Annotated in this window: 52 protein-coding genes and 1 pseudogene (2 of these 53 running past the window's edge); 31 read left to right on the top strand and 22 right to left on the bottom strand. The window is 68.5% G+C overall.

Annotated features, from left to right (window positions below):
- The 3 genes from recF to dnaA all read right to left on the bottom strand — a co-directional run.
- A protein-coding gene (gene recF, locus ACPW96_RS13850; protein ID WP_425822235.1) for a DNA replication/repair protein RecF crosses the window boundary here: on the bottom strand, nt 1–827 show its 5' portion. It extends 325 nt beyond the left edge of the window; only the first 827 of its 1,152 coding nucleotides appear in the window; it begins with the start codon at nt 825–827; its stop codon lies off the left edge, out of view.
- 149 nt (nt 828–976) lie between these two features.
- On the bottom strand, nt 977–2,119 hold the full coding sequence (dnaN, locus tag ACPW96_RS13845) for a DNA polymerase III subunit beta (protein WP_425883782.1): 1,143 nt from the start codon (nt 2,117–2,119) through the stop codon (nt 977–979).
- Between the two features lie 462 nt (nt 2,120–2,581).
- Nucleotides 2,582–3,868 carry a chromosomal replication initiator protein DnaA gene (gene dnaA, locus ACPW96_RS13840; RefSeq protein ID WP_425883840.1) on the bottom strand — a complete coding sequence of 429 codons (1,287 nt, stop codon included), beginning with the start codon at nt 3,866–3,868 and terminating at the stop codon, nt 2,582–2,584.
- A 429-nt stretch (nt 3,869–4,297) separates the two neighbouring features.
- Between dnaA and rpmH the strand changes: the two genes are divergently transcribed.
- From rpmH to ACPW96_RS13800, 8 genes are all read left to right on the top strand, one after another.
- Complete coding sequence (gene rpmH, locus ACPW96_RS13835) at nt 4,298–4,435, top strand: 50S ribosomal protein L34 (RefSeq protein WP_325483440.1); 138 nt, start codon at nt 4,298–4,300, stop codon at nt 4,433–4,435.
- Between the two features lie 9 nt (nt 4,436–4,444).
- On the top strand, nt 4,445–4,780 hold the full coding sequence (gene rnpA, locus ACPW96_RS13830) for a ribonuclease P protein component (RefSeq protein WP_425883780.1): 336 nt from the start codon (nt 4,445–4,447) through the stop codon (nt 4,778–4,780).
- Nucleotides 4,777–5,136: a membrane protein insertion efficiency factor YidD gene (yidD, locus tag ACPW96_RS13825; RefSeq protein ID WP_425883778.1), complete on the top strand. Its 360-nt coding sequence runs from the start codon at nt 4,777–4,779 to the stop codon at nt 5,134–5,136. Before rnpA ends, yidD begins: the two co-directional genes overlap by 4 nt.
- A 3-nt stretch (nt 5,137–5,139) precedes the next feature.
- The gene (yidC, locus tag ACPW96_RS13820) at nt 5,140–6,234 is read left to right on the top strand and encodes a membrane protein insertase YidC (protein ID WP_425822243.1); all 1,095 of its coding nucleotides are present in this window, start codon (nt 5,140–5,142) and stop codon (nt 6,232–6,234) included.
- Nucleotides 6,235–6,262: 28 nt separating this feature from the next.
- Entirely contained in the window at nt 6,263–6,784 is a 522-nt protein-coding gene (locus ACPW96_RS13815; protein ID WP_425883777.1) for a protein jag, read from the top strand.
- 18 nt (nt 6,785–6,802) lie between these two features.
- Nucleotides 6,803–7,429 (top strand): 16S rRNA (guanine(527)-N(7))-methyltransferase RsmG, encoded by a 627-nt coding sequence (gene rsmG, locus ACPW96_RS13810; protein ID WP_425883775.1) that lies wholly within the window; start codon nt 6,803–6,805, stop codon nt 7,427–7,429.
- Nucleotides 7,430–9,567: 2,138 nt separating this feature from the next.
- Nucleotides 9,568–10,494, top strand: a complete 927-nt coding sequence (locus tag ACPW96_RS13805) for a ParA family protein (RefSeq protein WP_425822249.1) — start codon at nt 9,568–9,570, stop codon at nt 10,492–10,494.
- Nucleotides 10,494–11,432, top strand: a complete 939-nt coding sequence (locus ACPW96_RS13800; RefSeq protein ID WP_425883773.1) for a ParB/RepB/Spo0J family partition protein — start codon at nt 10,494–10,496, stop codon at nt 11,430–11,432. The genes ACPW96_RS13805 and ACPW96_RS13800 overlap by 1 nt, the downstream gene beginning before the upstream one ends.
- A gap of 17 nt (nt 11,433–11,449) precedes the next feature.
- Here the strand turns inward: ACPW96_RS13800 and ACPW96_RS13795 are convergent, their stop codons facing one another.
- On the bottom strand, nt 11,450–12,721 hold the full coding sequence (locus ACPW96_RS13795; protein WP_425883771.1) for an RNA polymerase sigma factor: 1,272 nt from the start codon (nt 12,719–12,721) through the stop codon (nt 11,450–11,452).
- Between the two features lie 70 nt (nt 12,722–12,791).
- Between ACPW96_RS13795 and ACPW96_RS13790 the strand changes: the two genes are divergently transcribed.
- Nucleotides 12,792–13,142 (top strand): tryptophan synthase subunit alpha, encoded by a 351-nt coding sequence (locus ACPW96_RS13790; RefSeq protein ID WP_425822255.1) that lies wholly within the window; start codon nt 12,792–12,794, stop codon nt 13,140–13,142.
- Between the two features lie 29 nt (nt 13,143–13,171).
- Here the strand turns inward: ACPW96_RS13790 and ACPW96_RS13785 are convergent, their stop codons facing one another.
- The 5 genes from ACPW96_RS13785 to ACPW96_RS13765 all read right to left on the bottom strand — a co-directional run bounded on the left by ACPW96_RS13785 (nt 13,172) and on the right by ACPW96_RS13765 (nt 19,103).
- Nucleotides 13,172–13,591, bottom strand: a complete 420-nt coding sequence (locus ACPW96_RS13785; RefSeq protein ID WP_425822257.1) for a YciI family protein — start codon at nt 13,589–13,591, stop codon at nt 13,172–13,174.
- A 212-nt stretch (nt 13,592–13,803) separates the two neighbouring features.
- Nucleotides 13,804–14,127 (bottom strand): thioredoxin, encoded by a 324-nt coding sequence (gene trxA / locus ACPW96_RS13780; protein WP_425822259.1) that lies wholly within the window; start codon nt 14,125–14,127, stop codon nt 13,804–13,806.
- Between the two features lie 76 nt (nt 14,128–14,203).
- Nucleotides 14,204–15,226, bottom strand: coding sequence for a thioredoxin-disulfide reductase (gene trxB, locus ACPW96_RS13775; protein ID WP_425822261.1), 1,023 nt, complete (start codon nt 15,224–15,226; stop codon nt 14,204–14,206).
- A gap of 138 nt (nt 15,227–15,364) precedes the next feature.
- Nucleotides 15,365–16,981 carry a murein biosynthesis integral membrane protein MurJ gene (gene murJ, locus ACPW96_RS13770; protein WP_425883769.1) on the bottom strand — a complete coding sequence of 539 codons (1,617 nt, stop codon included), beginning with the start codon at nt 16,979–16,981 and terminating at the stop codon, nt 15,365–15,367.
- On the bottom strand, nt 16,974–19,103 hold the full coding sequence (locus ACPW96_RS13765; protein ID WP_425883768.1) for a DUF6049 family protein: 2,130 nt from the start codon (nt 19,101–19,103) through the stop codon (nt 16,974–16,976). The genes murJ and ACPW96_RS13765 overlap by 8 nt, the downstream gene beginning before the upstream one ends.
- Nucleotides 19,104–19,252: 149 nt before the next feature.
- Here ACPW96_RS13765 and ACPW96_RS13760 point away from each other — a divergent pair, with 149 nt between their 5' ends.
- The 3 genes from ACPW96_RS13760 (at nt 19,253) to malQ (ending at nt 24,510) form a co-directional block, all read left to right on the top strand.
- On the top strand, nt 19,253–20,776 hold the full coding sequence (locus ACPW96_RS13760) for a DUF7059 domain-containing protein (RefSeq protein ID WP_425883766.1): 1,524 nt from the start codon (nt 19,253–19,255) through the stop codon (nt 20,774–20,776).
- 22 nt (nt 20,777–20,798) lie between these two features.
- Complete coding sequence (locus ACPW96_RS13755; RefSeq protein WP_425883764.1) at nt 20,799–22,226, top strand: CCA tRNA nucleotidyltransferase; 1,428 nt, start codon at nt 20,799–20,801, stop codon at nt 22,224–22,226.
- 109 nt (nt 22,227–22,335) lie between these two features.
- On the top strand, nt 22,336–24,510 hold the full coding sequence (gene malQ, locus ACPW96_RS13750) for a 4-alpha-glucanotransferase (protein ID WP_425883762.1): 2,175 nt from the start codon (nt 22,336–22,338) through the stop codon (nt 24,508–24,510).
- Nucleotides 24,511–24,540: 30 nt separating this feature from the next.
- Here malQ and ACPW96_RS13745 read toward each other — a convergent pair whose 3' ends face one another.
- Both ACPW96_RS13745 and ACPW96_RS13740 read right to left on the bottom strand, forming a co-directional pair.
- Nucleotides 24,541–25,707, bottom strand: a complete 1,167-nt coding sequence (locus tag ACPW96_RS13745) for a hypothetical protein (RefSeq protein ID WP_425883761.1) — start codon at nt 25,705–25,707, stop codon at nt 24,541–24,543.
- On the bottom strand, nt 25,704–26,723 hold the full coding sequence (locus tag ACPW96_RS13740) for a hypothetical protein (RefSeq protein ID WP_425883759.1): 1,020 nt from the start codon (nt 26,721–26,723) through the stop codon (nt 25,704–25,706). Before ACPW96_RS13740 ends, ACPW96_RS13745 begins: the two co-directional genes overlap by 4 nt.
- A gap of 228 nt (nt 26,724–26,951) precedes the next feature.
- On the opposite strand from ACPW96_RS13740, the pseudogene rpsF reads away from it, so the two are divergent.
- From rpsF to ACPW96_RS13710, 6 genes and pseudogenes are all read left to right on the top strand, one after another.
- Nucleotides 26,952–27,215: pseudogene (rpsF, locus tag ACPW96_RS13735) on the top strand (30S ribosomal protein S6); the annotation flags it as partial.
- Between the two features lie 103 nt (nt 27,216–27,318).
- Nucleotides 27,319–27,819, top strand: coding sequence for a single-stranded DNA-binding protein (locus ACPW96_RS13730; protein ID WP_425883758.1), 501 nt, complete (start codon nt 27,319–27,321; stop codon nt 27,817–27,819).
- Nucleotides 27,820–27,917: 98 nt separating this feature from the next.
- Nucleotides 27,918–28,172: a 30S ribosomal protein S18 gene (gene rpsR / locus ACPW96_RS13725; protein WP_292815389.1), complete on the top strand. Its 255-nt coding sequence runs from the start codon at nt 27,918–27,920 to the stop codon at nt 28,170–28,172.
- Between the two features lie 11 nt (nt 28,173–28,183).
- Nucleotides 28,184–28,636: a 50S ribosomal protein L9 gene (rplI, locus tag ACPW96_RS13720; RefSeq protein WP_425822282.1), complete on the top strand. Its 453-nt coding sequence runs from the start codon at nt 28,184–28,186 to the stop codon at nt 28,634–28,636.
- Between the two features lie 465 nt (nt 28,637–29,101).
- Entirely contained in the window at nt 29,102–30,613 is a 1,512-nt protein-coding gene (gene dnaB / locus ACPW96_RS13715) for a replicative DNA helicase (RefSeq protein WP_425883756.1), read from the top strand.
- 293 nt (nt 30,614–30,906) lie between these two features.
- Nucleotides 30,907–31,545 (top strand): hypothetical protein, encoded by a 639-nt coding sequence (locus ACPW96_RS13710; protein ID WP_425883754.1) that lies wholly within the window; start codon nt 30,907–30,909, stop codon nt 31,543–31,545.
- On the opposite strand, the gene ACPW96_RS13705 is transcribed toward ACPW96_RS13710, so the two are convergent.
- Entirely contained in the window at nt 31,509–31,760 is a 252-nt protein-coding gene (locus ACPW96_RS13705) for a hypothetical protein (RefSeq protein ID WP_425883752.1), read from the bottom strand. The two genes, ACPW96_RS13710 and ACPW96_RS13705, sit on opposite strands and share 37 nt — an antisense overlap.
- Nucleotides 31,761–32,191: 431 nt before the next feature.
- Between ACPW96_RS13705 and ACPW96_RS13700 the strand changes: the two genes are divergently transcribed.
- Both ACPW96_RS13700 and ACPW96_RS13695 read left to right on the top strand, forming a co-directional pair.
- Complete coding sequence (locus ACPW96_RS13700) at nt 32,192–34,720, top strand: C1 family peptidase (protein ID WP_425883751.1); 2,529 nt, start codon at nt 32,192–32,194, stop codon at nt 34,718–34,720.
- 455 nt (nt 34,721–35,175) lie between these two features.
- Nucleotides 35,176–37,587: a helix-turn-helix transcriptional regulator gene (locus tag ACPW96_RS13695; RefSeq protein ID WP_425883749.1), complete on the top strand. Its 2,412-nt coding sequence runs from the start codon at nt 35,176–35,178 to the stop codon at nt 37,585–37,587.
- 143 nt (nt 37,588–37,730) lie between these two features.
- Here the strand turns inward: ACPW96_RS13695 and ACPW96_RS13690 are convergent, their stop codons facing one another.
- Nucleotides 37,731–38,102 carry a nuclear transport factor 2 family protein gene (locus ACPW96_RS13690; protein WP_425883747.1) on the bottom strand — a complete coding sequence of 124 codons (372 nt, stop codon included), beginning with the start codon at nt 38,100–38,102 and terminating at the stop codon, nt 37,731–37,733.
- Nucleotides 38,103–38,223: 121 nt separating this feature from the next.
- The gene (locus ACPW96_RS13685) at nt 38,224–38,409 is read right to left on the bottom strand and encodes an antitoxin (RefSeq protein WP_425822305.1); all 186 of its coding nucleotides are present in this window, start codon (nt 38,407–38,409) and stop codon (nt 38,224–38,226) included.
- 177 nt (nt 38,410–38,586) lie between these two features.
- Between ACPW96_RS13685 and ACPW96_RS13680 the strand changes: the two genes are divergently transcribed.
- Entirely contained in the window at nt 38,587–38,769 is a 183-nt protein-coding gene (locus tag ACPW96_RS13680; RefSeq protein WP_425883745.1) for a hypothetical protein, read from the top strand.
- A gap of 148 nt (nt 38,770–38,917) precedes the next feature.
- On the top strand, nt 38,918–39,604 hold the full coding sequence (locus ACPW96_RS13675) for an RraA family protein (RefSeq protein ID WP_425883743.1): 687 nt from the start codon (nt 38,918–38,920) through the stop codon (nt 39,602–39,604).
- Between the two features lie 27 nt (nt 39,605–39,631).
- Here ACPW96_RS13675 and ACPW96_RS13670 read toward each other — a convergent pair whose 3' ends face one another.
- Complete coding sequence (locus ACPW96_RS13670) at nt 39,632–40,861, bottom strand: glycosyltransferase (protein WP_425883741.1); 1,230 nt, start codon at nt 40,859–40,861, stop codon at nt 39,632–39,634.
- A gap of 212 nt (nt 40,862–41,073) precedes the next feature.
- Between ACPW96_RS13670 and ACPW96_RS13665 the strand changes: the two genes are divergently transcribed.
- Entirely contained in the window at nt 41,074–41,520 is a 447-nt protein-coding gene (locus tag ACPW96_RS13665) for a hypothetical protein (protein ID WP_425822313.1), read from the top strand.
- Between the two features lie 30 nt (nt 41,521–41,550).
- On the opposite strand, the gene ACPW96_RS13660 is transcribed toward ACPW96_RS13665, so the two are convergent.
- Genes ACPW96_RS13660 through ACPW96_RS13650 form a run of 3 tightly spaced genes read right to left on the bottom strand, consistent with a single transcriptional unit; the run spans nt 41,551 to nt 46,300 of the window.
- A complete protein-coding gene (locus ACPW96_RS13660; RefSeq protein WP_425822315.1) occupies nt 41,551–42,252 on the bottom strand; it encodes a response regulator in 702 nt (233 codons plus the stop codon).
- Nucleotides 42,249–44,174: an ATP-binding protein gene (locus ACPW96_RS13655; protein ID WP_425883739.1), complete on the bottom strand. Its 1,926-nt coding sequence runs from the start codon at nt 44,172–44,174 to the stop codon at nt 42,249–42,251. The genes ACPW96_RS13660 and ACPW96_RS13655 overlap by 4 nt, the downstream gene beginning before the upstream one ends.
- Complete coding sequence (locus ACPW96_RS13650; RefSeq protein ID WP_425883737.1) at nt 44,174–46,300, bottom strand: APC family permease; 2,127 nt, start codon at nt 46,298–46,300, stop codon at nt 44,174–44,176. Before ACPW96_RS13650 ends, ACPW96_RS13655 begins: the two co-directional genes overlap by 1 nt.
- A gap of 177 nt (nt 46,301–46,477) precedes the next feature.
- Here ACPW96_RS13650 and ACPW96_RS13645 point away from each other — a divergent pair, with 177 nt between their 5' ends.
- The gene (locus ACPW96_RS13645; RefSeq protein WP_425822320.1) at nt 46,478–46,807 is read left to right on the top strand and encodes a hypothetical protein; all 330 of its coding nucleotides are present in this window, start codon (nt 46,478–46,480) and stop codon (nt 46,805–46,807) included.
- A gap of 78 nt (nt 46,808–46,885) precedes the next feature.
- Entirely contained in the window at nt 46,886–47,206 is a 321-nt protein-coding gene (locus ACPW96_RS13640) for a DMT family transporter (protein ID WP_425823625.1), read from the top strand.
- Between the two features lie 73 nt (nt 47,207–47,279).
- Here ACPW96_RS13640 and ACPW96_RS13635 read toward each other — a convergent pair whose 3' ends face one another.
- On the bottom strand, nt 47,280–48,323 hold the full coding sequence (locus tag ACPW96_RS13635; protein WP_425883735.1) for a flavin-containing monooxygenase: 1,044 nt from the start codon (nt 48,321–48,323) through the stop codon (nt 47,280–47,282).
- A 77-nt stretch (nt 48,324–48,400) separates the two neighbouring features.
- Nucleotides 48,401–48,781: a VOC family protein gene (locus tag ACPW96_RS13630; RefSeq protein WP_425883733.1), complete on the bottom strand. Its 381-nt coding sequence runs from the start codon at nt 48,779–48,781 to the stop codon at nt 48,401–48,403.
- A 155-nt stretch (nt 48,782–48,936) separates the two neighbouring features.
- Here ACPW96_RS13630 and ACPW96_RS13625 point away from each other — a divergent pair, with 155 nt between their 5' ends.
- The 6 genes from ACPW96_RS13625 (at nt 48,937) to ACPW96_RS13600 (ending at nt 53,931) form a co-directional block, all read left to right on the top strand.
- The gene (locus ACPW96_RS13625) at nt 48,937–49,821 is read left to right on the top strand and encodes an aminoglycoside phosphotransferase family protein (RefSeq protein ID WP_425883731.1); all 885 of its coding nucleotides are present in this window, start codon (nt 48,937–48,939) and stop codon (nt 49,819–49,821) included.
- 42 nt (nt 49,822–49,863) lie between these two features.
- Entirely contained in the window at nt 49,864–50,625 is a 762-nt protein-coding gene (locus ACPW96_RS13620) for a class I SAM-dependent methyltransferase (RefSeq protein ID WP_425883729.1), read from the top strand.
- A gap of 8 nt (nt 50,626–50,633) precedes the next feature.
- Nucleotides 50,634–52,106 (top strand): SDR family NAD(P)-dependent oxidoreductase, encoded by a 1,473-nt coding sequence (locus ACPW96_RS13615; protein WP_425883727.1) that lies wholly within the window; start codon nt 50,634–50,636, stop codon nt 52,104–52,106.
- Between the two features lie 10 nt (nt 52,107–52,116).
- Nucleotides 52,117–52,329, top strand: a complete 213-nt coding sequence (locus ACPW96_RS13610; protein WP_425883725.1) for a hypothetical protein — start codon at nt 52,117–52,119, stop codon at nt 52,327–52,329.
- A gap of 110 nt (nt 52,330–52,439) precedes the next feature.
- Nucleotides 52,440–53,003, top strand: coding sequence for a dihydrofolate reductase family protein (locus tag ACPW96_RS13605; RefSeq protein WP_425883724.1), 564 nt, complete (start codon nt 52,440–52,442; stop codon nt 53,001–53,003).
- 34 nt (nt 53,004–53,037) lie between these two features.
- Nucleotides 53,038–53,931: an aminoglycoside phosphotransferase family protein gene (locus tag ACPW96_RS13600; RefSeq protein WP_425883838.1), complete on the top strand. Its 894-nt coding sequence runs from the start codon at nt 53,038–53,040 to the stop codon at nt 53,929–53,931.
- Between the two features lie 37 nt (nt 53,932–53,968).
- On the opposite strand, the gene ACPW96_RS13595 is transcribed toward ACPW96_RS13600, so the two are convergent.
- The gene (locus tag ACPW96_RS13595) at nt 53,969–57,130 is read right to left on the bottom strand and encodes a M14 family zinc carboxypeptidase (protein WP_425883722.1); all 3,162 of its coding nucleotides are present in this window, start codon (nt 57,128–57,130) and stop codon (nt 53,969–53,971) included.
- Between the two features lie 214 nt (nt 57,131–57,344).
- Nucleotides 57,345–57,671 carry the 3' end of a helix-turn-helix domain-containing protein gene (locus ACPW96_RS13590; RefSeq protein WP_425883720.1) on the bottom strand. It continues 690 nt past the right edge of the window, so the window shows 327 of its 1,017 coding nt (coding positions 691–1,017); its start codon lies off the right edge, out of view — the gene reads right to left on this strand; the stop codon is at nt 57,345–57,347.

Genomic DNA, 57,671 nt, shown 5'->3' with positions numbered 1-57,671 from the left:
GGTCCGACCATCGTGAGTCCCCTCTCGAGCTCTGCCGACCGCTTGGCAGCGAGCGCGGAGCGGAAGAGCTCGGCGGTGGATGCGTCCGCACTCGGGGCCTCCGAGGGATCGCCGTCCTCCGGGTCGGCGCCGCGCACCGACAGCGACCACTCCAGCCGGGGTTCGTGGTCGGCACCCGCGATGGCCGAGTACGACCGGGAGACCGGTTCGGCCAGCTCATCGGCCAGCGCGCTGCGCGCGTCGATGATCTCCGATCCGAGCGCCACGAGCTTGTCATCCCAGACGTCGAGGGTCGAGAGGCCTTCCCCCCGAACGCCCCGCGCGCGTGCGGACTTGAGCAGGGCGGTGCGCTGCCGGAGAACGCGGTCGTAGTCGGCGAGCACTCCCGCCATCCGCGGCCGGCGCTGCACGAGCAGCTGATCCACGAACCGCCTTCTCGTCGACGGGTCACCGCGCACGATCTGCAGATCCTCCGGTGCGAAGAGCACCACGTGCGCGTAGCGGGGCAGCTCGGCCGGCTTGACGGGGGCGCCGCCCACCCGCGCCTTGTTCGAACCCTGGCGGTTGAGCTGCACTTCGAGCGTCACCTTGCGGTCACCGTGCGCGAGGCGGGCGCGGATGATCGCGGCATCCCGGCCCTCCCGCACCATCGGCGCATCGTTCGACACCCTGTGCGAACCCAGCGTCGCGAGGTAGGCGATCGCCTCGGCCAGGTTCGTCTTGCCCTGACCGTTCCTCCCGACGAAGACGTTCGGACCGCCATGGAGGTCGACCTCGGCGGCCGCATAGTTGCGGAAGTCCACCAGGCTCAGATGCTCCACGATCACTGCGTCAGACTACCCGTGGCCTGTGACGTCGCCGGCGGCCCTGAGCCTGCGCGTCTAGGCCCCGAGCCGCGGCACGGTCCCTGAGCCGCGGCACGGTCCCTGAGCCCGTCGAAGGGTCGACGCCTCGACAAGCTCGGCGACCGGAGGGGTCAGCGCAGCAGGAGGTTCGGCTGCAACAGGTACTTGAACGTGTCGGCACCCGCCTTGTCGACGGATGTCTGGCTCGTGATCAGCACCGGGCTCAGCTTGTTGGCGTTGTCGCTCGATGTGAACGTGATCCGCACGAACTCGCTCTTCACGGCCGTGAGCGCCTCGAGCAGGTACTGCGGGTTGAGCCCCAGCGTCACATTATCGCCGATGAGGTGCGCATCCACCGTTTCGGAGGCGCGGGCCTGCTCGCCGCCGGAGGCATCCATCGTCACTCCATCGGTGGTGAAGCTGAAGCGCAGCGGCGCCGAGCGATCGAGCACCAGCGACACACGACGGACGGCCTCGGCCAGCTCGGCGGTGTTGACGACGGCGTGGTGATCGGTCTGGTCGGGGAAGAGTCGGCGAACGGGCGGGAAGTTGCCCTTGATCAGCAGCGAGGTGACGGTCTTGTTCCCGGCGGTGAAGGCGATGATCTCGCGATCGCCCGAGCCGGAGAATGCGATCGAGATGTCGCCGCTGTGCGCGAAGGTCTTGCCGACTTCCTGAAGGGTGCGGGCCGGGACGAGCGCGTTCGTGGACTCTTCTGTTCCGCCGTCCCAAGGGATGTCGCGCAGAGCGACGCGGTATCGGTCGGTGGCCACGAGACTCAGCTGCTGGCCGGTCACCTCGAGCTGCACGCCGGTGAGGACGGGAGTGACATCATCGCGCGAGGCGGCGAAGGCGACCTGCGCGATCGCGGTGCCGAAATCGTCGGCGGGAACGAGGCCGGACTCGCCGGAGACCTCCGGAATGGCCGGGTACTCCTGGACGGGCATCGAGGCGAGCGTGAACCGGGCCGAACCGCAGGAGAGTGCGATCCCGCCGTCGTCGTCGACCGAGACCTGGATCGGCGCGTTCGGCAGGCGGCTTGCGATCTCCGAGAGCAGCCGGCCGTGCACGAGGATGGTGCCGGGTTCGTCCACCGTCGCTTCGATCGTCGTGCGAGCCGACGCCTCGTAGTCGAACGCCGACAGCGACAGCCCGTTATCGGTGGCCTCGATCAGGACTCCGGCGAGGATCGGCTGAGGGTTGCGCTGCGGAAGCAGCTTGACGACGAATGACACCGCTTCGCTGAAGACGTCGCGATTGACGTGGAACCTCACTGGCGCTCCCTTGCCGTCCTGGGCCATGGCTCTCCCATGCTAGTGCCCACCGCCCGCGCCGCCAGGCCGTCGACACTGTCGCCCTTGAGGTGATCGAACGGGGATTTCATTGAAGGGACTCGTTAATGGTCTTAACGCCTGTGGATACTGTGGATAAGTCGGTGGAAGCCTGTCGGGACACCGGAACTACACGCGTGTGAGATGTGGAAGCGGTGCGGACAGGCCCCCGATCGACCATCCGCCCTCCTGGCGTCGAGGAGCTCGGTTTCCACAGGAGTGCACAGCGGGCCGGCCCGCTGCACGACTTATCCACAAGTTATCCACATTGTGAAGAACCGCATATTGGCCCGTCCCGGGGCGCGTGTCAAGCGCGGCTTCGCGCATATGGCGTACGAGGGCGTGCGCGCCGCGGCATCCGCTGGCCAGCGTGTCGCCGGCGAGCGGAATGGATCGAAAAGCGCCTCAGCGAGGCAGGCGGCCGAGCTGCGTCGTGATCTCGGTGACCTGGTTGTAGAGCGAGCGGCGCTCCTTCATCAGGTCGCTGATCTTCTTGTACGCGTACATCACCGTCGTGTGGTCCCGGTTGCCGAACAACTGACCGATCTTCGGAAGAGAGAGGCTGGTCCGCTCCCTGCACAGGTACATCGCGATCTGTCGCGCCGTGGCGACCGCCTGCGAGCGGCTCGACCCGTACAGGTCGTCGACGGTGAGCTTGAAGTAGGCGGCCGTCGCATTGATGATGTCGGTCGGAGAGACGACGTTGTCCTCGGCCTGGTCGATGATGTCGCGGAGCACCGTCTGGGCCAGCGACATGTCGAGCGTCGAACGATTGAGGCTCGCGAAGGCCGACACCCGGATGAGGGCGCCCTCGAGCTCCCGGATGTTGGACGAGACGACCGTCGCGATGTATTCCAGGACCTCATCCGGGATCTGCAGGCGCTCGCTCTGGGCCTTCTTCCGAAGGATGGCGATGCGGGTCTCGAGGTCGGGTGCCTGCACATCGGTGATGAGGCCCCACTCGAAGCGGCTGCGCATCCGGTCCTCGAACCCCGTCAGATGCTTCGGCGCCACGTCGCTCGTGATCACGACCTGCTTGTCGTGATCGTGCAGCGTGTTGAAGGTGTGGAAGAACGCCTCCTGCGTCTCGGCTCGTCCCTGCAGGAACTGGATGTCGTCGATGAGCAGGATGTCGACATCCCGGTAGCGCGCCTGGAAGGCGGAGCCCCGGTTGTTGGCGATCGAGTTGATGAAGTCGTTCGTGAATTCCTCGCTCGACACGTACCGCACCCGGACGCCGGTGTAGAGGCTGAGCGCGTAGTCGCCGATGGCGTGCAGCAGGTGCGTCTTGCCGAGCCCCGAGTCGCCGTAGATGAAGAGCGGGTTATACGCCTTCGCCGGCGCTTCGGCGACGGCCACCGCTGCGGCGTGGGCGAAGCGGTTGGACTGGCCGATCACGAAGTTGTCGAAGGTGTACTTCGGATTCAGGCGCGTGTCGCTGCGGGACGAGAAGGACGCGGGCGGGTCGGCGACCGGCTGCTCCCGCGTGGCCGGGGACCTCTCCTCGTGGACAGGGAGCTGCGCCGACATGTGATTGCCCGCGAGCTCTGGATTCACCACGACCCGGAACGTGCTGGCCGCCGGGTCCATCTCGATGCGGGCCAGGGCCTCCATGATCGGCGCCCGCATGCGCTTGTTGATCTGCGCTGCGGTGAGGTCGTTCGGCACATCGAGATAGAGGGTGCCGCCCATGACGCCCTGCGGCACGGCGAGATTCAGGAATCCCTGCATCTGCGGGCTGACGCGATCGTCGCCGTCGAGGTGACCGAGCACGGCCGACCAGATCGGAACATCTGGAACTTGGTGCTGAGACATGGCCCCCCCGGGTGTTGTGGCACCCACGACTGGAAACGGATCGATCACGCGAGCCTGTGGATAACTGCCTGTGACACGGTAGCCAGCCGTCCCGACAGAGCAAAATCCACTGTAGGTGTCGCCCGCGTGTCCCTGCCAGGGGTACAGGATGAGATTGTGGATAATGCACCACGCGGGCTGTCGGTTTGCGATGACCGGAGCTAGGACGTAGCCTTACTTAGTTGACTTATGCCTTCGAGGCAGTTTCCCCGTCCACGATGTCTCCGGCTGCAGCGATCCCGGTGACAGCATCTCCGGAGTGATCCAATGACCAAGCGCACCTACCAGCCCAACACCCGTCGCCGGGCCAAGAAGCACGGCTTCCGCGCTCGCATGCGTACGCGTGCCGGTCGTGGCATCCTGGCCGCTCGTCGCGCCAAGGGCCGCACCGAGCTTTCCGCGTAGACCCACCCGGTGCTCTCGAGGCCGAATCGAATCACCCGCGGAGCCGATTACAAAGCGGTCGTCCGGCGGGGCGCTCGATGCGCGGGCGCTCACACGGTCACGTACGTTCGGACATCCGATGACGACCACGCGGCGCGGTTCGGCTTCATCGTGAGCAAGCAGGTCGGCTCAGCAGTCACACGCAACACCGTCCGCCGTCGCCTCAAGGCGCTCTGTCTTCGGGAGCTGCCCGGCGTTCGGGCCGGATCGGACATCGTCATCCGGGCACTGCCTTCCGCCGCGACGGCCGACTTCGCGGTGTTGCACGCAGAGGTCGCGCGCTGTCTCGCTCGGAGAGCGGCATGAGCGCCACCCTTCCGTCCGCGTCGACCGGGAACGCCCGGCTCGCGGCGTCCGATTTCTTGCACTTCCTGCCCCTTGTTCCGCGCAATGCGGCGTTGAGCCTTCTCCATGGTTACCGTGCGACCATTTCGCATAAGTATGGGGACGTGTGCAAGTACTACCCATCGTGTTCGGCCTATGCCGTCGGCGCCGTGCAGCAGCACGGAGCGATGAAGGGATCCGCGATGGCGGCAGCGCGGATCGCACGGTGCCACCCGTGGGCGAAGGGCGGCGTCGATGACGTGCCTCTCCACAAGAACTTCCGGTACGACCTCACCCCGCACGGTTACGTCGTACCTGTTTCCCCGAGAAAGGACTGATCCGTGCCGGATCTGATCGGAATCATCCTCTGGCCCCTCAAGTGGGTCGTCGAGCTCGTGCTGGTCTTCTGGCACTGGCTCTTCACCGCCATGGGCCTGCCGGCCGCGGCCGGCATCACCTGGGTGCTCGCGATCATCGGCCTGGTGCTGGTCGTCCGTTCCGCGCTCATTCCGCTCTTCGTGAAGCAGATCAAGAGCCAGCGAAAGATGATGGAAATTGCCCCTGAACTGCGAAAAGTTCAGGAGAAATACAAAGGCAAGAAGGATCAGCTCTCTCGTGAGGCCATGAGCCGCGAGACGATGGCCCTGTATAAGAAGCACGGCACGAGCCCGGTCTCGGGATGCCTGCCACTCCTGGTGCAGATGCCCATCTTCTTCGCCCTGTTCAGCGTTCTGAACGACGTGACGAAGCATGCCGCCGCAGGCATCGGTGGCGTGGGACCCATGACACCGGCGCTCACCGAGGAGTTCTACAACGCCAAGCTCTTCGGCGTGGCCTCGCTGCACGACACCCTCGTCGGTGCGTGGGAGGCCCAGGACACCGGGTGGCAGGTCACCGTCGGCATCCTGCTCACGCTCGTCGTGCTGATGATCCTCTCTCAGTTCTTCACCCAGCTGCAGATCATCTCGAAGAACCTCTCCCCCGAGGCGAAGACCGGCCAGGCCTACCAGATGCAGAAGATCATGCTCTACATCCTGCCGCTGGCCTTCATCTTCTCGGGTGTCTTCTTCCCGCTGGGCGTCGTCATCTACTGGTTCACGAGCAACCTGTGGACGATGGGTCAGCAGTTCCTCGTCATCCGCAACATGCCGACTCCCGGATCCGACGCGGCCAAGATGCGCGAGGAGCGGCTCGCTCGCAAGGGCAAAGCCCTCGACGCGACCGGCAAGGTCATCCCGATGGAGAAGTACCAGGCCGAGCAGCAGCGGCTGTTCGAGGAGGCCGAGCGTGCACGTGCCGCTACGCCGAAGCGCCAGCAGCCCGTCGGCAAGCAGCGCGCCAAGAAGCAGGGCGCGAAGCCCGCGGCGCCCGGAGCCGTGAAGCCTCCCGCGAAGGATGCCGGCGGCGGTGCGGCCGCCCAAGGCACCGGCTCCTGATCTGTCACTCCCCCAAGAAGGAACTCGCATGAACTCCACGCCCGAGATCGTGAACGACGGCCCCGCAGCGGGGTCCGATCGCGTCAGTGCGACGGTCGCCCAGCTCGAAGAGGAAGGCGACATCGCCGCCGACTACCTCGAAGGTCTTCTCGACATCGCCGACATCGACGGTGACCTGGAGATGGATGTGCGCCAAGGGCGCGCGTACGTCTCGGTCGAGGCGGATGACGACGCCCTGCGCCTCATCTCCGACCCGGACACCGTCCAGGCGCTGCAGGAGCTGACGAGGCTCGCGGTGCAGAGCAAGACCGGGCGGTTCTCCCGGGTCATCCTGGATGTGGGCGGCTCGCGCGACGCGCGTCAGCAGGAACTCGAGGACCTCGTCTCACGCGCAGTGGCGCGCATCGAAGAGGGAGCCACCCAGGCCTCGCTCCCGGCGATGTCGAGCTACGAGCGCAAGCTGGTGCACGATATCGTGGCCGACCGCGGCTTCGTTTCCGAGTCGTACGGCGAAGGCGCTGACCGCCACACGGTCATCAGTCGCGGCTGAACCGTTTCACACGACACGGTGAGCGAACTCGAGCAGGAACCCGCCGCCGCGGCGACGATCTTCGGCGGTCGCGTCGACGCGGCGCGCCGGTTCACCGAGGCGCTCGCCGAGCACGGCGAAGAGCGCGGCCTGATCGGCCCCCTCGAGCTTCCGCGCCTGTGGAGCCGGCACGTGCTCAACAGTGCAATCGCTGCGCCTCTGTTCTCGGGACGCGTCGGCGACGTGGGGTCCGGGGCTGGTCTGCCCGGGCTCGTGCTGGCGATCGCCCGACCGGACGTGCGCTGGGTGCTCATAGAGCCGATGGAGCGAAGAGTGGCGTGGCTGCGCGAGCAGGTCGAGTCCCTGGAGCTCGACAACGTCGAGGTCGTGCGCGGCCGTGCGGAGGACTGGAAGGAAGGGCCGGTGCTGGATGCGGTGACGGCCCGCGCGGTGAGCGCGCTCCGAACGCTCATTCCCCTCACCGCTCCCCTCGTCCGCGATGGCGGCGAGCTCATTCTCCTGAAGGGCGCCGGCGCGCCCGGTGAGATCGGCGCAGCGGAGAAGCAGATCCGCAAGTTCAAGCTGACGAACACCCGCGTCGAGCTGCTCGGCGAAGGCGTGCTCGAGGAGCCGACTCGCGTCGTCCGTGCGACGGTGCGGGCGTAGCCCGGCTGTTCCTTGACGACGCGTGGATGTTTCACGTGAAACGCAGGGCGCCGGGTCGCCGTCTGCGGAGCCATTTCGCGCTGAGGCAGCCCTTGCGTACGTGGGGTAGACCGCAATTGCCGGCTTGTCGTTTGACGCCCCTCCGAGGCTTGGCTCAGTTCCTGGTGGGTCCCGAGAGGCCCGGTCGCTGAGCGAGCGAAGTGAGACGAAGCGCCCCATCCCGCCGAAGACCGAAGCCATGGGGTGTGCTGCCTCTTCTTTCACAACGTAAACGCATCTTCGTGCGTGTGGCGATGTCTTGGAGGGCTGCCGCAACGTACACAACGCGGTGAACTCGCAAGCCGCGGACACTCTGCCGATGTTCACGTGAAACGGCCGCTCAGGGGGTGAAACTGCCACCGCCGGTCCCTTCAGCGAGCGTACCCATCCCGCGGGCGCTCAGTGGGCGTACCAACTCCCGGTCGCTAAGCCAGCGGACCATCCCGCGGTCGCCGAGCCGGCGTACCAACTCCCGGTCGCTGAGCGAGTGTACCCATCCGGCGGTCAGCGAGCGGGCGTAACAACCGCCGGTCGCTGACCAGCGAAGCGAAACGAAGCGTGTAGTAGATGCGATGCCCCTTAGGTCTCGTCGAGACCGCAGTCCAGCCGAAGCGGTCATCGCTGACCCCTCACTCGGAAGAGCCTCCGCGGTGCAGCGCCTTCGCCAGGCTCATGGTGAATGAGGTTGATACCGGCGCCTTCGGTGTCGTGGGCCCGAGCTCCCATGCACGCAGCGATCTGCAGCCGTGACCTGCGGCGAGCGGGAGGAAAGATCGGTGCGTTGCGTATAGCGCCCTGCGGTGACGTTTCACGTGAAACAAGGTTTGGCTGGGGAACCCGCGGCTGTCTGTTCACGGTGAACGCCGGGCGTGACAGGTAGCGGGTTCATTGGTCGTGCTCGACGGCTACAAATCAAGGTCATTGCTCGGCACATTCGCGGGGGCGCTGCCCAAGCCTGCCGGCGCCCAGGCGGGGTAAGCGCCGCACGCCAGTGGGAGGCGCCGTGCTAACCACTTTATGAATGCGCAACCGTTGCGTGAGCTTGTGCAGCAGTCGCACTCCTCTCCGACGACGAATGTTTCACGTGAAACGCCCATCCGACCGGCGGTTATGGACTCGGCCAGGGGAAGTCGAGCGCAAGAAGTAGCCAGCAGGCCGGATGCAATGTGAGTACCGGGGGCAGAGTGGCTCAGACCGAGCAGGCGACACCCGTCTCGAGTGACTCATGTTTCACGTGAAACCTCGTCAGGCGATCGGTCCCGCCTACGGGGCCCGTCTTCGTCACGATACCCGGCCGTAGTGTGCTCGCCTCCGGTCGATTGGTGCGTCTCACAGGACATCATCGCCCTGCACATCGAAGTGCACCCCGCGAGCTTGCCACACCGACGGAATTAGCCGTTTCACGTGAAACAGCGCAGAGGCCATCTTCCTCGTACCCGCAAACGTGTCCACATCGCTGAGGTCTCAAGGCCGAGGTCCTCGGTCTTGATCGGCTTGCTAAGAACGGAGTTGACGGCTTCGTCCAACACGCGGACGTCCAGACTCGCGCGACTGGTCGCTGGGGCGATCCGTGCTCGGCGCCGCACGGCCAACCTACGGCCACAATCGGCCGCCGATCGGGCGTGTCGCGACAACGCCGAGACGGTGAGGGCCAGGTGCCTCGGCGCCTTGATCCAGCAAGCAGGCGTCGGCGCCGCGGATCTGCTTTGGACTGTCAGTGCCGGGCGTGCCGCTTCGTCTCGCCTCACTCGGTACGGACCAAGGACTTGGGGCGGGGCCTGCGCCGACGGCGCTTAGGCAGGGCAGCCCCGGACGGGCCGGCACGGATCGGCGTCCCTCGTCTCGCTGCACTCGCCCAGGGACCGGATCACGTCGGCGTTGGAGTCGGCATGGACGACCGATCGGTCGGATCGGCGCCGTTCGTCTCGCTGCGCTCGCTCAGGGACCGGGTGAATTACGTCGCCGGTCGATGTTTCACGTGAAACGTCGCGGCGGGGGACGAAAACGGGGGTTGCGGGGCGCCGTGGAAGGAGGCGCCGCGGGGCGCGGCTAGAGTGGAGAGGCAGCACGCTCGGCACGCGAAAGGGAGAGTGTTTCACGTGAAACAGTCCGAGGAAGTGGGTGCTCCGACATCCTTCGAGGATGACACCCCTCTCGCTCGCGAACTGGCCGATCTGTCAGCGCGGCGGCGCGCCCTCGAGGCGGCCACCGTCGAATTCGGCGGAAAGACGCGGGTTCTCACCGTCTCGAACCAAAAGGGCGGTGTCGGCAAGACCACCACGACCGTCAATCTGGCATCCGCCCTCGCCAGCGTGGGGGCGCGCGTGCTCGTGATCGACCTGGACCCTCAAGGAAACGCCTCCACGGCCCTGGGTGTGCCACATACGGCCGACATCCCGAGCGTCTACGACGTCCTCATCGACGAGTTCCCGCTCGCCGAGATCATTCAGCCGAGCCCTGAGTCCCCGAACCTCTCCTGCGCCCCGAGCACGATCCATCTCGCCGGCGCGGAGATCGAACTCGTGTCGCAGGTCGCCCGCGAACACCGTCTCAAGACCGCGCTCGAGGAGTATCTCGCGGCCACGCCTGAGCTGGACTTCGTGCTCATCGACTGCCCGCCGTCGCTCGGGCTGCTCACCATCAACGCCTTCACGGCCGCGCACGAGGTGCTGATTCCCATCCAGTGCGAGTATTACGCGCTCGAAGGCCTCAGCCAGCTGCTCGGCAGCGTGCGGATGATCCAGAAGCACCTGAATCCGCGGCTGCGGATGTCCACGATTCTGCTCACGATGTACGACGGGCGCACCCGACTGGCTCAACAGGTCGCCGAAGAGGTGCGCACGCACTTCCCTCAGGAAGTTCTCCACACAGTTATCCCCAGATCCGTACGCGTCTCCGAGGCACCGAGTTTCGGCCAGACCGTCATCACCTACGATGGGCAGTCGGCGGGGGCCGTCGCATACCGCGAGGCCGCCGTCGAGATCGCTCGACGCGGCGCAGCGGCGTCGCAAGAAGGAGCACCTTAATGGCGAAGCGAACCGGATTGGGCCGAGGAATCGGCGCGCTGATCCCCACGGCCGAGGGCGAGTCGCGCCCGGTCGACGTGTTCTTCCCCGGTGCTTCCGTCGCGACGGAGGAGCTGGTCGAGGTTCCCGGCGCGCATCTCATGCTGCTCGACCCGCACGACATCGTGCCCAATCCGCGGCAGCCGCGTACGCACTTCGATCAGGACGATCTGGCCGAGCTCGTGCACAGTGTGCGCGAGTTCGGAGTGCTGCAGCCCGTCGTGGTGCGGGCGCGCGACGACGAATCCGGCACGTACGAGCTGATCATGGGGGAGCGCCGAACCCGCGCCGCCCGCGAGGCGGGCCTGCTGACCATCCCCGCGGTCGTCAGGGACACCGCGGATGAGCACCTGCTGCGCGATGCGCTGCTGGAGAACCTGCACCGCTCCGAGCTGAACCCGCTCGAGGAGGCCTCGGCCTATCAGCAGCTGCTCGAGGACTTCGGCATCACCCAGGAGGAGCTCGCCAGCCGCATCGGTCGTTCCCGTCCGCAGATCAGCAACACCATTCGTCTGCTGAAGCTGCCCCTACCCGTGCAGCAGCGCGTCGCGGCCGGGGTGCTGACCGCCGGCCACGCCCGCGCCATCCTCTCGCTCGAAACTCCCGAGGCCATGCAGCGCCTCGCCGACAAGATCGTCAACGAGGACCTCTCGGTACGGGCCGCGGAAGCGGCGGCCAAGTTGGGGGATGCCGCACAACGGCCGTCGTTCAAGCCTCAGGCCGGGGCCCGCCGAGCGCACCTCGACGAGGTCGCGGATCGGCTGGGCGACCGTCTGAACACGAAGGTACGCGTCTCACTCGGAGCAAGAAAAGGCCAGGTCATAATAGATTTCGCAACGGTTCAGGATCTCAACCGCATCCTCACGGAGATCGGTGAGACCGGGTACGGTCAGGCGTAAGCCCGCACCGCTCACGATCAATCGAGAGCATCGGCCCGGGCGCGCAGCGCGCGCCCCTCGGCCTCGTTCCCCGGCAGGTCGGCGGCATGGCGGAACGCCGTGGCCGCGGCATCCGGCTCGCCCAGCCGCTCGAGCAGTTCAGCGAGTACCGCATGCAGCGGCCGGAAGTCATCCAACGACCCATCGGCGACGAGATCCTCGACGATGAGCATCGCCTGGTCCGGTCCGGCCGCCATCGAGACGGCCACCGCGCGGTTGAGTCGGACGACGGGGGACGGCGCCAGCCCTTCGAGGGCGTCGTAGAGGCGAACGATGAGCGCCCAGTCCGTGTCGTCGAACGTCGGGGCGACAGCATGGCACTCCGCGACCGCGGCCTGCAGGCCGTAGTAGCCGAGTCCTAGGCCGAACGACTCCGCGTGCGCGAGCGCCGCCCTGCCGCGGCCGATGGCCGAGCGATCCCACGAGCCGCGGTGCTGCTCCGCGAGCGGCACGGGCAGCCCGTCGGCGCCGATGCGGGTGGCGAATCGCGAGGACTGGAACTCCATCAGGGCGATGAGCGAGAAGATCTCGGGCTCGGTCGGCATCAGCGCGGCGAGCACGCGACCAAGCCGCACCGCCTCGCGCGCCACATCGGGCCGGATGGCCGCGTCGCCCGCCGCGGACGCGTATCCCTCGGTGAAAAGCAGGTAGAGCACCTGCAGCACGCTGGCGAGACGCGCGGGGCGCTCCGATCTGTCGGGAACCTCGAAGGGCACGCCCGCCTCCGCGAGGCTCCGTTTGGCGCGCACGATGCGCTGCTGCACCGTGGGCACGGTGGTCAGCAGCACCCGGGCGATCTCCTCGGTGGTGAGGCCCGCGACGGTTCGCAGCGTCAGGGCGAGTCGCGCCTGCGCAGGCAGCACGGGGTGGCAGGCCACGAAGACGAGTCGCAGCACGTCGTCGTCGATGCGGTCCGGGTCGCCGTCCGCCTCGACCGGGTGCCGTGCCTCCTCCTCGCGCAGGTCGTGGGCCATCATCGCCTCGCGGGCCTGCAGGCGCTCGCGTCGCCGCCACCCGTCGATCGCGCGACGTTTGGCCACGGAGAGCAGCCACGCCCCGGGTGTATCGGGGATGCCCGCCTGCGGCCATCGCGCGAGCGCCTCGACGAGCGCCTCCTGGGCGAGATCCTCGGCCCAGGCGAAGTCGCCCGTATGGCGGGTGAGGGCCGACACGATACGCGCCGATTCCGCACGCCACACCGCCTCCACCGCGCGGCGCGCATGCGTGTCGACCGCCGTGCGAGCATCCATCACCTCAGCGTACGGCGGCATGCCGAGGTGCTCGACGCCGACCCTCAAAAGGTCGTCGTAGGCTTGGAGGATGGTCCAGCCACACGATGCCCTGCGCCGCCGCGCGAGTCTCGAAGTGCTGCGCGCCGAGGCCTCCGATGAGCTTGCGGCGCTGGTGCACGAACGACTCCGCTCGGGGGAAGACCCCTGGGATTTCATGGAGGACCTGCCATCGGTCGACGAGCTCGTCGTGTTCATGCTGCGGGCCGAGAACATCGAGTCCAACGGCGGCCAGCGACCCTCGCCCGCGCGTCATTACCGGGTTCTGCGGCAGATCGCCCTCGAGTACCCGCCCCTCACCCGCGCCGTGTGGCGCCTGTTGGGCGATGCCAACACCCACCGCCGCTGGGACGCGGTCGTGGGTGTCGGCGACGCCTCCTGACGGCATCCGCCCACACGCGAGCCCTGCCATCACACCTGGCTGGCCCGCCATTCCTGCTCCTTGCTGAGCCACTCGTTGTCGGGGTCGAGGCCGATTTCGGAGATCTCCTGCACGCGCCGCACCTCGAGTGAGACGCCGGGGCCGAGCGGGCACTTCTTCGCCCACATCTCCACCTCTTCCCGGCTGGAGACCTCGAGGATCCAGAAGCCGGTGAAGACCTCGCGTGCCTCGGCGAAAGGCCCGTCGGTGACCACGGGCGGTGTGGACGAGAAGTCGACGCGGAAGCCCTCGCCGGCATCCGTCAGCCCCTCGGCCGAGAGGTATACACCCGCCTTCTGGAGCTCCTCGTTGTACGCCCCCATCGCGGCGACGATCTGCTCCATGTCGAGCGTCTCGGCGGCGCGGGCAGCGGCCTCCGGCTCGACCTGCATGATCAGCATGTAACGCATTTCGCTCTCCTTCTTGGAGTCCCGGTGAACCCCCTCATCCCTGACGTCGAACGAGAGGGGACGATATCGACATTCTGGCCAGAAATTCCGGAAACGAGGATGACGCGGCCGCCGGTGCGCGGACGTCGGAGCCGATCCGGACAGAAAGAAGCCCCGGCCATCGTGAAGATGACCGGGGCTGACACGGCGAGCGCGGGGCGCGGCCGATCGTCCTAGGCGAGGTAGGCGGCGAGGTCCTTCTCGAGCGCGAACTTCGGCTTGGCGCCGATGATCGTCGTCTCGACCTGACCCCCCTTGAAGACCTTCATGGCGGGGATCGACGTGATCTGATACTTCATCGCGAGGTCGGGGTTCTCATCGACGTTCAGCTTCAGCACGGTGATCTTGTCGGGGTTCTCCGCCTGGATCTCATCGAGCACCGGCGACACCATGCGACACGGTCCGCACCAGGCGGCCCAGAAGTCCACGAGCACGGGCCCATCGGCCTGCAGGACATCCTGCTCGAACGTGGCGGACGTGGTCGACTTGGCGGTCATCTTGTTCTCCTTCAGTAAGTCTGTCACCTGTCGAAACGCTCCTGAGGCGCGGATTGTTCCGCCACCCAGCGAGGTCTCAGGCGACGGGAATGCTGGTCTCTGCTTCGTCGGTCTCGCGATCGGGCGTCTCCGTCGCGACCTCGATGTCCTCGGCGGCCTGAGCGTTTCCGCCCGCCTGCTCCAGCGCCGCCAGGAAGTGCTCGGCGTCGAGCGCGGCCACCGTCCCGCTGCCCGCGGCGGTGACGGCCTGGCGGTACGTCGGGTCGATGACGTCGCCGGCGGCGAAGACACCGGGCAGGGATGTGCGGGAGGAGCGGCCGTCCACCCAGATGGTGCCTTCCGGGGTGAGCCGCAGCGAATCGTGCACCAGGTGGGTGCGCGGATCGTTGCCGATCGCCACGAAGAGGCCGTCGAGCGCGAGCTCGCGGGTGGAGCGGTCGACCGTGGAGGCGAGCAGCACCCCGTTCACCGCGTCGTCGCCGAGGATGTCGACGACCTCGGTGTTCCAGATGAACTCGATCTTCTCGTTCGCGAAGGCCCGCTCCTGCATGATCTTGGAGGCGCGGAGCGAGTCCTTGCGGTGGATGACGTACACCTTCGAGGCGAACCGGGTGAGGAAGGTCGCCTCCTCCATCGCCGAGTCGCCGCCGCCGACGACGGCGATGACGCGGTCGCGGAAGAAGAAGCCGTCGCACGTCGCACACCACGACACGCCGCGGCCGGACAGCCGCTCCTCGCCTGAGAGGCCCAGCTTGCGGTAGGCGGATCCGGTCGCGTAGATGACCGTCGACGCTTCGTGCTCCGCGCCGCTGCCCAGCTTGACGTGCTTGACCGGGCCGGCCAGATCGAGCTCCACGACGTCGTCGTAGAGGATCTCGGCGCCGAAGCGCTCGGCCTGCTCCTGCATCTTCTGCATGAGCTCGGGGCCCTGGATGCCCTCGGGGAAGCCGGGGAAGTTCTCGACATCCGTGGTGTTCATCAGCTCTCCGCCGACCTCCACGGAGCTCGCGACGACGAGCGGCTCGAGGTTGGCCCTGGCGGCGTAGATCGCCGCCGTGAGAGCCGCGGGACCGGAACCGACGATGATGACCTGACGCACGAAAACCCCCTGAAAAGACTGACGGACACTCGCTCTTGCTTCGTCCACGTGTCTCAACACATGGTAGCCGCGGGGCATTCCGCGCCGCGCGCAGGACTGCCGCCTTCTCAGGGAACCGTCATCCGCGCTTCGACACCGTCATCCGCGCTTCAACAGACGCCGCGCGAGGTCGGTGGCGGTCGTCAGTTCGGGCGCGCGCAGGAGGGCGAGCACGGCGACATATACCAGCGAGCAGGCGCCACCGATCAGCATCGTTCCGATCGCGCCGGTCAGCTTGTCGGCGACAGTCCAGCCGTCGACACCGCCGAGAAGCTGGAACGTCAGCCATCCGACGGCGCCGGCGGGGATGGCGGCGAGCGTGAACCGGCCGAGGGTGAGCAGCGTGCGGCGCATGCCCAGGTCACCCAGGCGGCGGTGCAGCAGCCACGAGGCGACGATCACCTGCAGCACGCTCGCAAGGGACTGACCGAGCGCGACCGCAGCGGCGAGATACTCCAGCGGCAGGATGTCGCCGGCGACGAGGGCCGACGCGAGGAGCGCCGTGAGCACCACCACGACGCACTGGAAGAGGGTGAAGAAGAACGGCGTTCTGGTGTCGCCGTACGCATAGAACGTGCGCTGCACGACGAAGAGCACCGCAAGCGGGATCAACCCGACGAGGTAGCACAGGAGCACGACGGCGGCGGCGACGGCATGCTCGCTCGAGTTGGTGAAGATGCGGGATGCCGGGATCGCCGCCACCCCGAGCGCCGCCGTGGCGAGCACGATGAAGAGGCCGAGAATGCGGATGCTGCGCCCGATGTCGCTCCGCACCTCGTCGTCGCGACCGGCCACCGCATGCTCGCTGAGCTGCGTGAAATAGGGGGTACCGATCGACAGCACGATGATCGAGTACGGAAGCATGAAGATCAGCCACGCGTTCTGCATGGCGAAGACCGACGCGCCGGACCCGGATGCCTCTCCGACGATCAGGGTCTGCACGAGACCGGCGAGCTGGCCGGCGAGAACCATGAGGAAGGTCCAGCCCGCGAGTCGGCCGATGTGGTTGAGCCCCACCCCACGCCAGCGGAAGTCGGGGCGCACCCGGATGCCGGTGCGCCGCCAGAAGAGCAGCAGCACCCCGGCCTGCACCACGATGCCGAGAGTGGCCGTGCCGGCGAGCCACGCGATCGCGTCGGGCGTCCACTCCGAGACCGCCACTAGATCCGAGCCGAAGACGACGATGAACAGCAGGAACCCGGCGATGGAGACGACGTTGTTGACGATCGGCGCCCACGTGAACGGACCGAAGACCCGCCGGGCGTTGAGCGTCTCCCCGACGAGCGCGTAGAGACCGTAGAAGAAGATCTGCGGCAGGCACCAGTAGGCGAACGCGGTGGCGAGGGCCAGCTGGTCGGGCTCGAAGCGGTTCGCGTAGAGCTGCACGAGAATCGGCGCGACCGCCATCGCGAGCGCTGTTGTGGCGACCAGGACCACGGTGCCCAGGGTGAAGAGCTTGGAGATGAACGCGCGACCACCGTCGGGGTCGGCACTGACCTTGACGATCTGCGGAACGATCACCGCGGTCAGGATGCCAGTCGAGATGATCGCATAGAGGTTGTTGGGCAGCTGGTTGGCGACCGCGAACGCGTCGCCGGCCCGCGAGTTGACAGCCCCGATGGCACTCACGAGCACGATCGTGCGCAGCAGCCCGGTGATGCGGGAGACGATCGTGCCGGCCCCGATGACCGCGCTCGCGCGACCGAGGCTACTCATCCGCGCTTTTCGTACGACGTCGCCGAAGCACCATGCGCACGACGCCCAGGCCGAGGAAGGCGACGATGAGCGCGGCGAGGATGATGAGGCCGATGCCCTCCCAATCCGCTCGGACGGTCACATCAGCGGACTGGGTCTCACCGATGGAGACGCCCGTAGGGCTGAGCAGGCGCAGCTCGATCACGACCTCGCCGCTTCCCACCCGGGCTTCGACGGGCACCTGCACCCGCGTGTTGGCCGCGGCCGAGGCCAGCACCTGTGTCTGCGGGGTGACGACCAGACGCGGGTCATCGGGCTCGGCATACAGCACGACGTTGACGGGGTACGGGAGATCGTTTCGCACCCAGACCGGGAGCGGTGCCTCGGGACTGAGCAGCTGGATCGTGCTGGGCGGCTGGATGCCGACGGCCCCGAGGGTGGCCGCCGTCCGCTCACGGTGGGTGGCGAAGGCGGTCGCCCACCGCTCGGGCTCGGGAGACCACCCGATCCCGAGGAGCTGCAGGATGGAGATGCGCTCGGGACTCGTGAGAAGGGCCGGCTCGTCCAGGATGCTGGAGAAGTCGGTCAGGAGGTCCTGTTCGGCGGTGAGAGCGGATGCTGCGTCGACCCTGGCCTGCTCGGGAGAGGCGTCCGCCACAGCGACGGGCGATGAAGACGCCTCGGTGAGCGCCGCCAAGGGCACGAGCTGGGCACCGGGGACCCTGCCGACGCTCGCGATGGTCACACCCAGCGCAACCAGGGAGCGGTCCTGCCCACGGTCGGGGGTCACGAGTATCGGGGCGCCGGCGGCGTCCTGGGTGGCGAAGGTCAGCAGCGCGGTCGCGCGGGTCAGGGCGGCGCCGCGCATCGCCGACTCGTCGATCGTCGATGCCTGGCCCAGCGCGGCGGAGATCTCGGCGTCGTAGACCAGCACCGCGGCGCCGTCGGGTGTTGCACCGCGCGCGGGAACGGTGGCGCCGGCCGCGCCCTCGACCGTTCCCGACGAGGGAAGGAGGGTCAGCGACGGGACGGCGTCGGTGCCGAGATGCCCGAGCGTGTCGACGATGCCCGGCCCGGCGGAGCCCGCCGGCGGCCAGAACACGTTGCCGCGACTGCCCCCGATGCCGAGAAGGGTCTCGAGGTCGGGCAGCACCGGCTCCGTGGGCGCGGCGGTCGGCGCCGAGTCGGGGGTGGGGCCCGGCGTCGGTGCCGTCGTGGGCTCGGGAGGCACGAAGAACGCCGGATCGAGGAGGGACCGCAGCGACACCGGGGCCATCGGGCGCGGCAGCCCCGACGCGAGTTGGGCCGAGACGTCGGCGTCGCCGAACTGCAGCGCGAACCGCGGATTCGCCAGCGCTTCGAGGCGTTGCAGCCACTCGGTCGCCTCCGGCGGTGCGGAGGAGCCCAGCACGTTGATCGCGGCGGCGATCGCCGGGTCGACGGCGAGGATCGCAGGCGTGCCGTCGACGGCATCGAGCTGAGCGCGAAGACTGCCCCCGGTGCCCGTGAGTTCCGTGAGCTGGGCGGGTGTGAGCAGTCCGGTCTCGATCGGCGGCGCCGTGATGGGAACGACCACGCCGATCGGAGCGGCAGGAGCGTTCGGCTCGGGCACGATCATGGCGCTGTTCGCGACGATGGGGCCGGCATTGCCGACGTATATGGCTTGAAGGGCATAGACGCCCGGAACCCTGCCGAGCAGCGCCGGAGAGTCCGCCGCCACGGAGAGTCCGAACGTGCTCGACGAAGACGCGGCCACGGCTTCGCTCGGCCCGGTGGCGACCTCTTGCAGATCCAGTGCCGCGCCCTCGTCGAGCCAGGCGGTCAGCTCCGACCTGTCGGCCAGCGGGACGGTCCCGAGGGAGAGCGCGACCGCGGCCGGCGCCAAGGGGAGCGTCGTGTCGTTGATGATCGTCATCGAGACGTTGAGAGGCTCCCCAGGGCCGACGATGCCCTGACCGACGGGGGCGAGAACGAGGTCCACCGCCTCCGCCGAGCGGACGACCACGGCTGGACGGGGCTCGACTCCGATCGCAGGCGCTCCCACGACCGTCGTCAACGCGACGCCCAGCGCTGCGACGGCGCCGGCGAGGGTGCGGCGCCACCGACGCGCGGTCGTGCCAGAAGAGGGGAGGGTCACGGTCATGCTGGCGTTCTGCTCATGTGCGATTGCGACCGCACGATCAGCCTCGATTCTAGGGTGGCACCCTCGGAGACTCCCGTGCGGCGCGGCGGGGGACGTCAAGAGGGTGAGCGGCCGCCGGTCCTGGAGCCCGAGCGCGGTTGAATGGACGGGTGCACGACCTGTCTCCCGCTCAGCGCGGCGCCCTTGCCGCATCGCTCGCCCACGACCTGGCCGACGCGGACTACGGCTCCCGCTCGCTCAGAGAGCTGTGGGGCGATGTCGCCGACGACGCGCTCAGCCGGGGGAACGCCGTGCCCGCCCGTCGCGCGCTCGGGCGGCATCCGGACTCCCCCCTTGCCACGCTGGCCACCCTGTTCTTCGTCGGCGACGCGTCCGAATCGCGGGCCGCAGCCGTGGCGCTCTCGCAGGTCGGCATCGAGGGGGCCACCGAACTCGGACTCCTCCAACGCGTGGGCGACGACGTGCGTGCGACGGCGGCGATCCGGCCGTACGGGTTCACCGACGCGAACGGCGAGGATGAGTGGTGGATCGCGAGCGACCTCGACGAGCTCGCCGGCGTCTCACCGCTCCGCGACGACCATGTGCTCGGCGTCGGCGGCGCCGGCCGCACCCTCGCGGGGCTGCTCGGCGAGGAACCCGTCGCGTCGGCGCTGGATCTGGGCTGCGGATGCGGCATCCAGGCCCTGCACTTGAGCCGGCACGCTGCGCGGGTCGTGGCGACCGACATCTCCGCCCGCGCGCTGTGGTTCACCTCGCTCAACGCGGCCCTGAACGGCGTGTCGGGCATCGAGACCCGCCTCGGGAGCCTGTTCGACCCCGTCGCCGGCGACGTCTTCGAGCGGATCGCTGCGAACCCGCCATTCGTCATCACGCCGCGCACGGATGGCGTGCCGAGATACGAGTACAGGGACGGCGGACTCGATGGGGACGACCTGATGGCCGCGGTCGTGGGCTCGGTGGGAGAGCACCTCGCATCGGGAGGCGTAGCCACCCTGCTGGGCAATTGGGAGACGAGGGAGGATGCTGCCGGACTCGACCGGGTGCGGGGATGGGTCGATGGCTCGCCGGTGCCGCTGGATGCGTGGGTTCTGGAGCGCGAGCGGCTGGACCCGGCCCGATACGCGGAGGTGTGGGTGCGCGACGGCGGCACGCGGCCAGGATCGGAGGCCTACGACACCCTCCTGGGAGCGTGGCTGGATGACTTCGACCGGCGAGGCGTCACGGGGGTGGGCCTCGGGTGGATGCTGCTCCGCCGCCCGGCCGACGCACCGACACTCGCCCGCTACGAAGCGGTCGGGTCCGCCCCGGGCACTCTCTCGGGACTCGTCTCGGGGGCCTTCGCCGCGCACGACCGACTGGTGACGCTCGACGGTGAGGCGCTCGCGTCATCCCGTCTTCTCGTCGCTCCGGATGTCACCGAAGCGCGCCATCACCTGCCGGGCGAGGAGGGCCCGAGCGTCCTCGAGCTGCGGCAGGGCGGCGGTTTGGCCCGCAGGCTCGAGGTGGACTCGGCACTCGCGGCCGTCGTCGGGGCGTGCGATGGCGAGCTGCCGCTCGGGGTGCTGGTCGACGCCGTCGCGCAGCTGCTCGAGGTCGACCCGGCGGCGCTGCGGGCGGACGTGCTGCCGCGTGTGCGGGACCTCGTCTTCACCGGCTTCCTCGGGTTCGCGTGAGCCCGCTCGATAGGCTCGAAGCATGCTGAACATGGCCGAGGGTGTCGCGCGCCTCGGCGAGCTCGCCGCGTCGCCGGTGGTCTCCACCCTCGCCCGCGCCTTCGCCGACGCGGGGCACGAGCTGGCGATCGTGGGCGGTCCCGTGCGCGATGCGCTGCTCGGACGCACCACGAATGACCTCGACTTCACCACCGATGCGACGCCCGACGAGATCCTGCGCGTCGTGACTCCGATCAGCACCGCGCGGTGGGACATCGGCCGTGCGTTCGGCACGATCGGCGCCAAGGTGGGCGGCGAGCAGGTGGAGATCACGACGTACCGCGCCGACTCGTACGACGGCGTCACCCGCAAGCCCACCGTCGAGTTCGGCGGGACGCTCGACCCCGACCTGGCTCGACGCGACTTCACCGTGAACGCCATGGCGCTGCGTGTACCTGCGGTGCAGCTCGTCGACCCGGCGGGCGGGGTCGAGGATCTCGTGGCGGGCGTGCTGCGCACTCCCGGGGATCCGCGGGTGAGCTTCGGGGACGATCCCCTTCGGATGCTGCGCGCGGCACGGTTCCGGTCGCAACTCGGGTTCGAGGTCGACGAAGACACGGTCTCGGCGATGATCGAGCTGCGCGAGACGTTGGGGATCGTCAGCCCCGAGCGCATCAACGGCGAGCTCGTGCGCCTGCTGCAGACGGATGACCCGGTGCCCGGCATCCGTCTGCTCGTCGACACGGGGCTGATGGACGAGTTCCTCCCGGAGGTCTCGGCCCTCCGCCTCGAGGTCGACGAGCATCACCATCACAAGGATGTCTACGAGCACTCGCTCACCGTGCTGACCCAGGCGATCGCTCACGAGAAGAAGCGGTTCCCGGACACCCCGCCGGATGTCGCGCTCCGCGTCGCGGCGCTGCTGCACGACATCGGCAAGCCGCGCACCCGCAAGCTGGAGCCCGGTGGTGCCGTGACCTTCCATCACCACGACGTCGTGGGCTCTCGCATGGCGCGGAAGCGCCTGCAGGCGCTTCGCTTCGATTCCGACACGATGGATGCCGTCGCCCGGCTGATCGAGCTGCACCTGAGGTTCTTCGGGTACTCCGAGGGCGCGTGGACCGACTCGGCCGTCCGACGGTACGTGCGCGACGCCGGCGATCAGCTCGACCGTCTGCACATCCTGACCCGCGCCGACGTCACGACACGCAACCGGCGCAAGGCCGCGGTGCTGGCCGGCGCGTACGACGACATCGAGTCCCGGATCGCCGAGCTGCGCGAGCAGGAGGAACTCGGTGCGATGCGCCCGGAGCTCGACGGCAACCGCATCCAGCAGGTGCTCGGCATCCGACCGGGCCCCGAGGTGGGCCGCGCGTACCGGTTCCTGCTCGACCTCCGGCTCGACGAGGGTGTGCTCGGGCCGGACGAGGCGCAGCGCCGCCTGCTCGAGTGGTGGGCCGCTCAGGGCTGAGTGGCCCCGGCTTGCGCGGACTCGAAGCGCGGGCGCGATCGGGGTGCCAGACCCCTCCCCTCAGGGGCCGAGGGCTGGCAGGATCGTACGAACACGCTGGGAGACGCGCATGAGCAACGACATCGGCACCGGTGAACCACCGACGGCCGCGCTCATCGCGCTCGCTGAGGCGTACGGGATCGCCACCGAGTACTGGTCCTTCTTCGGTGACCGGGTGCACGTCCCGGCGGCGACGCTGACGACGATCGTCGCTGCGATGGGCGTCGACGTGCAGTCCGATCAGGATGCCGCCGCCGCGCTCGCGGATGTCCAGGACCGACCGTGGCGCCGGCTGCTGCCGCCGTCGGTCGTGGTGCGCCAGGGGTCGGGCCGATTCCAGGTGCATGTCGCGGATGGTCACGACGTCGCGCTGACCGTCACGCTTGAAGACGGTTCGGTGCGCGACATCCCGATTCCGGAACAGGATGCCACACCCCGCACCCTTCACGACGGCACCGTGTGGCGGCTGGACGTGCCCCTTCCGGACGATCTGCCCCTCGGCTGGCATACCGTTCACGCGACCCAGAGCCTGCACGGAGCGGGAGAGCCGGATCGCGCAGCGGAAGCCGTGCTCGTGGTCACCCCGGAGACGCTGTCCCCACCGCCGTCGCGCGCCGAGCGCGACGGGCGGTCGTGGGGGCTGATGGCGCAGCTGTACTCGGTGCGCTCGCGGAGCTCGTGGGGTGTCGGCGACTTCGCGGACCTCGGTGACCTGGCCTCGATCGCCGGAGGGCGGGGGGCGGACTTCCTTCTCGTCAACCCCGTGCACGCCGCCGACGTCACCTCGCCGATCGAACCGTCCCCCTACCTCCCGGCGACGCGGCGGTTCCTGGCGCCGCTCTATGTGCGCCCGGAGGACATCCGCGAGGCGGCGTACCTCGCTCCGTCTGACCGCGCGACGCTCGACGCGCTTCGCGAGCCGGTGGCCGCGTCCGACACGAATGCCGAGCGCATCGACCGGGACGCGTCCTGGGCGGCCAAACGGGCGGCCCTGGAGCTGATCTTCGCCGTGCCGCGATCGCCGGCACGACAGGCTCTGCTCGAGGCATACGTGGCGCGCGAGGGGCAGCCCTTGCTCGACTTCGCGCTGTGGTGCGCCCTCGAGGACCACTTCGACGCCACACTCGGCTCCGCCGGGGAGCGCCCGGCCGAGGCGTGGGACATCGCGTCGCCGCTCGTGGAGCAGCTTCGTGCGCGGCTGGCCGGGCGCGTGCGATTCCACTCCTGGCTGCAGTGGATCGTCGATGAGCAGCTCGCCGCCGCGCAGGCCGCCGCGAAGGCCTCCGGCATGCGCATCGGGATCATGCACGACCTTGCGGTGGGTGTGCACACCCGAGGTTCGGATGCCTGGTCATTGCGCGACATGTACGCGGCGGGCATCACTGTGGGCGCTCCGCCGGACATGTACAACGAGCAGGGCCAGAACTGGAATCAGCCCCCATGGCTGCCGCACGCTCTCGCGGAGAGCGGCTACGCGCCCCTGCGGGACATGATCCGCACGCTGCTTCGCAACGCCGGAGCACTTCGCATCGACCACGTGATCGGATTGTTCCGGCTGTGGTGGATACCCGCCGGCCTCGGTGCGTCGGCGGGCACCTACGTGCGCTACGACCACGAGGCCATGATCGGCGTGCTCGCTCTCGAGGCGCACCGCGCCGGTGCTGTGCTGATCGGCGAAGACCTCGGCAACGTGGAGCCCTGGGTCCGCGACTACCTCTCGCTGCGGGGCATACTGGGCACCTCCGTGCTGTGGTTCGAGTACGAGAACGACGGGTTCAAGCCACCGGAGCACTACCGTCGGGCCGTGCTCGCCACGGTGAACACCCACGATCTCCCACCCACCGCCGGGTACCTGGCGGGCGAGCACGTCGACCTTCGCGCGCGGCTGGGCCTGCTGGTCGAGCCGGTCGAGCAGGCGCGTGCCGAGGCGGTCGCCGAGCGGGATGCCATGCTGTCGACGCTGCGTGAACGCGGCCTTCTCGGGGCCGACGCCACGGAGCAGCAGATCGTCGAGGCATTGCACCTGCACCTTGTCGCATCGCCGTCCCAGCTGCTCGGAGTCGCGCTCGTGGATGCCGTCGGGGAGCGGCGGGTGCAGAACCAGCCGGGCACGGAGAACGAGTATCCGAACTGGCGGGTGCCGCTCGCCGACTCAGCCGGCACCGCCGTCCTCCTCGACGACCTGGCGCAGAACGAGCGGTTCCGGTCGCTGACCGAGAAGGTGGACGACGCGCTTCGCCGGTGACGGTCCCACCTGGTCCTCGGCGCCGCGTCATCAGGGCAGCAGGTCGGGGAGCACCTGCATGAGAAGCCAGAACGCCACGAAGATGCCCGCGATCACGTAGGACCACCAGGGCACCGTCCGTTTGAGGCGGCGGCCGGGCTCTGCCACGCCGGGCGGGGGGCGCAGCATCATCGGTGGGGTGGATGCCGCGGCATCCGTTGCCACCGACAGCGGTCCCGACCCGGGAGCGAACGCCTGAGCCGTCGGCTCGAGGCGTTCGTCGCGCCAGCGCGCCCACTGGTCGAATTTCGCCAGCAGCGCCTGCACGCAGGAGAAGAGCCACGCCCACATCGCCGGGTCGAGGGTGGAAAGATCCCGCTCAGCGTAGAGGAAGAGCCAGTCATCCACGATCTCGACGTCAAGCGCTGCGGCGCTGTCGACGAAGCGCGCCATGATGTCGGGCGTGAAGAGATAGAGCGCGTCCCGCTCGTAGCCCTCCGGACAGTACAGGGAGAAGTAGGTGTCGAAGTCGCCTTCCAGGCTGAGTCGCTGATCGCGGTCGAACGCGGCCGTGAGATTCGACGCGCCGAAGAGACCGTTGTTGCCGACGGCGTCGAGCACGATGTTCGGCAGCGGCACGTCGAGCTTGATGGCCACATACCCCCAGGTGTGCGTGGTCCGGTTCTTTCCCGAGCCCGTCGTGTAGCGGTAGTTGCCGAACTCGACGAACCGTGGCTCCTCGCCCCGAAGGAGGTCGCTGGCCGCGCGGGCGCTCCCGACCCCGAAGATCATTCCGGGCAGCCTCGGCCCGGCCAGATTCGGGACGTACTGCATCCCGTTCGCCTCGGCGAAGCGATTCAGGCGATACCACCGCTCCTGGCTGCCGAGCGATCCACGAACCGCGAGGGTGATGAGGAACACCAGAACCGCTGCGATCACGAGGAACGGCACCAGGGTGACGATTCCGACACCGCCGCCGGTCGATGAGCCCGCGAGGTTGATGATCGAGGAGATGAAGGTGAGGAACACCGAGCCGAAGACCACCACGATCACCACGCCGAAGACCAGCGCGGCGATGCCGGTACCCGTCCCGTAGAAAGAGGAGACGGCACCTGACTGCCGCAGGCGCTTGGCGTAGTCGCGCGCGGCGCGCCGGTCGATGGGCTCGACGAGTGGCCTGGCGTCGAACGTGAGACCGGATGCCGCCGCCTGGCTCATCCGTTCACCTCATCGCCGTCCCACGAGAGGTCGGCGCCGGCCGGGACGGCCGCCGCCTCGAGGCGCGGGTCGTCCACCAGCGCCCGGACGAGCGCGGCGTCGCCGGCCACGATCGTGGAGTCGTAGTCCACCTCGCTGACGAGCACCCACGCCCGGTCCGCTGGCCACACGACCGACGGCGACTGGGCACCGGGTGGGAAGCCGTGCTTCTCCAGCTCGCGGTCGCGCCATGGCGACCGCTGCGTCCAGTCGGGTTCGGCGAGCTCGGCGACGCCTCCGCGGAAGAGGAGGTGCTCACGTGCGGGCAGCTCGAGCCGCGGCCCCTTCGAGATCTCGTCCGGGAGGATGCCCGGCTGCCAACTCGGCTGTCGGAAGACCTTGTTGAACGGGTCGCGCGTGCTGTGGCCCAGCATGTCGTTGTGCTGTGCGAGCGATGCAGCCCCGACCGCATCGCCACCGGCATCCTGATCGCTCAGCTGGAACAGGGTGCGCGCAGGCGCCGCTCCGACGAAGCCCACGAGCCCGCCCCACCCGCTCCAAACCCCGACGCACCCGTCGGCGGGGGTGCCGGTGTGCTGGGCGAGCACCCCGGCGACGACCCTCAGGGTCTCGGCATCCAGATCACCCGCGGGTGGATCTCCGTAGCGCCACCCTCTGCGATCCCGCGGCCCGTCCTCGCTGAGCGGATCCGCCGGGTCGTGACCGACCAGGCGGTGCCACTGCGCGAGCGGATGCATGACCGTGTCGAAGGCCCGCGCGGTCTCCGCCCACGACACCCGCTCGACATCGATCGGCGGGTCAGCGGCCTGGAACGACCGCCACTCGCGGGCGTGCGCGGCGTAGGGAAGCGGCGGCCACGGCCGGTCAGCCGGTCGGTCCCTGGTCGCTCGATGGAAGATGCGTGCGTACGCCGGAAAGCCGCGGGGAACGACCTGGTGCATCGAGCTGCTCGACCAGTCGGCATCCAGCCTCTCACGCAGCCAATCGCCGGCAGAGACGTCCGCGGTCCACTCCATGCGCTTCACGCTACCCCCGGCCGGCGGGCGGCCGATCGGGGCAGATGGGCGCGCCTGCACTGAGCGAGCGAAGCGAGACGAAGTGTCGGGTAGACTGTGGAGGTTGTCCGGCAGCAGCCATGTCTGCAGAAGCCCGCGACACGTGCACACACCCTCCTGCGTTCGGGAAATGCCCGAACGCCGTTCTAGTCCGAAGGAGGTGGGTAAGTGACGCACCAGTACGAACTCATGGTCATTCTGACCCCCGAGATCGACGAGCGCACGGTAGCCCCGAGCCTCGACAAGTTCTTGAAGGTCATCACGAATGATGGTGGCACGATCGACAAGGTCGACATCTGGGGCAAGCGCCGTCTTGCTTACGAGATCCAGAAGAAGACCGAGGGCATCTACGCCGTCGTGAACTTCACCGCCACGAGCGAGGCCACCCAGGAGCTCGACCGTCAGCTGAAGCTCAGCGAGGCCGTCATGCGCACCAAGGTGCTGCGCGCCGAAGAGGCCTTCGCGATGGTCGCGGCCGAAGCCGAGCGCTCGGCGGAGAAGGCGGCCCGCAAGGCTGCTCGCCCCGCCAAGCCGGTGAAGCAGGACGCCTAACCGCATGGCCGGCGAAACCGTCATCACCGTTGTGGGAAACCTCACGGCCGACCCCGAGCTGCGGTACACGCAGAACGGGCTGCCCGTCGCGAACTTCACCATCGCGTCGACTCCGCGCAACTTCGACCGAGCAACGAGCGAGTGGAAGGACGGCGAAGCGCTGTTCCTCCGCGCCTCGGTGTGGCGCGAATTCGCCGAGCACGTGGCGGGTTCGCTCACCAAGGGCTCGCGCGTGATCGCGACCGGTCGCCTCAAGCAGCGCTCCTACGAGACGCGCGAGGGCGAGAAGCGCACCACCATCGAGCTCGAGGTCGACGAGATCGGCCCCTCGCTCCGCTACGCCACCGCTCAGGTGACGCGTGCGGCGGGCGGCGGACAGAGCCGTGGCCAGGTCGCCGACGAGCCGTGGGCCACCCCCGGTTCGCAGGCTGCTGCACCGGCTGCTGCCGGTGGCGGCGACTCGTGGGCCGCCCCCGGCGCCTACGGCGACGACACCCCGTTCTAACAGGGAACGGTCCATGAGCCTGTCGAAGGGTCGGGGCCGTATCGCTGGCTGTGCGCTTCAGCGCAGCATTCAACAACTCTCTTACTAAGGAAGACAACATGGCTGGAAAGTCAAGCGGCGACCGCCGCAAGCCGCGGAAGGGCGCGAAGAACGCAGCCCCGGCGAAGCCGACCCGCGTCGGCGTCATCGATTACAAGGATGTCGCCACCCTTCGCAAGTTCGTCTCGGAGCGCGGCAAGATCCGTGCCCGTCGTATCACCGGTGTCTCGGTGCAGGAGCAGCGTCTGATCGCGACCGCGATCAAGAACGCGCGCGAAATGGCACTCCTGCCCTACGCCGGCGCCGGCAGGTAGAGGAGCCCGATATGTCGAAACTGATTCTCACGAACGAGGTCGCCGGGCTCGGCAGCGCCGGAGACGTTGTCGAGGTCAAGGACGGGTTCGCCCGCAACTACCTCATTCCCCAGGGCTTCGCCGTGGCCTGGAGCCGCGGTGGCGAGAAGCAGGTCGCGTCCATTCGCGCGGCCCGTGACGCCCGTGCGATCCACGACCACGAAGACGCCGTGTCGCTCAAGAACGCGCTCGAGAGCACCAAGGTCCGCCTCGCCATCAAGGCCGGCTCCGAGGGACGACTCTTCGGTTCGGTCAAGACGGCTCAGATCGCCGACGCGGTCAAGGCCGCCGGTCTGGGTGAACTCGACAAGCGCAAGATCCACATCACGTCGTCCATCAAGTCGGTCGGCGAGCACGAGGCCACGGTTCGTCTGCGCGACGACCTGACCGCCGTGATCACGCTGCAGGTCGTCGCCGCCAAGTAGCGACGCGACGCACGCCCGAGGGTGCCGGAGGACGCAAGTCCCCCGGCACCCTCTTCGGTGTCGGCGCGCAGCCGGGAGGCCGCGCAGGCGCCGTCCGGTGTCGGAACTCTCTCCCCCGCAGGTCGACGCAGTCCGGTGCGCCCCTCGCGGTCGCCGCGTTGACCGTGCAGTTTGTACACAACCCACATGCGTCGGCTGCAACCTTCAACGCCCACTTCAACCACATCTCAGTGCACAGACTGTGGGAAAGACAACCCCAGGTCAGGGACCCATTACGTCCCCAGGATCATCCTGGCCATAAGAGTTCTCCACAGCCGTTGTACACAGGCTCCCCGGCGTTTCGCGCAGACTTTCCACAGAGTTATCCACAGGACGTGTTGCAGCGGAATGAACCCGCTCCTAGCGTGGGGTGGGCCCGAGCAGAACCGACCGAGATGCGTCATCGAAGACGGATGTCGGTGATCCGTGTTGTGCTCAAGCGTGTGCCGGCGGTGGTCGGCACGGGCCCGGTTCGCCCCACAATGGGCGTCGGCCACACGTGTGCCGAGGCGATGCTCCAGCGTGCCGAAGCCGAAACGCAACACCGCAGAAGTGAAGAAGGGAGTGCACGTGTCGATCGCCGACATCTCGGAGGACCGCCTCGGTGGGCCCCGGCCGAGCGAACGCACGCCCCCTCATGACCTGCTCGCGGAGCAGAGCGCACTCGGCGGGATGATGCTCTCCAAGGATGCCGTCGCCGACGTCATCGAGTCGCTTCGCGGACCCGATTTCTACGTTCCCAAGCACGAGCTCATCTTCGAGGCGATCCTCTCTCTGTACTCCCACGGCGAGCCGACCGACGTCGTCGCTGTCACCGACGAACTGATCAAGACGGGCGAGCTGTCGCGGGCCGGCGGTCCGGACTACCTGCACTCGCTGACCTCGATTGTGCCGACGGCCGCCAACGCCGGCTACTACGCGTCCATCGTCGCCGAGCGTGCGCTGCTGCGCCGCCTCGTCGAGGCCGGCACGCGAATCGTGCAGATGGGGTACTCGGGCCAGGGCGAGGCGCTCGACCTGGTGAACAACGCGCAGGCCGAGATCTACGGCGTCACCGGCACGCAGGACACCGAGGACTTCGTGCCCCTCACCATCGCCGTCGACGCGGCGGTGGAGGAGATCGAGGCAGCCCGGGGCCGCGACGGGATGATGACCGGTGTGCCCACCGGCTTCGCGGGTCTCGACCAGCTGACGAACGGCCTGCACCCCGGGCAGCTGATCATCATCGCGGCCCGCCCGGCGCTGGGTAAATCCACGCTGGCGCTCGACTTCGCCCGTGCGGCATCCATCAAGAACAACGTCCCCTCGATCTTTTTCTCACTCGAGATGGGGCGCAGCGAGATCGCCATGCGTCTCATGAGCGCGGAGGCCGCTGTGCCGCTCCAAGCCATGCGAAAGGGCACGCTGGACTCACGGGACTGGACGACCATCGCCGCGACCCGCGGCCGCATCAACGACGCGCCCCTCTACATCGACGACAGCCCGAACATGACGCTCGTCGAGATCCGCGCGAAGTGCCGCCGGCTCAAGCAGCGCGCCGGTCTCAAGATGGTGATCATCGACTACCTGCAGCTCATGACCAGCGGCAAGCGCGTCGAGTCCCGCCAGCAGGAGGTGAGCGAGTTCTCGCGCGCGCTCAAGCTGCTCGCGAAGGAGCTTCAGGTGCCGGTGATCGCGCTCTCGCAGCTGAACCGTGGTCCCGAACAGCGCGCCGACAAGAAGCCCGCGCTCTCCGACCTGCGTGAGTCCGGATCGCTCGAGCAGGACGCCGACATGGTGATCCTGCTGCACCGTGAGGCCGCGTACGAGAAGGAGAACCCCCGCGCCGGCGAGGCCGACCTCATCGTGGCGAAGCACCGCAACGGTCCGACCGACACGGTCACGGTCGCGTTCCAGGGCCACTTCTCGCGCTTCATGGACATGGCGGTCGGGGTTTAGAGCGCCGCTGTAGATCTTTTTCTTAGTTGTCCATTTCGCGGGAGACTTGTCCACGCGATGCCCGAATGGACGTTTCGGACGCCTAGCCGCTTCACGTCGCCTGGTGATCTGGGCCCCGATCTGAACGCAACGCATTCCTGGCCCAGGTCGACACCCCGGTCCCCCATCCCATAGCCGCTGCCGCAAAATAGCGGAACCGCGCTGGTGCACATGTCCCCCTTCTTCCCGACAACCCACACGGGAAGCGCGTCAACTTCAGTCGGCCGGTTGCGTGTAGGAATCCGCAAAGTAGCGTGGACGAATCGACGTCGGTCGCCGCACACCAGCGTGGATTCGGGCGGTTCTACGCACGATTGATCGTGCTCGCGTTGTTCTTGGCCGATTGCCTTTTGCGCGCAGATGCCTTTCCGGTGGCCGATCCCGATGCGGGTGACTTTCCTGCGGGCGATGGATATCGTCAGATTGTGATGTCGGCCAGCGTGAGGCCACTGATGATCGTGGCCGCTACCACGACACTTTGTCTCGCTGGTTGTCAGGGACAAGCTCGTGGAGTGTCGATTCCGCCCGGCTTTGAGGATCTTCCGACCTGTCCGGTAGCTCAAGTCCCCATCAGTGAACTCTCCGCAATGGGTGAACCGGGATGCGACCTCGCAGGAACGTCGCTCACCTTCGCAGAGGACACTCTGGCGTTCGCCGTAGGCCCTCCACCCTTGGACGGCGGTGTGCCGGCACTGACGATTCCCTCCGTTGGTGCTGTGTTCAGTCAGGGCGATGGCAAGGGACGTGAGCTGCTGATCGTCAATTGGGGAGTGCCGGGTGTCGCGGTCGCCGCCATCGACGATGGTCGCGCCGTTCAGATTTGGGCAAGCAGCGCTGCCGCACAGGATCTTCAGCTTCAGCAACTGGCGATCGAGGACGTTGTGTCCGACTGATTCGGAACCCACAACTCGTCCCGACCATCCGGTTTCCCGAAGATCGCGACCACTTCTTCGTGCAGCTGCCACCCGGCATCCCACACCGCCTGCCCGTGGTCGACGACGGAGAACAGGCGGATGTCGCGTCGTAAGAGCTCGCTACGTAACCGTGCGAGAACATCGGGGACCGTCCTGGTGCATAAATGCGTGACGAGCCCGTCGAACGCGGTCACGTCTCGAGGGTGGAGACGGGTTCGCCGGTTTCCACGATGCAGGTGAAGAGCATCCGTCCGGGGTCGGGCCCGAGGTCGGTGGCGTTGTGGGGCACCCCCGGCGGGATGAGGAAGCCGTCGCCGGCGTTGAGGATCTGTGCGGTGCGACACGATGCACGGAAACGCGCTCCCCGACGCCAGCGACGCGAGGGACCAGAACCCGGCTGATGGCATCCGACTGCCGAACACCTGGATCGACAGCGACTGCGTGACAGATGAGCCCCCGCGGCTGATCTGTGACAGCAACGGCTGACGGACTCAGCTACTCGGGCCGTCCACCGATCGCGGTTGCCTCAGATACGCGCGTCTGGACGGGACCGAACGCTCCGGCTCGTGTATCACTCAGGCACGCCCACCCCTCTTGAACGGCGACCACCCTCAAAAGATCGGATGTGATCGCTGTGCCCAACAACCTTGCTCTTCAGCCCCTCGCTGAGTTCACGCGCGGCATCGATGACGCGCTGCAGCTCGCCCTCAGGAACCAATGGGTAACGGAAGTTCCCCTCGCCGTGCTGCTCGGCGAGGAGGTGTCCCTCGCGTCGGATCAGACCCCCATCCGCAGCCAGCAGGACCGCGGCAGCTGCTGGGCCTTCGCAGGCATCGCCGCCCTGGAGGCGGCCTACAAGCGCCTCCACGGACTGACGCTTGACCTCTCGGAGCAGTATCTCTTCCACATCTGCAAAGCGCACGAGAGCGACTTCGGCAATCACTCCCTCATGGGGTTCCAAGGATCGAGCGACATCGTCAAGCACATGGAGCGCATGCGGGTTCCCGAAGAGGGGGATGCCCCGTACATGACGCAGGCGAACATGATCGCCACTATCCCCGGTGCTGCGGCCCTGAACACCGCCCCGAGCCCCTCGCAGGAGCAGAGGGACGACTTCGAGTTCTCGCCGGTGCACATCCCCTTCGTCGGCCGAGGCAACGCGAAGTACGGCGTGGCGTCTTCGGGCGTTCTCTCGAACTTCTCGATCGCGGATCTGGAGAACGTGATTCGGGCCAAGCACGAGGTGGTCGTCAACGTCACTGTCAGCGGCGGTGGACACGTGCTGCTGCTCGTCGGCTTCAACAGCACGCAGCGGTACTTCCTGGCGAAGAACTCGTGGGGCGAGGGCGGACTGATCCGCATCAAGTACGAGAACGATCCGCAGTTCAGCATCAACACGGGCATCGCGCACTACATCATCGACGTCATCGATCCCGCCGTCGACCGCCGCGCGGCGTTCGTCGGGCAGTGGGACATAAATCACGACGGATGGCGCGGGCGTCTGACTCTGCGCCGATTCACCGACCTGCGGGCAGCCACCGATACGTTCTCACCGGGCGACGCCACGAAGCTGGGCAGCTACTACCTGGATGGCGGAAAGCACGATGTGACGGGGTGGTTCGCCGACGCCGGCCAGACGGCGCACCTTCGCATCGCGGACATTGGAGGCGGAGGGCAGGACTTCACTCTCAGCGTCTATTCCAACGACGTGCATCTCGCCGCGGGCGACACCTCGTGGGCGGGCATCCCTTTCGGCGCGCAGATCCGCCGGACGCCGATCGAGGGTGCGCCCGCCGACCCGTTCGACCGGGTGGACTGGCTCGGCACGTGGGAGATGAACCACGACGGATGGCGCGGGGCGCTGGTCATCGACGGCATCGACCCCGCATCCGGAGGGGCCGCCCTGTCCTATCGACGTTCCACGGGCGAGGTGCGCCCCGCCTTCGGAGGTGTGCGGCCGGATCACCCTCACGTGATGGACTTCACAATCGACTTCGGCCCCGACAACTCGGCCCAGACCTTCACGCTGCAGCACCACACCCGCGAGCGTGGGATCGCGTCGGGATTCACCACATGGGCCGGGCGACGATTCGGCGCCATCGCCAAGAAGACCGCGGACAAGCCCGCGTGGCGAGGCTTCGAGGTTGCCCCGGTCGGGAGCAGCTCCGCCATTCCGAACATCGCGGCGGTCTCGCGGATCCCGAACTCGATGGAGACGTGGTGGGTCGGGCCGAGCGGGTCGATCGAGGCGGCGTTCTGGTACGACGGGGGCCAATGGACGCGATACCAGCTCGCCCCCGCCGGCGCGGCGGCCCCGGCATCCGGCATTGCGGTCGTGTCTCGCACCCCGAACTCGATGGAGTTGTGGTGGATTGGACCGAGCGGGTCGATCGAGGCGGCGTTCTGGTACGAGGGGGGCGCCTGGACCCGGTATCAGGTGGCCCCCGACGGGTCGGCCGATGTCAGCTCCGGAATCACCGCCGTCTCCCGGGTCCCGAACTCCATGGAGCTGTGGTGGGCGGGGCCGGACGGATCCGTCGAAGCGGCGTTCTGGTACGAGGGCGGCCAGTGGACCCGGTACCAGCTCTCGCCCGCCGGCTCGGCCGGACGCGGGTCCGAATTCTCGGCGGTCTCGCGCGTCCCGAATTCAATGGAGCTCTGGTGGACCGGACCTGCGGGTTCGGTGGAGGCGGCGTTCTGGTACGAAGGCGGTCAATGGGGCCGCTACCAACTGTCCGGTCCTGGGTCGGCCGCTGTAGGCGGCGGCATCGCGGCCGTCTCGCGCATCCCGAACTCGATGGAACTGTGGTGGACAGGGGCCTCCGGCTCGATCGAAGCGGCGTTCTGGTACGAGGGCGGGCAGTGGACTCGGTACGAGGTCGCGCCGGATGGGTCCGCGCTGCCCTCGAGCGGCGTGGCGGCCGTCTCCCGCAAGCCCGAGACCATGGAGCTCTGGTTCGCGGGCGCCGACCAGTCGGTGCAGGGGGCCTTCTGGTACGAGGGTGGCTCGTGGACCCGGTACGGGCTCGAGGGCCCGCAGCAGGCGGGCAACCCGTTCGCCGTCGCAGCGGTGAGCCGGGTTCCGGTCTCGATGGAGTTGTGGTGGTCGGGCTCAGGCGGCAGTGTGCGGGACTCATTCTTCTACGAGTTGTAGAGGGTCGGCAGGGCGGCGCGGAGGTCGTACAGCGGCCTCCGCGTCGCCGCAGGACCTGTTACGGCGCGCTGGGCCCGGAGCGCGCCTACTTCTCGAACCAGCCGTAAACCTCTGACATCGCGTTGTCGTACGCGGTGAAGTGGGCTCCGTTCGAACGAGTCGCCTTGGCGTTCCCCCCGACAGGCGTTCGTGACCGTCTTGAACGGAGTCGGGTCGTCGTTCGCTTTGACCACGTTCGATGCAACACCCCGCACCTGGGCGGGTGATCGGTGGACGCGGTCACCGTTTGGCACAGCCTCCGAGCGCGCAGGGTACCGACCTTTTGAGCTGCAGCGAATGCGACCTGCACCAGCACACTGTGCCGTACGTTTAGGGAAATCGGTCGAATCCCCCCTTCGGCAGCCCACCCCCAGATCGGGCCGTCACTGCCGCTTTACCTCGAAGGCGAGGCGCGGATGAAGTTGCTCGGGCGTCAGGACGAGCGCGCTCACTTGATGGAGTTGATCCGGGAAGGGCCGCGCCTCATAGGAATCAGCGGACGCGCAGGAGTGGGCAAGAGCGCATTGTTGGCATCGCTGGCCGACGCACCACCCGAAGGCGCCGACGTGTGGAAAGTGGACCTCCACGAGGCGGGTGAGTCCGGGCTGTGCGAGGGAATAGTCCGGCGACTCGGGGTGGCCGTGCTGGCCCCTTCTGGAGCGGACTACCGGCCTGTGGAGCGGGTCGTGCGGGTGATCGGTGGCACCCCGGTGGTCCTTGCCTTGGACCATGTTCCTGAGCGCACACTTGACACACCCGAGACCGACGAGCTGTTGGACTCCTGCCCGAACCTCCGCGTCGTGGTGGCTACCTCTACTCGGGTGCTCGACGCAACCGAGAACATCGCGTTGCAGCCGCTTCACGTTCCGCCTCCCGGCGCCTCCTTCGAGGAGGCGCTCGCCTGCCCCAGTGTTGCGCTCTTCATCGATCGGGCGACGAGCGCATACGCCCGATTCCGGGTTGAGGAGAAGACGATCGATGCCGTCGCGGAGATCTGTCGACTCGTGGGCGGGCTGCCTTTGGCGATCGAACTCGCGGCAGCGCGCATCCGGATGCTCTCACCCGAGAGGCTCGCCGTCGAGCTCTCGGATGCCACCGCGGCACTGGACCTGCTGTCTCCCGGTTCCCACACGCAGCGAATGGGCCTCCGCCAGGCGATCGCCGCGACATTCGGCACGCTTCGCGACCACGAACGGCTCCTCCTCGGCCGCCTTTCGTGCTTCAGCGGGCCATTTCCGTTCGAGGCAGCAGTCGCGGTGGGTGGTCAGCCCTACGGCGATGTTGCCGACGGGCTGGAAAAGCTGACCGACCTCCGCCTGATCGACCCGGACGAGCCGGCGTCCGGGGAAGCCGTGTACTCCATGCTGCCCATCATGCGGCGGTTCATCGCCGAGAGCGGCATCGATGCGGACGCCGCCGCGGTGCGCCGGACCTACCTGGAAGGAGTGCTGCGGGATGCTGACCTCGCCGTGTCGCGAGCGACTCGCACGTCCGCGGTCATCCACGCTCACACCCTGCGGCGCGACCTTGTGGATGAGGGACTGCGGCGATTCGCTTCGGACGCAGGCGGGTCGGCGGCGTGGCTCACTGCATGCGCGGCTCAATTGGTCGGCAGTGCGGAGTCGGTGATCGTGGGGGAACTCCTGGAACGGCTCATCGAGACGAGGGAAGTGGACGCGCTCCCCCGCGCCGACCGCGCGCGCGTCTGGCTGTGGTCCTCGAACGCCCTGGCATTCTCGCCTGACGGCGCCGCCATGGCGGAACTCATCCGGGAGCGATGGGGGCGCGGTGCTGACCTGATCGACGTGACGTCGGAGCCCCTGCTGGCACTGCAGAGCAGAAGCATCGCGGTCACCAACGGCGTGACGACCGGTGACCTGTCCACCGCTGTGCTGGCCGCGCGAGAGGGCGCGCGGCTTGCGCTGAGCAACGCCTTTCCGACGTGGGCGGCCAGATTCGAGGTCCTCGATGCCGCCGCAGTGCATGCCACCGGCGACGTGACCGCGGCGGTCAGGCTCGCGCTTGCCGCCCTGCGGCACGCCGAGCGCGTCGGCGATCTGGAGGCGATCGTCGGAGCGACGATCGTGCTCCGAACGGTTCCGCTTGGCGGCGTCCCGGGGAACGCGGCGCTTCCCTCGCTCACCGACCTCCTGGCTCTTGCGAGGAGCCAAGAGGACGTCGTCCGGGAGTCGTTCCTGTTGGGAGCGCTGACACGCATCGAGCTCAGCGAGGGCAGAGCGCGGGAGGCGGCGCACTGGTGCGCCGAGCGCCTCGCCGCTGGTGCGGCACGTGGCTGGTCATATCTGTTGACGATCTCACTCGTGCACGCGACCCTCATCGCTGCGACTCTCGGTGACCTGCCCTTCGCGGCACGCATCCTGGGTGCGCTCAGCGCCGATCGCGAGCGCGTGCTTCGCGCCATGGCCCCCGCAACGACGGCGCAGCTGGAGAGGACGAGTGCGATGGCCGACAGCCGACTGGGCGCTGCGCACGTCGCTGCTCTCAGGGCAGGAGGGGCGCTCCTGACTCTTTCGGATGCATCAGCGGAGGTCGTGCGCTGGCTGCGACGTCACGCAGCCCACGTCGATCATCCGGTCGACACCGCCACGGGCGAAGCGTCGCTCACCCCACGGGAACGCGAGGTGCTCTCTGTTCTGGCCGAGGGATGGACGAACCAGCAGATCGCGGCCCACCTTCATATCTCAGTGAAGACGACGATGCACCACTCGGTGGCGATCTACCGGAAGCTTGCGGTACGCGGGCGGGCGGAGGCGACCGCTTACGCGCACCGGCATGGCATGGTCCGTTCCGATTCGCCGCCTGCGTGACGGATGCCGGGCGGGAGAGCGCGGCCTACGGCTTGGACGCGATCCGCCGGCCAAGTGCACCGGAGCGGGGGGCGCGGGCGCATGGCCACCGCATCCCTCCGAGTCAGCAAGGCGCGACCGTGTGCCGGTCGGCAGTTCGACGCTCAGGGTCGTGCGGACTCCGGGCGCGGCGGAAGCACGAATGTGTGGATCTCCGCGATCCGCCCGTCTTTGACGATCACGATGTCCCTGCCGTCCACGATCGGCTGTCCCGTCGGCCCGTATGTCCATTCCAGATAGCCGATGTCGCCGCTCTCGTACGGTCCCGCGGCGATCGCGAACTCGAACGCGGGTGACTCGGCCTGTATCTGCGCGACCTTCTCCATCAGGGCGGGAACTCCCACCACCGTGCCGTCCCGGTCCGAGAAGCTCACGTCGGGAGCGAAGATGCGGTCGGCGACACCCAGCCCACGGCTGATGTCCCGATCCCCGAAGACGTCCAGCAGCATGTGCCGCAGCAGAGTCGGTGTGTCCATATCGCGCTCATTCCGAATCGGCGACATCCATCGACCTTAGAGTCCGTTGACCCCCTCTCGCGGGATTTCGGCCCGCGAGAATGTTCTCTCCCCCCTGACGGCTGCGCGACGCCCGGGAACGCTACTGGTCGCCGACCTTGCGGTCGGCGGCGTCTTCACCGGCGTTGATCTTGTCGTCGAACTTCCCACCGGTGGCCGAGTTCGCGGCGTCACCGGCCTTGTCGATGGCGGCATCGGATGCCTGCTCGCCCTTCTCGCTGTTCAGGAATTCCTTGGCCTTGTCTCCGAGGCCTCCCAAATCTGCCATCGCAATCTCCCATCGTCTCTGAGTCGTCACCGCGAACGGATGCGGTGCTCCACCAGTGTCCGCCGCGCGCGTGCCCTGGTCACGGGGCTTGACACCCCTGCCCGCGGGACGCGCATGCACACGGGAGCGAGGGGAGTATTACTATGAACGTAGTACTAAATCGTCGAAGGGGTCGCCATGGTCACGCCCGCCACTGCCTGGTCGCCGCCACTGCCGGGGGCACCCGGTTTCGATCATGTCGTCATCGAGACGCCCGGCTTGCGGACGCACCTCGCCGTCATCGCGGCGCACTTCATCACGGACGATGCTCCGGCCGCGGTCGCCGACCTCTCCCTCGGCTGGTTCGAACGAGCAGCGTGACGGGGGTTTCGGGGCCGCCGTGATACCGGGATGACGGCAGTATGACGACGGGTGAGTGATTCGGCCGTCTGTCGGCCGGAATCGGACAATGCCACCGCCAGCCGACCGGATCGCTCGGAGCACGCCGCCCCGACGCTAGCCTTCGACGATGGACGCCATGACGCAGCTCAGCACCGCCGCCACCGCCGATGCGATGGTGCGTCTCGGAATCCCCGCGACCACCGCGCCGTTTGGACTGCGGTCTCTCGCCCCGCACTTCGTCGCGGAGGGCCCGGCAGTGCCCATCACCCACCTGGGCAGTGTCGACGTGCTGCTGGAGGCCATCGGCGAAGCGCCCGTCGGGAGCGTCCTCGTGATCGACAACGGCGGCCGCAGGGATGAATCCTGTGTCGGCGACCTGCTGACCCTGGAGGCGCAACGGGCCGGCCTCGCCGGCATCGTAATCTGGGGCCTGCACCGCGACACGACGGAGCTCCTCGACATCGGCCTGCCCGTGTTCAGCCTCGGGTCACATCCACGGGGACCGATTCGCGTGCCTCCCGGCGGCCCCGCCATGTACGCGGCGGTCGTGGACGGCATCGTCGTTCGCCCGGGCGACGGGGTGGTCGCCGATGCCGACGGTGTCGTCTTCGTGCCGAGAGACTCGATGGAGGCCGTCGGTCAGACCGCGCGCGCCATCATGGCGACAGAGAAGGCGCAGTCCGGGGAGATGCGGGGCGGCGTATCGCTGCGCGATCAGATCGGCTTCGAGGACTACCTGGCCGAACGGGCGTCGAACCCGACGTACTCGCTGCGCGACCACCTGAAAGCCCGCGGCGGCGCGGTCGAGACCTGATCGCTCTCCGCCGAGTCGGCCGAGGACCTACCGCGGACCGATGGCCGCCTCGATGAGGCGTGCGGCCGCGGCGGCCCCATCCTCCTGGGCGTAGGCGTCGCGCACCTCCGCAGCGGCGGCGCGGATACCCGGCTCGGTCAGCACCCTGCGCACCGCCGCCAGGAACCGGGGCTTCGACACGTCCTTCGGTGATACGGCGATGGCGTTGCCTCGTCGTTCGCACGCGCGCACGTGCCACGTCTGCTCGGGCTGGAGGCCCATCCCCACAAACGGCACGCCGGTCGCGCATGCGGTCTGGACGGTGCCCTGCCCCCCGTGCAGCACCGCGGCATCCACCAGGCCGCCCAGCTGGTGCGCCGGCAGCAGGTCTGTCACGTGGACATTGGGCGGAACCGTGTCGCCGGGCTCGAGGTAGTGCCGGATGGGGGCGACGACGTTCACCGGCAGCTCCCCAAGTGCACGCGCCGCCGCGAGTGCGAGTCGCCGGTCGGCGGACGAGCCGAGTGCGAGATAGAGGAGGGGGTCGGATGCCGCGGCCAATTCCCCGACGATCGGAGGGAGTGGTGCCTCGATATGAGCGAAGATCGGGCCGATGCGCTCGAAGCCAGGCGGCATCCGGAAGCCCTCCAACTCCCACGGCATCTCGGTGAGCAGATTGCGGTCTGCGGTCAGCAGCGACGCGGCAGTACGCAGCGGGGGCACGCCGTTGGACTTGGCGACCTTCGTGAACGACCGAGGCGCGAGCGGAGCGCGCGTGTAGACCCAGCGGAAAGCCGAAGTCGCCAGCACGTCCGCCGCGCGTGCCGGCCATCCGTCTCCGCGGATGAACTCCATGCGACGCGTCTGCTGCACCTGGGCAAGAGTCAGCGCGAACGGCACAGGGTAGAACAGCGGCACCTTCTCGGCGCGTGCAGAGACGTAGGACGTGAGGTTGGACCCGGTCACCACGACGGGAGCGTCCAGCTCCCGGATCAGCTCCCGCTCCACGTCGACACGCGCGGCGACCAGCTCAGCGGTGAACGGCGTGCGCAGCCCGCGTCCCTGATCGAAGGCGATCGCCTGGTCGCGTTGGGCCTTCGACCACGACGGAGTGCACGCGCGATACTCGAAACCCGCGTCGTTGATCAGGGAGACGTAGTCCTCTTCGTAGCCCATGAAAACGGACCGGTGGATCGGGTGAAGCGCGCGCGCCACCTCGATCATCCGCGTCGTCTCGGCGAGATTGAAGGTCACGGGACAGAAGAGGACGTTGACCACGCTCAGTTCCCTTCGAGAAGGCGCACGGCCCAGTCTCAGCGCACGCGACCCCTGCGGCAAGTATCGCGGGCAAGGTCACTTCGTGCCGTGGCCGAGTCGAGGGGTGTACTCTCCCGCACATCGGTCAGTATTCGAGAAGCGTCCCCGAACCCGGAGCCGTAGCGTGTTGATGGCCGGAACCACCACGGCACATCGACACGAAGGAGCATGGCATGGCTGAGAAGACGGCTGGACTGTCCGAGGAGGAACGTGCTGCAGTCAAGCAGCGCGCCGCCGAGCTGCGCGCGCAGGAGAAAGCCGGGAAGAGCCGTGCTGCCGGGGAGAAGGCGGTCCGCGAGGCGATCGCGGAGATGCCGGACGAGGATCGTGTCCTTGCCGAGGGGATCGACCGGATCGTCTCGGAGGTCGCCCCGCAGCTCGTCCCGAAGACGTGGTACGGCTTCCCGTCGTACGCCGACGAGGATGGCAAGATCGTGGTGTTCTTCAAGGCCGCCTCGAAGTACACCACCCGTTACGCCACCCTCGGCTTCGAGGAGGCGGCTCAACTCGACGACGGCGACCTCTGGGTCACCTCGTTCGCCCTCCGCGCACTCACCCCGAAGACGGAGAAGACGATCGCCGACTACATCCGCAGGGCCGCGGGCGGATCCGGCACGTAGACGGACCGAGCTCTCTGCAGAGAGGCCCGATCAGGGGCCCGGCTCGGCGGAAGGGGAGCCGTCGAGCACGAGCCGGTACCCCATGCCCGCCTCGGTGAGCAGGTGCGCGGGGCGCGCGGGGTTCTCCTCGAGCTTCTTGCGCAACTGCGACAGGTACAGCCGCAGGTAGCCGGTGTCGGCGACCTGCTCCGTGCCCCAGATGTCCTTGAGCAGTGCCTGGCGCGTGACCAGGGCGCCGGGGTTGCGTGCGAGGAACTCCAGGATCTGCCACTCGGTCGGGGTGAGGTGCACGAGTGCTCCCGCGCGGGTAACGGCCTTCGCGGCGAGGTCGACGCGCACGTCGCCGAACGAGACGACGGGTTCGTCGACGGATGCCGCGGACCGGCGCGACAGCGCGCGCAGGCGCGCCAGCAGCTCGTCGATCTGGAACGGCTTGGTCACGAAGTCGTCGGCGCCGGCATCCAGAGCCTGCACCTTATCGGCCGAACCGGAGCGGCCCGATACGACGATGATCGGTGCGCTCGTCCACCCCCGCAGAGCCTCGATCACCTGCACGCCGTCCAGGTGCGGCATCCCCAGATCGACCATGACGATGTCGGGGTGCTCCTTGGCCGCCAGGGCGATCGCCGCCGCGCCATCGGGCGCGGCGACCACGTCGTATCCGTGTGCGGAGAGAGTGATCCGCAGCGCGCGCACCAGCTGGGGATCATCGTCGGCGACCAGAACCTTCACGGCGTCTCCCGAGCCACCGGCAGCGCGATCACCATGGTGAGGCCTCCTCCCGGGGTGTCCTCGGGGGTGAGAGTACCGCCCATCCCCTCGGTGAACCCCTTCGAGAGCGCGAGCCCCAGTCCGAGCCCCGTGGTGTTGTCGGTGTCTCCCAGGCGCTGGAAGGGGGCGAACATCTCGTCCCGGCGTTCGCGTTCGATGCCGGGGCCGTGGTCGGCGACCCGCAGCTCCGCCGTCCGTCCCCGCACCTCCGTCGTGACGCCGACCGTCGTGCCGGCCGGCGCGTGGCGCTCCGCGTTGGACAGCACGTTCACGAGCACCCGCTGCAGCAGCACGGGATCCGCGCTGATGGCGGGCAGGTCCGGATCTAGGGCGAGGTCGACGGCGTCGGGACCGAGGCCGAGTTCCTCCAGGGCGGCGAGCACCACATCCGCGGCATCCACCGGCTGCAGCGACGCGGCGAGGACGCCGGCCTCGACACGGCTGACGTCGAGCAGGTCGGTGACGAGCTTCGACAGGGCCGCGAGGCTCTCGTCAGCGGTCTCCATCAGCTCTTCCCGGTCTGCCTCCGACAGGTTGGAGCCGCTCGCGCGAACACCGCCGACGGCGGCGATCGCCGCTGCGAGCGGCCTGCGGACGTCGTGGCTCACGGCGGACAGGAGTGCGCTGCGCACCTGATCGGCGACCGCCAGCGCCTCTGCCGCGCGGGCGGTCTCGGTGAGTTCGGCCCTCTCGAGGGCGGCGCCGAGTTGGGCGACGATGACGTCGAGGAGGCGGCGTTCCGAGGCATCCAGCGCCCGCCCGTGCAGCTCGAGCGTCGCGCGCGCCGCTTCGCCGCGTCGACCAACCGGCACGGGGACGAATCGCCCGTCCCGCACCGGTTCGCCGTCGGTGGCGAGAACGGAGCCGTCGGCATCCACGAGCCGCACCCCCGACATGGCGAACGCCTCGCGCGCTCTGGTCACGAGCGCGGGCACCGCGCTCTCGCCGCGCAGCACGTTGCCGGCGACCGTCGCGAGCAGCTCGGCCTCGGCCGCGGCCCGCTGGGCGCTGCGCGCACGGCGTGCCGCTTTGTCGACGATGTAGCTGACCAGCAGTGCGATCACGACATACAGGAAGAGCGCCCAGAGGTGCAGCGGATCCGAGACCGCGACCGTGAACTGCGGGGCGACGAACAGGAAATCGAGGGTCAGACCCGAGAGCACGGCGGCGAAGAGCGCGGGCCAGATGCCGCCGACGAGCGCCACGACGACGACGAGCAGCTGGAACGCCAGCACCTCCGACGTGATGGACTCGGGTGTGCGGGCGGAGTAGAGCAGCCAGGTCAGGAGCGGTCCGCCGACCAGCGCCACGACGAAACCCAGAGCAACCCTCTGCCGGCTGAGCGCCCCGCCGGTCACCCGCGGCAGCGCGAACCGGTAGCCCGCGGCGGCGTGTGTGACCATGTGCACGTCGATCTCGCCGGACTGCCGGATCACCGACATGCCGACGCCCGCACCCGAGAGAACGGCGGACAGGCGCCCGCGGCGGCTGTCACCGATCACGAGCTGCGTCGCGTGATGCGATCGCGCGAAGTCGACGATGGCGCGCGGGATGTCTTCGCCCACGACCTGGTGGTAGGTGCCGCCGAGCGCTTCCAGGAGAGCCTGCTGCCCCGCGAGGTCGCCCGGCGATGCGGAGCGCGTGGAGTCCTCACTCGAGACGTGCACCGCCAGCAGCTCGCCGCCACCGGCCCGCTCGGCGACCCGCGCCGCCCTGCGGATGAGCGTCTCGCCCTCCGACTCGCCGCTGAGAGCCACCAGTACGCGCTCGCGGCGTGCCGCCCCCTCGTCGATCTCGTCCACCTTCTCGATCCAACACCCACGCCGCCCCTCATCGGTGGTCCTCACGACATCCATGCGCTCGGCGGCGGTCGGCGCGCGCATCAGCGCAGCGCCGCCGTCGACTCCTTCTCGGGCGCGGATGCGGGTGCCGGCGGACCGGCCGGACGGGTGGCGCGGCGCCCGTTCGTCTCCACCTCGAGGTCGGGCCTGCCGGCCCGCTGGTCGCCGGGGAGGGGGCGCGAGCGGCGTCCGTAGATGAGCTCCGACGAGTCGAGCAGCCATGGCACGAGGGTGATCGACACGCCGTGCACGAGCATCAGCTGCTGTGCGATGCGCTTCGATCGGCGGTTGTGCAGAGGCGCCTCCCACCAGTGCCCCACGATGTACTGCGGCAGATAGACGGTGACGACCGACGAGCCGAACTTCTCCCGGTACTGCTTGATGAACTTGGCCACCGGCGACGCATACGACCGGTACGGCGACTCGATGATGACGAGTTTCATCGGCACCCGATGCTCGGCCCACTGCTTCTGCAGGGCCTCGGATTCCTCGTCGCTGACGGCCACGTGCACCGCGATCGCCTTGTCGTGCTTGGCCGCGAGCGCATACTCCACGGCCTTCAGCACAGGCTTCTGCAGGCGGTTGACGAGCACGATGGCCAGGTCGCCCTCGGCACCGAAGTGCGTCGTGTCATCGACGCGGATCTCGTGCTCGACGTCGCGGTAGTACCGGTTCACCCCGATCATCAGGACCGCGAGGATGGGAATCGCGATGAACACCAGCCAGGCGCCATGGGTGAACTTCGTCACGGTCACGATGAGCAGCACCGAGATGGTCATCGCCGCCCCGACGCCGTTGATGGCGAGCCCGCTGTAGATGGAGCGACGCTCCTGGCGCGCGGCGCCCTGCGCCGCGGCATCCGGCGACAGCTTCGCCAGCTCACGCAGCGCGCGCCGCCAGTGCCTCACCATGCCGATCTGCCCGATCGAGAACGACACGAACACGCCGATGATGTAGAGCTGGATGAGCGTGGTGAGGTTGGCCCGGTACACGATCAGCACCGCGATCGCGGCGATGCCGAGGAGGATCATGCCGTTCGAGTAGACGAGACGGTCGCCGCGCGTGTTGAGGGCCTTCGGCGCGAAGCCGTCGCGGGCGAGCACGGCCCCGAGCAGCGGGAATCCGTTGAACGCCGTGTTCGCCGCCAGCAGCAGCACGCACGCGGTGGCCGCCTGCACGAGGAAGAACGGGATCGAGCCCATTCCGAACGTCGCGGCGGCGACCTGCGCCATCAGGCTCGGCTGAGGTCCGGCGGCGCAGTCGAACCCGATGAGGTTGCAGGGGTTCTCGGCGTAGTGCACTCCGGACACGAGGGCGATGGCGGTGAGGCCGGAGAAGAGCAGGATCGCGATGCCGCCCATGAGGACCAGCGTCATCTGGGCGTTGCGCACCTTCGGCTTGCGGAAGGCGGGCACGCCGTTCGAGACCGCCTCGACGCCGGTGAGGGCGGAGCATCCGCTCGAGAAGGCCCGCAGCACGAGCAGGATGACGGCCGCCTGGGTGAGCGACTCGCCCTGCACCCCGTACGCCGCGCTGGATGCCACCGGCGGGTCGCCGAGAAGGGTGCGCGCCAGTCCGACGACGATCATGACGGCGACGGATCCGATGAAGACGTAGGTCGGCACGGCGAAGGCGAAAGACGCCTCGCGCACGCCGCGCAGGTTCACGAGGATGATCAGGACGACGAACCCGACGGCCAGTTCGATGCGCAGCGGGTCGAGCACGGGAAGCGCCGAGATGATGTTGTCCACACCCGAGGCGACCGACACCGCGACGGTCAGCACGTAGTCCACGAGCAGGGCGGCGGCCACCACCACCCCCGGTCCTTCGCCGAGATTCTTGCGCGCGACCTCGTAATCGCCGCCGCCGGAGGGATACGCCTTGATCAGCTGCCGGTAGCTCGCCACCACGACGATGAGCAGCAGCACGACGCCCGCCGCGACCCACGGCGAGAACGCCAGGAAGGCGGTGCCGCCGATCAGCAGGATCATGAGCAGCTCCTGCGGTGCATACGCGACCGAGCTCAGGGCATCGGACGCGAAGATGGGCAGCGCACGCTTCTTGGGGAGGAGCTGATCCTCCAGCTTCTCGGAGTTGAGGGGGTCGCCGAGGATGAGGCGCTTGGCGAGCGGGGGCTCGTCGCCCGGTTCGCGGGATTGACTGGTCACGGCGAGCGACACTACGCTCGCCGCGGCACCCGCCAGCGCTCCGAAGCAGTTTCCTCACGGAATCCATGCGGCACGCCTGCCCGTCCATGCAGACGGGTCGCGGGGCCGATGCCTGGCACAGATTGTGCTTCGAAGCAATCCGTATCCCCGCTCAGCGGTGGAAAGGTACAAAGAGATGTGAAAACGATCCTCTTCTCGAACACTTCCCTGCTGACCGGTGATGACATCGCTCTGGCGGTGTTGCACTACAGCGGAGCGCTGGCCGAGGCGGGCCTGGCGGAGACGATCGAGATACCGATCCTCGAGGGGGACGGTTCGCGCGGCACGGCACTCATGCTGGTCGGACCGGCCAGCCAGATCGTGGCGGTGGATGCGCATGCCGGTGTGGAAGAACTGATCGATCGGGATGCGGTGGCCGAGCTCGAGGTGAAGATCCAGCAGCTGCGTCCTGTGGTCAGCACCGACGCGGAGCCACCGGCGCATGAGCAGTGGGTCGAAGAGATCTAGCCGAGCGAGGAACCCCGCGTAATCTCGGATCGCGCGGCTTCTCCCGGCATGCGCGCATCGATCGGAGAGGTGCAGCTGGTGGCCTGGATCATCCTCATAATCTCGGGAGTTCTCGAGGCTGTCTGGGCGACCGCCCTGGGCAAGTCCGAGGGCTTCACGAAACTCTGGCCGAGCGTGATCTTCGTGGTCACGCTCGCGCTCAGCATGGCGGGACTCGCATGGGCCATGCGCGACATCTCCACGGGAACCGCGTATGCCGTGTGGGTGGGCATCGGAGCTTCGCTGACGGTCATCTACGCGATGGTCACGGGTGCCGAGCCGTTCTCGGTCGTGAAGCTGCTGCTCATCCTCGGCCTCGTCGCCTGCATCGTGGGGCTCAAGCTCGTCAGTCACGACTGATCTAAGCGACGCGTATGTGGGAGCGCGTACCCCCGGCCGGGATCCGGCGTGAGCGGAACGCTCGAAGCGGCGCTCAGCCGGCTCTGCCGAACTGCAGGCTGGGGGATCGGACGCGACCCCTCCGCAGGTTTCGCACGTCGGCGTAGTAGTTCATCGACATCCGCCATTCGCCTTCCGCGCCCTGGCGGGGAAGGGCGTCTGCGGCCCGGGTGACGTAGCCGGCCGCGAAGTCGAGCAGAGGCCGGGTCTCCATCCCGGCGGGCCTGCGGGGGGTCACCGTCGTGTACCCGTGCTCGGCCATGTAGGTGAGGAGGCGGCAGAAGTAGTCCGCGAGCAGGCCGACCTTGAGGGTCCAGGAGGCGTTCGTGTAGCCGATGGCGAACGCGAAATTCGGCACGCCGTCCAGCATGATGCCCTTATACGCCACCCTGTCGGGCAGCAGCACCTCTTCGCCGTCCACGCGGAGGGCGATGCCGCCGAACACGAGCACGCTCAGGCCGGTCGCCGTGACCCGCACGGCCTCCTTCGCAAGCGCCGGAACGAGGGTGACCGCGGTGGCCCCGCTGCCGATCACCACCACGCGCTTGCCGTCGTAGCGCAGGTCCTCCGGCCAGTGCTGCGGATGCACCCGCTGGCCCTGGAACCGATCGAGCCCCGGGATCTCGGCGCGGTAGCCCTCGTCGTAGCGGTAATAGCCGCCGGCGCAGAAGAGCCAGGCGGCCGTCAGTGTCTCCACCGCGTCGGAACCGCCGGTGCGAACCTGCACCGTCCAGAGCCCGGTACGGCTGGACCACTCCGCCGACACGACGCGGCGCTGGAGCGAGATGTGCTCTTCGATACCCTCTTCGGCGACGGTACGCCGGAGGTAGTCCAGGATGCTCGCACCGCTGGCGATGGAGTCCGCGTCGGTCCACGGCCGGAACTGGTACCCGAACGTGTACAGATCCGAATCGGAGCGCACACCGGGGTAGCGGAACAGGTCCCACGTTCCCCCGATGGCGTCCCTTGCCTCGAGGATCCGGAACGTCGTGCCCGGTGAGGAGATCTTCAGCGCACGCGCGACTCCGATGCCGGAGATCCCCGCTCCGACGATCACCACGTCGACGTCACCCGCCATCGCGTCCCGCTTCCGATCAGCGTCTCCAGAGTACCGACGGCTCGTCTCGTCGGCTCGGCCCCCGTGCCCTCGGCGAATCAGGACGGGCCGGCGATACCCACGAGATTGCCCGCGGGATCGAGGAGGTGAGCGACCGTCACGTGCCCGCCCTCATTCCGCTGCGGCTTCAGCACGACCGTCGCGCCGAGCTGCTCGGCATGCGCGAGGGTGCTGCGCACGTCCTCGACGCCGACGTAGAAGATGGCGTGATGGGCGAAGCCCTCTCCGCCGCCGATGCCGCCGGCCGCCGCGGGCGAACCCGGCTCCGGGTCGATGAAGGAGTACTCCGCGGGGCTGGAGACGCGATCGGCGACCGGAGCGCCGGCCGGGGCGACCCACCCGAAGAGCGCGCCGTAGAACTCGCGCAGTCGGGCGGGATCCGGGCCGATGAGCTCGAAGTGGACGACGGGATTTCCCATGGTTGCAGCCTTTCGTGACGCGTTCGCGGATCCGGGCCGGTGAACCCCCGGTCCCACCATGATCGTCGTCTCGGCTCGCCGGGGATCGACGTTCCCGGGCCGGCGGAACGATGCACGTCCTCCTGCGGGCAGCACGCCTGGCTAGGCTCTGAGCGATGATCGTCGTGCCTGGGTCGTTCCGCGAGATGCCTCGGTGGTGGGTGGATGCCGCTGGCCGGGCGTGGCTGGACACGCTGCCGCAGCGCGTCGACGATCGGTGTCGCCGGTGGGGTCTCTCCGTGGACGGCGGGGTGATGCACGGGTCCAACGCGCTGGTCGTCCCGGTGCGCCGGGGCGAGAACCCGCTGATTCTGCGGCTCGCGCCGCCGGGCGACGACGTGCTCGCAGAGGCTGAGGCCCTGCGAATGTGGGACGGACGCGGAACCGTCCGCCTCCACGATGTCGACGTCGATGACCGCGCGATGCTCCTGGAACGCCTGGACGGGGCGCGATCCCTCGCGGGCGAACCGCTGGAGCGCGCGATTCGCATGCTCGCCGGCCTCACCACGAGGCTCGCGGTGCCGGTGCCGGCCGGCGTGCGGGGCACAGATCAGGTCGCCGCCGAACACGCGGAGACGTTCGAGCCGGACTGGGCCGCTCTCGGTGAGCCGTTTCCCCGCGCGCAGCTCGATGCGGCGATCTCCGCCGCCCGGGAGAGGTCGGAGCACCCGCCGGCACGGTTCGCGGCGAACGGCGACCTCCACTTCGAACAGGTGCTCGCCGGTACGCGGGAGCCGTGGCTCGTCGTCGATCCGGTACTCCTCCGCGGCGACCCCGAGTACGACCTCGGCCGAGTCCTGTGGAGCCGGCTCGACGAGACAGCCGACGACGCCCATGTGCGGTCGCTCTTCGACCTGTTCGTCGAATCGGCGGATGTTCCTCCCGAACGCGCGCGGGCGTGGGTGCTCATCCGGAGCGCGTCCTATCTGCTCTGGGGCCTCGACCGCGGACTCACCGAGGACCCACCGCGGTGCCGCCGCCTGCTGAACATCTTCTCCTAGCTCCGCCGCGTGCTTTCATGGACCGCGGCCTAGGCTGTCGCCGTGGTCGATCCGATGCACTTCGAGGCACACGCCGCGCAATACGCCAGGGCACGCCCGCCGTATCCGCCGGCGCTCTGGGATCGGCTCCGCGAGCTCGACGTGCTGCGACCGGGGCGGCGGGCGCTCGACCTCGGCGCGGGCACGGGGCAGGCGACCGGTCCCCTGCTCGCGGCCGGCCTCCACGTCACCGCGGTCGAGCCCGGTCCGCGGCTGGCCTCGCGCCTCCGCGATGCGCACCCGGACGCGACGGTCATCCTCACGCGTGCAGAAGACATCGAGCTGCCCGACGCATCGTTCGATGCGGTCGTCGCCGCGACATCCATTCACTGGATGGACCTCGATGTCCTTCTCCCCAAGGTCCACCGGCTGCTGGGCCCGGGAGGCGTCTTCCTGGTCTGGCGCAATGTCTTCGGGGACCCCGATGTCTCGACCCCCTTCCGTGACAGGGTCGCCGCGATCGTCGCGGATCGTGACGACCCTCCGCGCCGGTGGCCCGACCCGGAGGAGGTGGCGGCGACATCCGCGGCACTCACGGCCAACGGCCTCTTCTCCGTCGACGAGACGACCACCTTCCGCTGGAGCATCGAACTCGACGAGCGCCAGGTGCGCGACCTCTTCACGACGTTCAGCGACTGGTCGGCCGACGAGGTCGATCGGGCCGGTGCTGCCGTGCGCGAACTCGGGCGCCGGGTGCTCGAGCACTACCAGTCCTGGCTGATCGTGCTTCGGCCACTCGACGATTCCCCAGGGGCCGCTCGGTAGAATCCCCTGTGCCCTCCCCGTCCGCAGCCCTCCCGCCGAGCGGCATCGACCCCGCCGACCTCGAGGTCACGCTGAAGGTGCTGGCCCGGCTCGCCGAGATCGACGATGTGCATCCCGACTTCATCGCCGTCCGCCACGCCACCGCGAAGATGTACAAGGCCGTCAAACAGGGTCGCCGCCTCCAGAAGCGGGCGGAGATCGCGGATGCCGACCGCGCCGTGATCGCAGCCACGGCCACGGGCGCCCCGGACCGCATCGATGACGAGACCCGTGGAATCCCCATCAGCACCACCACGACGGCCCCCACGGCGGGCACCCTGCTCAAGGCCCGCGCCTGCTACATCTGCAAGCAGCCGCACACCATCGTCGACGCCTTCTACCATCAGCTGTGCCCCGAGTGCGCGGCCATGAGCCACGCGAAGCGCGACGCCCGCACCGATCTGACGGGCAGGCGCGCCCTGCTCAGCGGCGGACGCGCGAAGATCGGCATGTACATCGCCCTTCGGCTGCTGCGCGATGGCGCCCACACCACCATCACGACGCGCTTTCCCCGCGACGCGGTTCGTCGGTTCAGCGGCATGCCCGATGCGCGCGAGTGGATCCACCGTCTCAAGGTCGTCGGAATCGACCTGCGCGACCCCGCCCAGGTGATCGGCCTCGCGGAGGACGTCGCCGCGGCCGGACCCCTCGACATCCTGATCAACAACGCCACGCAGACGGTGCGGCGCTCGCCGGGTGCGTATCAGCCGCTGGTGGATGCCGAGCTGGCGCCGCTCCCGGACGGCCCTCGTCCGGAGCTCGTCACCTTCGGACACACCAACGATCAGCACCCCCGGGCCCTGGAGCGGTCCGTGACCGCCCATCCGATCCTGGCGGCCGCGGCGGCCAAGGCGGACGAGCTGACCGAGCAGGCCCTTGCTCCCGGGTCGAGCTCGCTGGAGCGGCTCGCGGCCGGCACGGCGATCGACGCGGGCGGGCTGCTGCCGGACCTGCACGACGTCAACTCCTGGACGCAGCACGTCGACGAGGTCGACCCACTGGAGATGCTCGAGGTGCAGCTCGCGAACACCACCGCCCCGTTCCTGCTCGTGTCGAAGCTGCGCCCGTCGATGGCCGCGAGCACGGCTCGACGCAAGTACGTGGTGAATGTCAGCGCGATGGAAGGCGTGTTCGGTCGCGGCTACAAGGGACCAGGGCATCCGCACACGAACATGGCCAAGGCGGCCGTCAACATGCTCACCCGCACCAGCGCACGCGAGATGTTCGAGACCGACCGCATCCTGATGACGAGCGTCGACACCGGGTGGATCACCGACGAGCGGCCGCATCCGACGAAAGTGCGCCTCGCCGAGGAGGGCTTCCACGCTCCCCTCGACCTCGTCGACGGGGCGGCCCGTGTCTACGACCCGATCGTGCGCGGCGAGGCGGGCGAGGACGTCTTCGGGGTGTTCCTGAAGGACTACGCGCCCGGCTCGTGGTGATCCGCCGCCCGTGGTGAGCCCCCTGACGCCCGGCATGCGGGTCGTCGTGCGCTACCGGCTGCCGTCGGGACAGGCGACGGACGCGCTCGGGATGCTGGTCAGTGCGGATGAGACGACCTTCGTGGTGGATGGCAAACGGGGGATCGAGCGCATCGCCGTGGCCGACATCATCGCCGCGAAGCAGGTCCCTCCGCCGCCGGCACCCCGTCCGCGGCGGGCGTGAGCGGCACAGACCGGGCGCTTGCCGGCAGATCGAGACATCGGATGCCGCTCCTCTGGCGCGATGTCGGCTCGCCCGCGTAGCGTCGGCCGCACGGCGAGAAGGGCGGACCGATGAGAGACACGGAACCACAGGTTGCGGCGGGCAAGGTTCTCTGGCACTTCACGATGTCGCTCGACGGCTTCGTCGCCGGTCCCGATCACGCCATGGAGTGGATGACGGGTTTCACCGCTCGTCCCGGACTGATCGAAGAGTACGTCGAGACCACGGGAGCGATCCTCGGCGGGCGGGACGGCTTCGACGCCTTCCCCGACGCGGACACCGCGTACGGGGGTGCGTGGAAGGGGCAGGAGTTCGTCCTGACCCATCACCCGGACGACGCTCCGCCGACCGAGCGCATCACCTTCCTGCACTGCGACGTCACGGAGGCGCTTCGCATCGCCCTGGATGCCGCCGGCGGCAAGAACGTCGAGATCTTCTCCCCGACCATCGGCCGGCAGCTGCTGCTGCTCGGTCTCATCGACGAGATCGACCTGCACATCGCTCCGGTGCTGCTCGGCGACGGCATCCGCCTGTTCGACAACCCGGGTGGCGCGCCCATCCGGCTCGAGCTGGTTTCGGGGGATGATCCGCACGCCGTGGTGAACGTGCGCTACCGGCCCGTTGCGGCGGAGTAGCTCCGTCGACGGCGGAGTGGTTTCTCGCGTGAGGATGCACGAGGATCAGCTGCATGTCGATGTCGACATCGCACGCCTGCTGATCTACGAGCAGTTTCCGCAGTGGGGGAACGAGCCGATCGCGGAGCTGCCGACCGCCGGCACGGTCAACGCGATCTTCCGGATCGGCGAGCACCTGACCGCTCGCTTTCCGCTTCGACCAGAGCCGCCGGGCTTCGCCCTGGAGCTTCTCCGGACCGAGGCTGCAGCATTGACGGAGCTGGCGGCCTGCAGTCCCTTCCCCGCCCCGAGGCCCGTGGCGATCGGACTCGGCGGCCATGGATACCCGTCACCGTGGTCGGTGCAGACGTGGCTCGATGGGAACCAGGCGACCCCCGACGGCCTCGCCCACTCCGCGGCGTTCGCCGGGGACATCGCCCTTCTCATCCAGGCGTTCCGAGCGACGGACACCGGAGGACGAACGTTCTCGGGCCGCGGACGTGGTGGAGACCTGCAGGCCGAAGACGAGTGGATGGCCCTCTGCCTCCGTGAGAGCGAGGGCCTGCTCGACGTGCATCGCCTGCGCATGTTGTGGACGAGGTTCCGCGTCCTGCCGGGTGGCGGACCCGACGTTCTGTCGCACGGCGACCTGATCCCCGGCAACCTGCTCGTCCGCGGGGACCGTCTCGCCGGCGTGCTCGACGGGGGTGGATTCGGCGCGGCCGATCCGGCCCTCGACCTCGTCGCGGCCTGGCACCTTTTCGAACCGCATGCGCGTGTGGTGCTGCGCGAGACGGTGGGCTCGGATGAAATCGAGTGGGCGCGCGGGGCGGCATGGGCGTTCGCTCAGGCGATGGGACTCGCGTGGTACTACCGCGACACCAACCCGGTGATGAGCCGGCTCGGTCTCAGCACGCTCGCGCGCATTCTCGACGCCCCGGACCTGTGAGGGTCCGGGGCGTCGAGACGACACGAGTCGCGGGAGGCTAGCTCGCGAAGTGCGCGAGGATCCTCGCCGCCACCGTCGCTCGGTCGGCATCGGAGGCGAGCTGCTCGAGGCCGAACCCGAAGAGCAGCGTGTCGGGCGTCACGGTCACGGCGGTGATGCCGCCGAGTCCGCGGGTGCGCTCGAAGTCGCTCGTGTTGCCGGGGCTGGACTCCGGAGCACCAGGCACGGTCCACTCACCGAGCCCGTCCTCGAAGCCCTCGGCGAAGAGCACCTCGTCGGTGGCGAGCAGTCGCAGCTGCGTGTCATCGACGATGAGCCCGGCCCCGCCGGTGAACGGGTCCGTCACATAGCTGATCGCCAGCTCGACCTGCGAACCTGCGTACTCCGACAGATCGAACTGGACTTCGGTCCACCCGTCCGACGAGCCCGTGAACGAGTTCCAGTCGCCGGTCGTCCCGGTCGGCTCGCACTCCCCATCCTCGGGCGCGGCGGTCAGATAGTGGAGCAGCCACGGGTGCTCTTCGAGCAGGAAGCCCGCTTCGCATTCCGCCGGCAGGTTGGTGGTCGTGCCGCCGAGCAGGTCGGGCAGCGTGGTCCAATCATCCGTCCCGGCGACGCGCGCCTCGACCAGCACGTGGTCGTACTCGCCCTCGGTCTCGTACGAGAACTGCGCCGCGATCGCGGGAAGCGCCGACGCGTCGATGCCCGCGAGGTCGTACGTGCGGCTCAGTCGCTGGTAGCCGTCGTCGATGTGCGTCGCGGCCGCGGCCCACTCGCCCTCGATGGGGATGAACGGACCAGCGGGATCCAGGTACTCCGCCGCGCCCCAGCTCTGGAACTGCGGGAAGTCCTCCACCGGCAGCACATCGCTGGTCGGGACGAGAGCACCCGCCTCGTTGACGGGGTTGTCGACCGTTGCCGGCCCGCCGAAGACGGCCTCCACTCCTTCCAGCGGCGTGGCCGTCCCGACGACTCCGCCGGCCTCGACGGGGTTCCGGGAGTAGGCCCCGAGCCAGTACTGGGTGAAGTCGTCGGCAAGCAGCAGGCAGTCCGCGGTGGGATCCTGCGTCACCACGCAGTCCGCGTCAGGTGCGCCGTTCAGTCCGTAGTAGATCCCCCCGAGGCCTCCGAGCCTGCCGTAGTACGCCGCGGTCTCACCGGCCAGCGCGAGCTGGCCGCCCTCATTGAGGTAGTCCCGCACCGAGATCGTCAGATACTGCTGCCGCTCCGCGACCGAAAAATCGGTCTGCTGGGTTCCGAAGTATTCCGTGATCACGTCCTCCGGGTCCTGCGTGAGCCGGTTGTCGCCCAGGTACCACAGCACGGCGTCGTAGTGACCCAGCACGCCCAGGTCATGCGGCACGCCCTGCGCGTCGACGTCCCAGACATCCGGTGTCACGCCGTTCGCCACGAGAGCCGCGACGTGCGCGCCGAGATACTTAGGCGCGCCTGCGAGCGGCGGCTCCAGGGCGTTCTGGCCGCCGGTGTAGTCCTCGTTGGCCACGATCAGCACCGAGTTGCCGGTGTCCTGCGCCACCTGGTACGTGAAGTGCTCGCTCTGCGCGGGCCTGATGCTCTTCTTGTTCAGGATGTCGCGTGCCGACGGCAGCGCCGAGAACCAGACCTCGACGCTGTCCCCCGCCTTCGTCCCGCGCACGACGCCCCGGTACTCCGCGTAGTAGTCGGTGTTCTCGTCGCCGTAGCGCTCGCCGCCCTTCCACTCCTTCACGAGCGACAGCTTGAGGGGGCCGCCATTGACGCGGTACCACATGTGCTTGGCGAGCAGATCCCGCTTCGCCCAGACCGCGACGGTCTGCGGGTCGCCGTACGACACCGAGAAGGTGTCGACGCGGAAGTCCTCGGCGTCGCGCCCGACGACCGAAACGGGGTCGTTGGGATCCTTCGCGGACTCCGCGACCGCCAGCGCGAACGGGATGTTCTTCTCGAACTCCGCCTGGATGAGGCCCTCGTCATCGGGGAAGTTGAAACCGCTGTCGCAGTCCGCCGCCTCCCATTGATCGTCGGGATCCACGTCGGACGCCGATTCGCAGGTCGCCATCTCGGGCGTGAAGCCGAGCGTGCCGTACGCCTCCTGCATGTGGGTGTCCGTGTCGCCGTTGGTCGTGTAGAGCTCCGCCGAGATGTCGGGGTCATAGCCCGGCACAGCGGGGTTCGCGTCGTCGCCGACCATGGCCTCGTAGATGACGTCATCGGGCGACGGCGTGGCCACCTGCCAGCCGATGCCGTGCAGCAGCAGCTCCGCGGCGGAGTGGTAGTTGATGAGGAACTGGGGGGTGATGTCGGCGAACAGCGCGTCGAGCGCCTGGGTCTCCGGTTCGGAACCAGGGGCGGGACCGCGGTAGGTGTCGCTCGTCGGGTTCGGCGACGAGCCCTCGTTGTCGTAGCCCCATCGGGTGGGGTAGTTGCGGTTCAGGTCGACCCCGTCGGCGGTCGTGATCACGCCGTCGCCGTCGTTGTCGCGCAGGTTCTTGCGCCAGAGCCGCTGGCCCTCTTGGAAGCTGTAGTCGTAGCCGTCCGGATTGGCCACCGGGATGAACCATAACTCGGTGGTCGCGAGGATGTCGGTGATCCGCTCATCCGTGCCGTACGAGGTGACGAACAGATCGAGTAGGCGCCGCACCATCTCGGGCGTGATCCACTCCCGGGCGTGTTGCGCGCCGACGTACACGGTCGTGGGGCGCTTGCCGTCCTTGGTCTTCTCCACGGTCTTGGTCAGGCGCACCGCACCGATGTCCTTGCCCTGGTGCGTTTGCCCGATCACGCGGAACTCCGCGATGTCGGGGTGCGCCGCCGCCTGGGCCATCAGCTCCTCGAGCAGGCCGCCGTCCCCGCTGTAGGGGCGGAAGACGCCCCCGGTCGTCTGCATGGTCCGCAGCTGCGCCGACTGCTTCCGTGCGAGCGTCGCGCCGGCCTCTCCAAGCTGCGCCACCTGCGTGCCGCTCAGGATGACCTGCACCTCGACTTGTGCCGAGCCGTCTGTGCTGGGCGTGACGACCATCTCGTGCCGGTCGACGCCCAGGTCCACGATCGCGGCGAGCCCCTGCGAGTCGACGGTTCCCGTGTACACCTCGAGGCGGTCATCCCCGCCCGGTGGGGGACCACTCGCCACACTGGGTGTTGCGACGAGCCCCGTGAGGACGAGGGCGGTGGCGGCGGCGATGGCGATCTTTCGGAACATGCGAACTCCCTTGTGCGCAATTGCGTCCATGCCGAGGGAACCCCTCCCAGCACATCGAGCGCGGCGGGCGGGTGCACCGAGACCCGAGTACGGCAATAATGGCCCGCCCCGCCCGGGTCGTCAACCACTCAGCCCGTCGACTGCGGTGGGCCCGCAACTCCGGTGGCTGCAACCGAGCTCGCCAATGAGCCCGGTCGGCGGAATCGAGACGACCTCAGACCCACGAGCGACGGACGGCTTCCGCCCCCAACTGCACACGCGTGGTCACACCGGCCGTCTCCATCAGCTCGGCGACTCGGCGCTGCACGGTGCGCACCGAGATGCCGAGCGCCGTGCCCACCGCGGCATCCGTCAGACCGAGAAGGAGCATCTGCAGCATCTCGCGGTCGACCGGAGCATCGGATGCGAGTTCGCCGCCCTCGACCAGCCGGGTCGCCCCGCGCCACAGCCCTTCGAAGGTCGCGTTCACCAGGTCGAGCAGCCCGCTCGGGTGCACGAGAAGCGCCCCCGAGACCTTCTTCTCGCCGTGCGAGTACATCGG

The sequence above is a fragment of the Micromonospora sp. DT81.3 genome (genome assembly GCF_049847225.1).
In the GTDB taxonomy this organism is placed as follows: Bacteria; Actinomycetota; Actinomycetes; order Actinomycetales; family Microbacteriaceae; genus Microbacterium.
Note: the sequence above shows the minus strand (reverse complement) of the source record. Positions and strands in the feature narration are given on the sequence as shown.

Coding starts and splice junctions, on each gene's coding strand:
- ACPW96_RS13785 (WP_425822257.1), bottom strand. CDS start 13,591: ATGCGTTACATGCTGATCATGCAGGTCGAGCCGGAGGCCGCTGCCCGC.
- ACPW96_RS13685 (WP_425822305.1), bottom strand. CDS start 38,409: ATGGCAGATTTGGGAGGCCTCGGAGACAAGGCCAAGGAATTCCTGAAC.
- ACPW96_RS13790 (WP_425822255.1), top strand. CDS start 12,792: ATGGTCCAGCCACACGATGCCCTGCGCCGCCGCGCGAGTCTCGAAGTG.
- rplI (WP_425822282.1), top strand. CDS start 28,184: ATGTCGAAACTGATTCTCACGAACGAGGTCGCCGGGCTCGGCAGCGCC.
- ACPW96_RS13665 (WP_425822313.1), top strand. CDS start 41,074: ATGGCTGAGAAGACGGCTGGACTGTCCGAGGAGGAACGTGCTGCAGTC.
- ACPW96_RS13630 (WP_425883733.1), bottom strand. CDS start 48,781: ATGGGAAATCCCGTCGTCCACTTCGAGCTCATCGGCCCGGATCCCGCC.
- ACPW96_RS13740 (WP_425883759.1), bottom strand. CDS start 26,723: ATGGAGTGGACCGCGGACGTCTCTGCCGGCGATTGGCTGCGTGAGAGG.
- ACPW96_RS13765 (WP_425883768.1), bottom strand. CDS start 19,103: ATGACCGTGACCCTCCCCTCTTCTGGCACGACCGCGCGTCGGTGGCGC.
- ACPW96_RS13815 (WP_425883777.1), top strand. CDS start 6,263: ATGAACTCCACGCCCGAGATCGTGAACGACGGCCCCGCAGCGGGGTCC.
- ACPW96_RS13690 (WP_425883747.1), bottom strand. CDS start 38,102: ATGGACACACCGACTCTGCTGCGGCACATGCTGCTGGACGTCTTCGGG.
- ACPW96_RS13655 (WP_425883739.1), bottom strand. CDS start 44,174: ATGCGCGCGCCGACCGCCGCCGAGCGCATGGATGTCGTGAGGACCACC.
- murJ (WP_425883769.1), bottom strand. CDS start 16,981: ATGAGTAGCCTCGGTCGCGCGAGCGCGGTCATCGGGGCCGGCACGATC.
- ACPW96_RS13600 (WP_425883838.1), top strand. CDS start 53,038: ATGCACGAGGATCAGCTGCATGTCGATGTCGACATCGCACGCCTGCTG.
- dnaA (WP_425883840.1), bottom strand. CDS start 3,868: ATGGGCGGCACCCTCTATCTCGATGTGCCGAACGACCTCACCGCAGCG.
- yidD (WP_425883778.1), top strand. CDS start 4,777: ATGAGCGCCACCCTTCCGTCCGCGTCGACCGGGAACGCCCGGCTCGCG.
- trxA (WP_425822259.1), bottom strand. CDS start 14,127: ATGACCGCCAAGTCGACCACGTCCGCCACGTTCGAGCAGGATGTCCTG.
- rpsR (WP_292815389.1), top strand. CDS start 27,918: ATGGCTGGAAAGTCAAGCGGCGACCGCCGCAAGCCGCGGAAGGGCGCG.
- ACPW96_RS13595 (WP_425883722.1), bottom strand. CDS start 57,130: ATGTTCCGAAAGATCGCCATCGCCGCCGCCACCGCCCTCGTCCTCACG.
- ACPW96_RS13635 (WP_425883735.1), bottom strand. CDS start 48,323: ATGGCGGGTGACGTCGACGTGGTGATCGTCGGAGCGGGGATCTCCGGC.
- ACPW96_RS13680 (WP_425883745.1), top strand. CDS start 38,587: ATGGTCACGCCCGCCACTGCCTGGTCGCCGCCACTGCCGGGGGCACCC.
- ACPW96_RS13675 (WP_425883743.1), top strand. CDS start 38,918: ATGGACGCCATGACGCAGCTCAGCACCGCCGCCACCGCCGATGCGATG.
- ACPW96_RS13795 (WP_425883771.1), bottom strand. CDS start 12,721: ATGGATGCTCGCACGGCGGTCGACACGCATGCGCGCCGCGCGGTGGAG.
- ACPW96_RS13605 (WP_425883724.1), top strand. CDS start 52,440: ATGAGAGACACGGAACCACAGGTTGCGGCGGGCAAGGTTCTCTGGCAC.
- malQ (WP_425883762.1), top strand. CDS start 22,336: ATGAGCAACGACATCGGCACCGGTGAACCACCGACGGCCGCGCTCATC.
- ACPW96_RS13800 (WP_425883773.1), top strand. CDS start 10,494: ATGGCGAAGCGAACCGGATTGGGCCGAGGAATCGGCGCGCTGATCCCC.
- ACPW96_RS13695 (WP_425883749.1), top strand. CDS start 35,176: ATGAAGTTGCTCGGGCGTCAGGACGAGCGCGCTCACTTGATGGAGTTG.
- rpmH (WP_325483440.1), top strand. CDS start 4,298: ATGACCAAGCGCACCTACCAGCCCAACACCCGTCGCCGGGCCAAGAAG.
- ACPW96_RS13730 (WP_425883758.1), top strand. CDS start 27,319: ATGGCCGGCGAAACCGTCATCACCGTTGTGGGAAACCTCACGGCCGAC.
- ACPW96_RS13745 (WP_425883761.1), bottom strand. CDS start 25,707: ATGAGCCAGGCGGCGGCATCCGGTCTCACGTTCGACGCCAGGCCACTC.
- ACPW96_RS13625 (WP_425883731.1), top strand. CDS start 48,937: ATGATCGTCGTGCCTGGGTCGTTCCGCGAGATGCCTCGGTGGTGGGTG.
- ACPW96_RS13755 (WP_425883764.1), top strand. CDS start 20,799: ATGCTGAACATGGCCGAGGGTGTCGCGCGCCTCGGCGAGCTCGCCGCG.